Origin of the sequence: Embleya sp. NPDC020886 (assembly GCF_044333915.1) — a bacterium.
In the GTDB taxonomy this organism is placed as follows: Bacteria; Actinomycetota; Actinomycetes; order Streptomycetales; family Streptomycetaceae; genus Embleya.
This window is the reverse complement of the sequence record NZ_JBIRRX010000005.1, coordinates 1-55,058: the sequence shown is the minus strand read 5'-3', so window position 1 is coordinate 55,058 and position 55,058 is coordinate 1. Positions and strand designations below refer to the sequence as shown.

At 71.5% G+C, this 55,058-nt stretch carries 56 protein-coding genes and 1 pseudogene (1 of these 57 running past the window's edge); 21 read left to right on the top strand and 36 right to left on the bottom strand.

Annotated elements, in window-relative coordinates; translation table 11 throughout:
- On the top strand, positions 1–396 hold the 3' end of the coding sequence (locus tag ACH4U8_RS19495; RefSeq protein ID WP_395778972.1) for a LysR family transcriptional regulator. Its footprint begins 522 nt before the window's first position; the window shows 396 of its 918 coding nt (coding positions 523–918); its start codon lies beyond the left edge, outside the window; it ends in the stop codon at positions 394–396.
- A 44-nt stretch (positions 397–440) separates the two neighbouring features.
- Here ACH4U8_RS19495 and ACH4U8_RS19490 read toward each other — a convergent pair whose 3' ends face one another.
- Positions 441–890 carry a PaaI family thioesterase gene (locus tag ACH4U8_RS19490; RefSeq protein ID WP_360306019.1) on the bottom strand — a complete coding sequence of 150 codons (450 nt, stop codon included), beginning with the start codon at positions 888–890 and terminating at the stop codon, positions 441–443.
- 69 nt (positions 891–959) lie between these two features.
- Between ACH4U8_RS19490 and ACH4U8_RS19485 the strand changes: the two genes are divergently transcribed.
- The gene (locus ACH4U8_RS19485) at positions 960–1,718 is read left to right on the top strand and encodes a TetR/AcrR family transcriptional regulator (RefSeq protein WP_395778970.1); all 759 of its coding nucleotides are present in this window, start codon (positions 960–962) and stop codon (positions 1,716–1,718) included.
- 42 nt (positions 1,719–1,760) lie between these two features.
- On the opposite strand, the gene ACH4U8_RS19480 is transcribed toward ACH4U8_RS19485, so the two are convergent.
- The 4 genes and pseudogenes from ACH4U8_RS19480 to ACH4U8_RS19465 all read right to left on the bottom strand — a co-directional run.
- Positions 1,761–1,880, bottom strand: a complete 120-nt coding sequence (locus ACH4U8_RS19480; RefSeq protein ID WP_379989414.1) for an Rv0909 family putative TA system antitoxin — start codon at positions 1,878–1,880, stop codon at positions 1,761–1,763.
- 196 nt (positions 1,881–2,076) lie between these two features.
- Positions 2,077–2,652, bottom strand: coding sequence for a TerD family protein (locus ACH4U8_RS19475; protein WP_020548622.1), 576 nt, complete (start codon positions 2,650–2,652; stop codon positions 2,077–2,079).
- 238 nt (positions 2,653–2,890) lie between these two features.
- The gene (locus ACH4U8_RS19470) at positions 2,891–3,976 is read right to left on the bottom strand and encodes a sensor histidine kinase (RefSeq protein ID WP_395778968.1); all 1,086 of its coding nucleotides are present in this window, start codon (positions 3,974–3,976) and stop codon (positions 2,891–2,893) included.
- Positions 3,977–4,109: 133 nt separating this feature from the next.
- A pseudogene (locus tag ACH4U8_RS19465) lies at positions 4,110–4,526 on the bottom strand (hypothetical protein); the annotation flags it as partial.
- A gap of 603 nt (positions 4,527–5,129) precedes the next feature.
- On the opposite strand from ACH4U8_RS19465, the gene ACH4U8_RS19460 reads away from it, so the two are divergent.
- Together ACH4U8_RS19460 and ACH4U8_RS19455 are read left to right on the top strand one after the other, a co-directional pair.
- Positions 5,130–7,265 carry an MMPL family transporter gene (locus ACH4U8_RS19460; RefSeq protein ID WP_395778966.1) on the top strand — a complete coding sequence of 712 codons (2,136 nt, stop codon included), beginning with the start codon at positions 5,130–5,132 and terminating at the stop codon, positions 7,263–7,265.
- A 232-nt stretch (positions 7,266–7,497) separates the two neighbouring features.
- Positions 7,498–7,908 (top strand): VOC family protein, encoded by a 411-nt coding sequence (locus tag ACH4U8_RS19455; RefSeq protein WP_360306009.1) that lies wholly within the window; start codon positions 7,498–7,500, stop codon positions 7,906–7,908.
- A gap of 80 nt (positions 7,909–7,988) precedes the next feature.
- On the opposite strand, the gene ACH4U8_RS19450 is transcribed toward ACH4U8_RS19455, so the two are convergent.
- The 6 genes from ACH4U8_RS19450 to ACH4U8_RS19425 form a co-directional block, all read right to left on the bottom strand.
- Positions 7,989–9,446: an ATP-binding protein gene (locus ACH4U8_RS19450; RefSeq protein WP_360306007.1), complete on the bottom strand. Its 1,458-nt coding sequence runs from the start codon at positions 9,444–9,446 to the stop codon at positions 7,989–7,991.
- An 8-nt stretch (positions 9,447–9,454) separates the two neighbouring features.
- Positions 9,455–10,186, bottom strand: coding sequence for a response regulator transcription factor (locus ACH4U8_RS19445; protein WP_395778964.1), 732 nt, complete (start codon positions 10,184–10,186; stop codon positions 9,455–9,457).
- A 1-nt stretch (position 10,187) separates the two neighbouring features.
- On the bottom strand, positions 10,188–10,934 hold the full coding sequence (locus tag ACH4U8_RS19440; protein WP_395778962.1) for a hypothetical protein: 747 nt from the start codon (positions 10,932–10,934) through the stop codon (positions 10,188–10,190).
- An 89-nt stretch (positions 10,935–11,023) separates the two neighbouring features.
- Positions 11,024–12,244: an ABC transporter permease gene (locus ACH4U8_RS19435; protein WP_395778960.1), complete on the bottom strand. Its 1,221-nt coding sequence runs from the start codon at positions 12,242–12,244 to the stop codon at positions 11,024–11,026.
- Positions 12,241–13,023 carry an ABC transporter ATP-binding protein gene (locus ACH4U8_RS19430; protein WP_395778958.1) on the bottom strand — a complete coding sequence of 261 codons (783 nt, stop codon included), beginning with the start codon at positions 13,021–13,023 and terminating at the stop codon, positions 12,241–12,243. The genes ACH4U8_RS19435 and ACH4U8_RS19430 overlap by 4 nt, the downstream gene beginning before the upstream one ends.
- Positions 13,020–14,537, bottom strand: coding sequence for an efflux RND transporter periplasmic adaptor subunit (locus ACH4U8_RS19425; protein ID WP_395778956.1), 1,518 nt, complete (start codon positions 14,535–14,537; stop codon positions 13,020–13,022). Before ACH4U8_RS19425 ends, ACH4U8_RS19430 begins: the two co-directional genes overlap by 4 nt.
- A 289-nt stretch (positions 14,538–14,826) precedes the next feature.
- Between ACH4U8_RS19425 and ACH4U8_RS19420 the strand changes: the two genes are divergently transcribed.
- The 3 genes from ACH4U8_RS19420 (at position 14,827) to ACH4U8_RS19410 (ending at position 17,248) form a co-directional block, all read left to right on the top strand.
- Entirely contained in the window at positions 14,827–15,456 is a 630-nt protein-coding gene (locus tag ACH4U8_RS19420; protein WP_360305995.1) for a hypothetical protein, read from the top strand.
- Positions 15,457–15,686: 230 nt separating this feature from the next.
- Complete coding sequence (locus ACH4U8_RS19415) at positions 15,687–16,463, top strand: VOC family protein (RefSeq protein WP_395778954.1); 777 nt, start codon at positions 15,687–15,689, stop codon at positions 16,461–16,463.
- Positions 16,464–16,561: 98 nt separating this feature from the next.
- Positions 16,562–17,248, top strand: a complete 687-nt coding sequence (locus tag ACH4U8_RS19410) for a TIGR00266 family protein (RefSeq protein WP_360305991.1) — start codon at positions 16,562–16,564, stop codon at positions 17,246–17,248.
- A 31-nt stretch (positions 17,249–17,279) separates the two neighbouring features.
- On the opposite strand, the gene ACH4U8_RS19405 is transcribed toward ACH4U8_RS19410, so the two are convergent.
- Entirely contained in the window at positions 17,280–18,041 is a 762-nt protein-coding gene (locus ACH4U8_RS19405) for an AraC family transcriptional regulator (protein WP_395779520.1), read from the bottom strand.
- 156 nt (positions 18,042–18,197) lie between these two features.
- On the opposite strand from ACH4U8_RS19405, the gene ACH4U8_RS19400 reads away from it, so the two are divergent.
- The gene (locus tag ACH4U8_RS19400) at positions 18,198–19,349 is read left to right on the top strand and encodes an MFS transporter (protein ID WP_360306443.1); all 1,152 of its coding nucleotides are present in this window, start codon (positions 18,198–18,200) and stop codon (positions 19,347–19,349) included.
- Positions 19,350–19,379: 30 nt separating this feature from the next.
- Positions 19,380–20,135, top strand: coding sequence for an HAD family hydrolase (locus ACH4U8_RS19395; protein ID WP_395778952.1), 756 nt, complete (start codon positions 19,380–19,382; stop codon positions 20,133–20,135).
- Here ACH4U8_RS19395 and ACH4U8_RS19390 read toward each other — a convergent pair.
- Positions 20,101–20,553 (bottom strand): RpiB/LacA/LacB family sugar-phosphate isomerase, encoded by a 453-nt coding sequence (locus ACH4U8_RS19390; protein WP_360305985.1) that lies wholly within the window; start codon positions 20,551–20,553, stop codon positions 20,101–20,103. The two genes, ACH4U8_RS19395 and ACH4U8_RS19390, sit on opposite strands and share 35 nt — an antisense overlap.
- 52 nt (positions 20,554–20,605) lie before the next feature.
- On the opposite strand from ACH4U8_RS19390, the gene ACH4U8_RS19385 reads away from it, so the two are divergent.
- Together ACH4U8_RS19385 and ACH4U8_RS19380 are read left to right on the top strand one after the other, a co-directional pair.
- Entirely contained in the window at positions 20,606–21,466 is an 861-nt protein-coding gene (locus ACH4U8_RS19385) for a helix-turn-helix domain-containing protein (protein ID WP_395778950.1), read from the top strand.
- 152 nt (positions 21,467–21,618) lie between these two features.
- Positions 21,619–22,026: a VOC family protein gene (locus ACH4U8_RS19380; protein ID WP_395778948.1), complete on the top strand. Its 408-nt coding sequence runs from the start codon at positions 21,619–21,621 to the stop codon at positions 22,024–22,026.
- 76 nt (positions 22,027–22,102) lie between these two features.
- On the opposite strand, the gene ACH4U8_RS19375 is transcribed toward ACH4U8_RS19380, so the two are convergent.
- On the bottom strand, positions 22,103–22,945 hold the full coding sequence (locus tag ACH4U8_RS19375; protein ID WP_395778946.1) for a metallophosphoesterase: 843 nt from the start codon (positions 22,943–22,945) through the stop codon (positions 22,103–22,105).
- Between the two features lie 139 nt (positions 22,946–23,084).
- On the opposite strand from ACH4U8_RS19375, the gene ACH4U8_RS19370 reads away from it, so the two are divergent.
- Positions 23,085–23,561, top strand: coding sequence for a GNAT family N-acetyltransferase (locus ACH4U8_RS19370; protein ID WP_395778944.1), 477 nt, complete (start codon positions 23,085–23,087; stop codon positions 23,559–23,561).
- Between the two features lie 87 nt (positions 23,562–23,648).
- Here ACH4U8_RS19370 and ACH4U8_RS19365 read toward each other — a convergent pair whose 3' ends face one another.
- The 4 genes from ACH4U8_RS19365 to ACH4U8_RS19350 all read right to left on the bottom strand — a co-directional run bounded on the left by ACH4U8_RS19365 (position 23,649) and on the right by ACH4U8_RS19350 (position 27,212).
- On the bottom strand, positions 23,649–25,217 hold the full coding sequence (locus tag ACH4U8_RS19365) for an MFS transporter (RefSeq protein ID WP_395778942.1): 1,569 nt from the start codon (positions 25,215–25,217) through the stop codon (positions 23,649–23,651).
- A gap of 135 nt (positions 25,218–25,352) precedes the next feature.
- Positions 25,353–25,907 (bottom strand): TetR/AcrR family transcriptional regulator, encoded by a 555-nt coding sequence (locus ACH4U8_RS19360; RefSeq protein ID WP_395778940.1) that lies wholly within the window; start codon positions 25,905–25,907, stop codon positions 25,353–25,355.
- Between the two features lie 54 nt (positions 25,908–25,961).
- Complete coding sequence (locus ACH4U8_RS19355; protein ID WP_395778938.1) at positions 25,962–26,483, bottom strand: pyridoxamine 5'-phosphate oxidase family protein; 522 nt, start codon at positions 26,481–26,483, stop codon at positions 25,962–25,964.
- Between the two features lie 69 nt (positions 26,484–26,552).
- Positions 26,553–27,212 carry a hypothetical protein gene (locus ACH4U8_RS19350; RefSeq protein WP_395778936.1) on the bottom strand — a complete coding sequence of 220 codons (660 nt, stop codon included), beginning with the start codon at positions 27,210–27,212 and terminating at the stop codon, positions 26,553–26,555.
- Positions 27,213–27,449: 237 nt separating this feature from the next.
- Here ACH4U8_RS19350 and ACH4U8_RS19345 point away from each other — a divergent pair, with 237 nt between their 5' ends.
- Together ACH4U8_RS19345 and ACH4U8_RS19340 are read left to right on the top strand one after the other, a co-directional pair.
- On the top strand, positions 27,450–27,740 hold the full coding sequence (locus ACH4U8_RS19345; protein ID WP_360305968.1) for a hypothetical protein: 291 nt from the start codon (positions 27,450–27,452) through the stop codon (positions 27,738–27,740).
- Between the two features lie 33 nt (positions 27,741–27,773).
- Positions 27,774–28,925, top strand: coding sequence for an epoxide hydrolase family protein (locus ACH4U8_RS19340; RefSeq protein WP_360305966.1), 1,152 nt, complete (start codon positions 27,774–27,776; stop codon positions 28,923–28,925).
- Between the two features lie 137 nt (positions 28,926–29,062).
- Here ACH4U8_RS19340 and ACH4U8_RS19335 read toward each other — a convergent pair whose 3' ends face one another.
- Together ACH4U8_RS19335 and ACH4U8_RS19330 are read right to left on the bottom strand one after the other, a co-directional pair.
- Entirely contained in the window at positions 29,063–30,130 is a 1,068-nt protein-coding gene (locus ACH4U8_RS19335; RefSeq protein ID WP_360305964.1) for a CNNM domain-containing protein, read from the bottom strand.
- Complete coding sequence (locus ACH4U8_RS19330) at positions 30,127–31,554, bottom strand: hemolysin family protein (protein ID WP_395778934.1); 1,428 nt, start codon at positions 31,552–31,554, stop codon at positions 30,127–30,129. Before ACH4U8_RS19330 ends, ACH4U8_RS19335 begins: the two co-directional genes overlap by 4 nt.
- A gap of 546 nt (positions 31,555–32,100) precedes the next feature.
- Here ACH4U8_RS19330 and ACH4U8_RS19325 point away from each other — a divergent pair.
- Positions 32,101–32,304 carry a hypothetical protein gene (locus ACH4U8_RS19325; RefSeq protein WP_158695784.1) on the top strand — a complete coding sequence of 68 codons (204 nt, stop codon included), beginning with the start codon at positions 32,101–32,103 and terminating at the stop codon, positions 32,302–32,304.
- A gap of 99 nt (positions 32,305–32,403) precedes the next feature.
- On the opposite strand, the gene ACH4U8_RS19320 is transcribed toward ACH4U8_RS19325, so the two are convergent.
- From ACH4U8_RS19320 to ACH4U8_RS19285, 8 genes are all read right to left on the bottom strand, one after another.
- Entirely contained in the window at positions 32,404–33,054 is a 651-nt protein-coding gene (locus ACH4U8_RS19320; RefSeq protein ID WP_360305960.1) for a response regulator transcription factor, read from the bottom strand.
- Positions 33,018–34,331 (bottom strand): sensor histidine kinase, encoded by a 1,314-nt coding sequence (locus ACH4U8_RS19315; RefSeq protein ID WP_379992250.1) that lies wholly within the window; start codon positions 34,329–34,331, stop codon positions 33,018–33,020. Before ACH4U8_RS19315 ends, ACH4U8_RS19320 begins: the two co-directional genes overlap by 37 nt.
- A gap of 125 nt (positions 34,332–34,456) precedes the next feature.
- Complete coding sequence (locus tag ACH4U8_RS19310) at positions 34,457–35,197, bottom strand: alpha/beta fold hydrolase (protein WP_395778932.1); 741 nt, start codon at positions 35,195–35,197, stop codon at positions 34,457–34,459.
- 91 nt (positions 35,198–35,288) lie between these two features.
- Positions 35,289–36,428: a magnesium and cobalt transport protein CorA gene (locus ACH4U8_RS19305; RefSeq protein ID WP_395778930.1), complete on the bottom strand. Its 1,140-nt coding sequence runs from the start codon at positions 36,426–36,428 to the stop codon at positions 35,289–35,291.
- Positions 36,429–36,619: 191 nt separating this feature from the next.
- A complete protein-coding gene (locus ACH4U8_RS19300; protein WP_395778928.1) occupies positions 36,620–37,516 on the bottom strand; it encodes an SDR family oxidoreductase in 897 nt (298 codons plus the stop codon).
- 6 nt (positions 37,517–37,522) lie between these two features.
- Positions 37,523–38,302, bottom strand: coding sequence for an enoyl-CoA hydratase/isomerase family protein (locus tag ACH4U8_RS19295; RefSeq protein WP_379992490.1), 780 nt, complete (start codon positions 38,300–38,302; stop codon positions 37,523–37,525).
- Between the two features lie 111 nt (positions 38,303–38,413).
- Positions 38,414–38,788 carry a VOC family protein gene (locus ACH4U8_RS19290; RefSeq protein ID WP_360323506.1) on the bottom strand — a complete coding sequence of 125 codons (375 nt, stop codon included), beginning with the start codon at positions 38,786–38,788 and terminating at the stop codon, positions 38,414–38,416.
- 39 nt (positions 38,789–38,827) lie between these two features.
- Complete coding sequence (locus ACH4U8_RS19285; protein WP_360323508.1) at positions 38,828–39,703, bottom strand: acyl-CoA thioesterase domain-containing protein; 876 nt, start codon at positions 39,701–39,703, stop codon at positions 38,828–38,830.
- Positions 39,704–39,781: 78 nt separating this feature from the next.
- Between ACH4U8_RS19285 and ACH4U8_RS19280 the strand changes: the two genes are divergently transcribed.
- Positions 39,782–41,002, top strand: coding sequence for an MFS transporter (locus tag ACH4U8_RS19280; RefSeq protein ID WP_395778926.1), 1,221 nt, complete (start codon positions 39,782–39,784; stop codon positions 41,000–41,002).
- Between the two features lie 49 nt (positions 41,003–41,051).
- The gene (locus ACH4U8_RS19275; RefSeq protein ID WP_360323512.1) at positions 41,052–41,306 is read left to right on the top strand and encodes a hypothetical protein; all 255 of its coding nucleotides are present in this window, start codon (positions 41,052–41,054) and stop codon (positions 41,304–41,306) included.
- Positions 41,307–41,446: 140 nt separating this feature from the next.
- On the opposite strand, the gene ACH4U8_RS19270 is transcribed toward ACH4U8_RS19275, so the two are convergent.
- The 4 genes from ACH4U8_RS19270 to hpnH all read right to left on the bottom strand — a co-directional run bounded on the left by ACH4U8_RS19270 (position 41,447) and on the right by hpnH (position 45,082).
- On the bottom strand, positions 41,447–41,902 hold the full coding sequence (locus ACH4U8_RS19270) for a GNAT family N-acetyltransferase (RefSeq protein WP_395778924.1): 456 nt from the start codon (positions 41,900–41,902) through the stop codon (positions 41,447–41,449).
- Positions 41,899–42,867 (bottom strand): helix-turn-helix domain-containing protein, encoded by a 969-nt coding sequence (locus ACH4U8_RS19265; RefSeq protein WP_395778922.1) that lies wholly within the window; start codon positions 42,865–42,867, stop codon positions 41,899–41,901. The genes ACH4U8_RS19270 and ACH4U8_RS19265 overlap by 4 nt, the downstream gene beginning before the upstream one ends.
- A gap of 350 nt (positions 42,868–43,217) precedes the next feature.
- Positions 43,218–43,535: a hypothetical protein gene (locus ACH4U8_RS19260; protein ID WP_395778920.1), complete on the bottom strand. Its 318-nt coding sequence runs from the start codon at positions 43,533–43,535 to the stop codon at positions 43,218–43,220.
- Positions 43,536–44,077: 542 nt separating this feature from the next.
- Positions 44,078–45,082 carry an adenosyl-hopene transferase HpnH gene (gene hpnH, locus ACH4U8_RS19255; RefSeq protein ID WP_360316710.1) on the bottom strand — a complete coding sequence of 335 codons (1,005 nt, stop codon included), beginning with the start codon at positions 45,080–45,082 and terminating at the stop codon, positions 44,078–44,080.
- 138 nt (positions 45,083–45,220) lie between these two features.
- On the opposite strand from hpnH, the gene ACH4U8_RS19250 reads away from it, so the two are divergent.
- Positions 45,221–45,829: a TetR/AcrR family transcriptional regulator gene (locus ACH4U8_RS19250; RefSeq protein ID WP_360316707.1), complete on the top strand. Its 609-nt coding sequence runs from the start codon at positions 45,221–45,223 to the stop codon at positions 45,827–45,829.
- A gap of 38 nt (positions 45,830–45,867) precedes the next feature.
- On the opposite strand, the gene ACH4U8_RS19245 is transcribed toward ACH4U8_RS19250, so the two are convergent.
- From ACH4U8_RS19245 to ACH4U8_RS19230, 4 genes are read right to left on the bottom strand one after another with little or no spacing between them, the layout of a single operon-like run.
- Positions 45,868–47,340 (bottom strand): penicillin-binding transpeptidase domain-containing protein, encoded by a 1,473-nt coding sequence (locus tag ACH4U8_RS19245; protein ID WP_395778918.1) that lies wholly within the window; start codon positions 47,338–47,340, stop codon positions 45,868–45,870.
- Entirely contained in the window at positions 47,337–48,722 is a 1,386-nt protein-coding gene (locus tag ACH4U8_RS19240) for an FtsW/RodA/SpoVE family cell cycle protein (protein WP_395778916.1), read from the bottom strand. Before ACH4U8_RS19240 ends, ACH4U8_RS19245 begins: the two co-directional genes overlap by 4 nt.
- A 54-nt stretch (positions 48,723–48,776) precedes the next feature.
- Positions 48,777–49,559, bottom strand: coding sequence for an ABC transporter permease (locus ACH4U8_RS19235; protein WP_360316699.1), 783 nt, complete (start codon positions 49,557–49,559; stop codon positions 48,777–48,779).
- Positions 49,556–50,281: an ABC transporter ATP-binding protein gene (locus ACH4U8_RS19230; protein WP_395778914.1), complete on the bottom strand. Its 726-nt coding sequence runs from the start codon at positions 50,279–50,281 to the stop codon at positions 49,556–49,558. The genes ACH4U8_RS19235 and ACH4U8_RS19230 overlap by 4 nt, the downstream gene beginning before the upstream one ends.
- Positions 50,282–50,440: 159 nt before the next feature.
- Here ACH4U8_RS19230 and ACH4U8_RS19225 point away from each other — a divergent pair, with 159 nt between their 5' ends.
- The 3 genes from ACH4U8_RS19225 to ACH4U8_RS19215 all read left to right on the top strand — a co-directional run bounded on the left by ACH4U8_RS19225 (position 50,441) and on the right by ACH4U8_RS19215 (position 54,661).
- The gene (locus ACH4U8_RS19225) at positions 50,441–51,694 is read left to right on the top strand and encodes a sensor histidine kinase (protein ID WP_395778912.1); all 1,254 of its coding nucleotides are present in this window, start codon (positions 50,441–50,443) and stop codon (positions 51,692–51,694) included.
- Positions 51,691–52,341 (top strand): response regulator transcription factor, encoded by a 651-nt coding sequence (locus ACH4U8_RS19220; protein WP_360316691.1) that lies wholly within the window; start codon positions 51,691–51,693, stop codon positions 52,339–52,341. Before ACH4U8_RS19225 ends, ACH4U8_RS19220 begins: the two co-directional genes overlap by 4 nt.
- A 217-nt stretch (positions 52,342–52,558) precedes the next feature.
- The gene (locus tag ACH4U8_RS19215; protein ID WP_395778910.1) at positions 52,559–54,661 is read left to right on the top strand and encodes a hypothetical protein; all 2,103 of its coding nucleotides are present in this window, start codon (positions 52,559–52,561) and stop codon (positions 54,659–54,661) included.
- Positions 54,662–55,058 lie beyond the last annotated feature (397 nt).

Here is a 55,058-nt window from a genome sequence, read left to right as displayed (position 1 = left end):
GTGGCCGGTGCGACGGTGCCGATCGCGGCGCTGCGCGGGGTGCGGCTGGTGATGTTCCGGGACGGCTACGACCTGCGCGAGGCGACCTTGACGGCGTGTCACGAGGCGGGTTTCGAGCCGGAGTTCGCCATCGAGGGCGGCGAGATGGACGCGGTGCTGCGGTTCGTCGAGGTGGGCCTGGGGCCGGCCATCGTGCCGAGCATGGTGCTGGCCGGGCGGCCGGGCCTGACCGCGACGCCGCTCACCCCGCCGGGCCTGTCCCGCACCATCGCGCTCGCGCACCGCAGCGACGCCGCGCTCACCCACGCGGCGCGGGCGTTCCGGCACGAGTTGCGGGCGTTCCTGACCCCGGAGCGGCTGCCGGCGGGCGTCGAGCGCATCGGCGCCGAACGGTGACCCGACGGCGGCGGCGATACGCCGCCCGCGCCCGCGACGGCGCCTCAGCCCAGCGGCATGATCAGGCAGGTCGTGGTCGCCGTGGCGAGCAATCGGCCCTGGTGGTCCGTGAGTTCGGCCTCGGCGGTACGGATGGTGCGCCCCCGGTGGATGACCCGACCCTCGGCGCGCAGCTTGCTGCCGTCCAGCGGGCCCGGGCGCAGGTAGCGCACCGAGATGTCCAGCGACGTGTATCCGGTGGCGGGCGGCAGTGTGGTGTGCACCGCGCAGGCCATCGCCGAGTCGAGCAGGGTGGCCGCGATGCCACCGTGCATGGTGCCGATCGGGTTGGCGAACTCGGGCCGCGCGGCCGCGCCGAACACGATCCGGCCGTCCTCGACCTCTTCCGGCTCCATGCCGATGAACGGGCCGATTCCCGTGGGCATGCCGTGGTCCCGCAGTGCCTGGAGCTGCTCCAGACCGGTCGGTCCCGCCGTCGACGACGCAGTGCTCATCCCGAACCCCTCACCTGAGTTGACGTTGTCAAGTTGACAACGTCAACTCGGCGGCTGTCAACTGGGGTGGTGTCTGCCACCAGCCGATCCCGCGCCCGCGCCCGCGCCCGACCCGGGGACGGGGCGCTGCTGCGCGACGAGATCCTGCGCGCGGCGACCGCGCTGCTCGACGAGGCCGGCGACGAGTCCGCGCTGACGTTGCGCGCGGTGGCCGCACGGGCGGGGGTGACGACTCCGTCGGTATACCTGCACTTCGCGAACAAGCAGGATCTGGTCGAGGCGGTCTGCCTGGCGGTGTGGGAGGACCTCGGGCGGCGGATGCGCGAGGCGGGGACCGGTGTCGAGGACCCGTACCAGTCGATGCGCCGCCGCGGTGCCGCCTTCGTTCGCTTCGGGCTCGAACACCCGGTGCAGTACCGCCTGTTGATGATGCGGCCGAGGTCCGCCGGACAGACCGGGTGGACCGCGGCGGATGCCTGCCTGGCCTACGTCGGCGAGGCGATCCAGCCGTGTCTGGACGCGGGTGTCCTGGTCGGCGATCCGACCCGGCTGACCCTGCAGATGCTCGCGGCGCTGCACGGACTGGTCGCGCTGTATCTCGCGCAGCCGGACTATCCGTGGCCCGACGACGTGGAGACGATGGCGGACGAGGTGACCCGGATGGCCGGGTTGGGCTCGGCGCTCGCCGGGCGGTTGCGCGGTCCCGGTCCGGCGCCGAGCACGAGCGCCTTCGCGGCGGGCTTCGACGCGCTGGCGGAGCGGCTGCACCCGCCGCGGCACGGCGCAGCCGAGGGCGGTCGACCCTCGGGCGGCGGGCCGCTCCCGTAGCGGCAGGCGGGGGAGGCGGCCGCGCGCCCGGTGGCGTCGGGGTCAGTGACCCTTGCGCTTGTCCGCCTGCTTCTTCACCTTGTCCACGATGGACTTGACCTTGTCCGGGTTCTTCTTGGCGTAGTCGGTCGCCTTCTTGATCAGCTTGTCGAGACCGGCCATGACGCCCACTCCTTGTTCGGTACGGGGCGGTCGCGCCGCCACCGTGTCGCTGCGTGCTTCGTGCTCTGGTTCAGGATCAACCGCCGTCCGCGCCGAATCGTTCCCCGATGCGACGTCAGGGCCGCACCGAGGACGATGCGGCCCTGCTGCACGGCGGGTGCGGGTCGTGCGCCCGGGTGCGAACCCGGGAATCGGCTCAGACGTTGACGCCGAAGTCCTTCGCGATGCCGGCGAGACCCGAGGCGTAACCCTGGCCGACCGCGCGGAACTTCCACTCGTTGCCGTTGCGGTACAGCTCACCGAAGACCATCGCGGTCTCGGTGGACGCGTCCTCGGTGAGGTCGTAGCGCGCGAGCTCGTTGTTGTCCGCGCGGTTGACCACCCGGATGTACGCGTTGCGCACCTGGCCGAAGGACTGGTCCCGGGCCACCGCGTCGTGGATGGACACCGGGAAGACCACCCGCTGGACATCGGCCGGCACGGACGCGAGGTCGACGTTGACGGTCTCGTCGTCGCCCTCGCCCTCACCGGTGAGGTTGTCGCCGGTGTGCTGGACCGAGCCGTCGGGGCTGGTCAGGTTGTTGTAGAAGACGAAGTGCAGATCGGACAACACCCGACCGTCGTTGCCGAGCAGCAGCGCGCTCGCGTCGAGGTCGAAGTCCGCACCGGTCGTGCTGCGCGCATCCCATCCGAGACCCACCGCGACCGCGGTGAGGCCGGGCGCGGCCTTGGACAGGGATACGTTGCCGCCCTTGGCGAGGCTGACTCCCATGGCAGTGCTTCCTTCCCTCGTGCATATCGGGGTACAGGCGGATCGGGTGATCACGCGACGGCCGCCCGATGGGTAAATCTACAGGACTGTAGAAGCCCGGCGTGCGCCGGCGCGACGTGCGCATGTCGTGTGACGTGCGATCGCCAATGCAGTGATACCCCATCCCACCATCGACGGACGACAACGGGCAGCCGAACTCTCGGTACGGGTCCGTTGTTTCGGCCGTATCCGGGCGGATTCACGCGCCCACGGGCGCAGTCCGCCCCTGATCGGGCACCCGGGCAAAGAGTCGGAACGCCTCGCCGACGACGTCGGCGGTGAGCGTTCCGCCCAGCGTCGCCAGCCGCCCGTCGAGCGAACGCAACCCCAGACCCGCGCCGGTCGGCCCGGGATCGGCGTCGGCGCGCACACCGTCGTTGGTCAGGACCAGGACGACCGCACCGTCCGGCTCGACCGACGCGGTGATCGTGCACCGGCTCGCCGCGCTGTGCCGCAGCACGTTGGTGGCGCCCTCGCGCAGCACGGTCGCCAGCACGGTGTCGACGCCCGCGGGCAACTCGCCCACGTCGACGGCCACCTCCACCACCATCCCGGCCCCGGCCGGCACGTCCCGGGCGATCCGCGCCTCCACCGCCAACGACATCCCGCGATAACCGCCCGCGACCGTGCCCACGTCGGCCAGCGCCTGTCGGGCCAACGCCAGGCCCTCGGTGACCTGGGCCGCGGCCGCCGGCGGATCGCGGTCGACCAGGCGCAGCGCCAACTGGCTCTTGAGCACCAGCGCGGACAGGCTGAACCCGAGCAGATCGTGCAGGTCGTGCCCCAGCCGCAGCCGCTCGCGGGCCACCTGCGCGGCGGCCAACTCGATCCGGGCCACCCGCAACGCCCGCGCCAGGTCGGCCATCCGAACCAGCCCGTACACCAGCGCGGCGCGCTCCAGGATCCACACCACGTGATAGACGTGGTCGAGCGCGGTCGGACTCCAGGTACCGAAGTACGGGTCGTGACACGCGAACCCGGCCACCGCGAGCACCCGCCACGGCCCACGCAGCAGGACCAGCGCGGGCCCGGCCAGGAACAGTCCCACCGACCAGACCCGGGCGTCGAAGACCACCAGCGGCAGGTAGGCGAGCCCGATCTGCGCCGCGAACGTCCACTGCCACCGGCGCGGTCGCCCACCCGGCGCCGGTGTGCAGTTGCGGATGTAGAGCGCGACGAAGGCGATCAGCAGCAGCACGAACAGTGCCCGGCGGCCGGGGGAGTAGTCGCTCGCGGCCGACACCCGCAGCGGCAGCGGCACGATGATCAGCACCAGGATCACCACCCGCAACACCGCGACCGCGCGCGGCCGTCGGCTCGTCGGTGATCGCCGGCGGCGCGGTGCTCTCGACGCTCTTGTGCGCGTGCGCGAAGGCCCGGGCCGAGGTCATCGCGCTCCTGGCCTCGGCCAGCGCGTCGGCCAGTTCCGGGCGGGTGCGTTCGGGGTGCTCGCGCAGTCCGGCCGGCAGCGCCTCGCCGCGGGCCAGGATGCGGGTCAGGCTCGCCCCGACGCCGTCGCTGAGTTGCCGGGCGAAGCCCAGCCGTTCGCGGGCGACCTCGGCGTCGGCGAGCGCGGTACGGGTCGCGGCCGGCGCGGCGACCAGGTCGGCCAGCCCGGCCGGCGCGTACACCGCCAGACCGACCAGCGCGGCCTGCCCCACCACCAGATACAGCGCCTCCACCACGGTCGGCCGCACCGCGAGCGCGACCGGCACCTGGGCGGCCACCACCGCCAGGAACCCGACCCAGCCCGTCCGGGCCGGCCGCAGCAGGAGCAGGGCGGCGCCGGCCAGGAAGCCCGGGTTGCCGTACCAGGTCTCGTGGAACCAGGTCATCGGCAGATAGGTGAGCACGGCCTGGACACCGAGCGTCCACCTCCACCCGGCCGGTCGCGAGCCGTCCGCCGGGCGTACGCAATTGCGCAGATGCAGGGTGACCAGCGCGAACAGGAGCCCCAGCGCGATCGCCTTGGCGCCGGTCGACAACCGCGTCGATTGCACCAGACCGACGAAGCCGCCGAAGAAGAACCCACCGGTGACCGCCATGATCACCACCCGCGCGAGCAGCGCCGCCGGCCCGCCGTCCGAGTGCGGACCGAAGGCGACCCGCGGCGCGCCGCGGCGAACCCTCGACACCACCATGACCATCCCCCGTGCTGTCGCGCGACGCTCTCGCCGCCCCCGCCGGCGGCGCCGCCGAGCATGCTCGCGGCCCGGATCCGGGACCCGGCCGACACCCATGCCCGGACGGCAGGCAAGCCGTACCGACCGGACATCCCACCGTCACTCCCGGGTCGACCCGTCCGTCACCCGCGCCGGGCGTGTCGGGTCGCGTCATGGGTGTCACTCGCACGGATCACCCCGCTGGCGCGCCCGCCTGCGGCGACCGACGGTGACACGAGGTAGGTGTATCCGTCACGAGCGCGAAGCGAGGCGCCCATGTTCGCGGCCCTGGGCCGGTTTGTCGTACGCAGACCCTGGTGGGTCATTCTGGCCTGGGTGATCGCCGCGGGTGTGGTGATCGGCCTCGCGCCGAAGCTGACCTCCTCCACGGACGAGAAGAGCTTCCTGCCCAAGTCCTACGAATCGGTGCGCGCCTCCGACCTGCGCGAGCGGGACTTCCCGCAGCAGGAGAACATCGGCGCGGTGATCGTCTTCCAACGCGCCGACGGCCGGCCGATGACCGCGGCGGACAGCGCCGAGGTGGCCAGGATCTCGGCGTCGGTGCAGGCGCGCGGGATCAAGGACGTGCTCGCGGTGACGCCGGGCCAGGTCTCGCCGAACGGGCTCGTGCAGACCGCGATGGTCGCGATGCCGGAGATCAACGATCCCAACGACGAGGCGCCGCAGGACGCGGTCGAGCAGATGCGCAGGGACGTCAAGGCGCAGGTGGCCGGGACCGCGCTGACCGCCGGCATCACCGGGCAGGCCGCGCAGGCGCTCGACGAACGGGACTCGTCCGAGACCGCCGGCACCCTGGTCGCGGTCGGCACGATCGTGATCATCGTGTTGTTGCTGCTGATCATCTTCCGCAGCCCGATCATCGCGTTGTTGCCGGTGGTGATCATCGGGTTGATCGCGCCGATGGCCACGGGACTGATCGCCTCCGCCAACAAGGTCTTCGACATGAAGGCGGACAGCTCGATCGAACAACTGCTCACCGTGGTGCTGTTCGGTGTCGGTACGGACTACGTGTTGTTCCTGTTGTTCCGCTACCGCGAGGTGTTGCGCGAGGGCTCCGACGCCAAGAACGGCATGGTGCACGCGGTCTCCAGGGTCGGCGAGGCGATCGCGTCCGCGGCGGCGGCGGTGATCGTGGCCTTCGCCGCGCTGACGCTCTCCACGCTCGGCATGCTGCGCTCGATGGGCCCGGCGCTGGCGATCGCGGTGTTCGTGACGTTGCTGGCCGGCCTGACGCTGGTGCCGGCGGTGGTCTCGCTGCTGGGTACCCGGGTGTTCTGGCCGTCGAAGTCCTGGCGGGTGGCGCCGCACGGCACCGGCTTCGCCCGGCTCGGCCGCGGCATCGGCCGCCGGCCCGTGTTGTTCGCGGTGTCGTCCGCGCTGGTGATGGGTGTGCTCGCGATCGGCGCACTGGGTTACCAGGCCAACTTCGACCTGGCCGGTTCGTCGTTGCCCTCGGACAAGGAATCCGTGGTCGCGATGAAGAACCTGGAGAAGGGCTTCCCGCCGGGCACCACCGACCCGACCGAGGTCTACCTGACGTCCACCGCCGGCCGACCGCTCACGCCGGCGGAACGGGCGCCGTTCGAGGCGGTGCTGAAGGGGGTTCGCGGGGTGGGGTCGGTGGCCGATCCGGTGCTCAGCGCCGACGGGCAGACCGCGTTGTACTCGGTGATCCTCTCCGACTCGCCCGCCACCGACGAGGCCCTGTCGACGATCAAGAACCGCCTGCGCCCGACCATGCACGAGGCCGCGCCGGCCGGGACCCGGGCACTGGTGGGCGGGATCAGCGCGGTGTACGTGGACATCAACCGCGCGGTGGACCGGGACTACTCGGTGGTCTTCCCGGTCGCGGCGGTGTGCATCATGATCATCCTGGGTCTGTTGCTGCGCAGCCTGGTCGCGCCGTGGTACCTGATGGCCTCGGTGGCACTCGGGTTCGGCGCGACGCTCGGCGCCACGTCGGTGCTGTTCCAGCAGATCGGCGACCAGCCCGGACTGATGTTCATGCTTCCGGTGATCATGTACCTCTTCGTGGTCGCCCTCGGCACCGACTACAACATCCTGATGGTGTCGCGCCTGCGTGAGGAGGCCCGCGAGGGCCACAACCCGCACGACGCGGCGGCCGTCGCGGTCAAGCACTCGGGCCCCACCATCGCCGCCGCGGGCGTGATCCTGGCGGGCACCTTCGCGACCCTGATGCTGGCCGGCAACTCGACCCTCGCCCAGATGGGCTTCGCCCTCTCCAGCGGTATCGCGATCGCGGCCTTCATCATGGCCCTGATCTTCACCCCGAGCCTGACCGCCCTGATCGGCCACGCGGCCTGGTGGCCCGGCCACGGCGACACCAAGCCGGCCGGCAAACCGGCACGCGAATCCGAACCGGTGCCATGAACCCCCGCCCGCCGCGCTGGGGCGAATGCGGCTGATGGGGCGGTTCGGGGGCTTTTCGGGGTGGGTATGGGGACGCGGGCGGACGGCGTGGCCCGCGCCGAGCCCGGTCGTGGCCGCGGTTGCCGGTCACGAGGTCGGCCGGCCGAATCCGATGGCGCGCGAGCGATGAGTTTCGGCGGGTGGGGCCGTCTACCCCCGCAACGGAGCGAGACGTACGAGATGGGACCGCATCATGGCCACGATGATCTTTGTGAACCTGCCGGTGAAGGACCTCGCGAAGGCGACGGCGTTCTACACCGCGCTCGGGTTCGAGCAGAACGCGCAGTTCAGTGACGACAACGCGAGTTCGTTCGCGATCAGCGACACGATCCACCTGATGGTGCTCGCCGAGCCCTTCTTCAAGACCTTCACCAAGAAGGAGATCGCCGACGCGACCCGGACCACCGAGGCGATCGTGTGTCTGAGCGCGGAGAGCCGCGAGGGTGTCGACGCGTTGGTCGAGAAGGCGTTCGCGGCCGGCGGCGGCAAGTCGAACGACCCGATGGACGAGGAGTTCATGTACGGCCGCAGCTTCCAGGACCTGGACGGGCACCTGTGGGAGGTCGTCTACATGGACATGTCGGCGATGCCCGCGCAGGGCTGAACGCGACGTGCCCTCGGCGGGCCGGCCTCGGGTCGGCCCGCCGTCGCGTTCGGGTCCGGGGCCGGGCCTGCCTCGCGGGTTCAGCCCGGCAGCAGCACCCGAAAGACCGCGCCCGCGCCCGGGGCCGTGCGCACCTCGACGCGGCCGCCGTGCGCGTTGACCAGGGCGGCGACGATGGCCAGGCCCAGGCCCGAGCCGCCGCCCGCGGCGCGGCTGCGCGAGGAGTCGACGCGGTAGAAGCGTTCGAAGACGCGCTGTGCGTCGGCCGGGGCCAGTCCGGGGCCGGCGTCGGCGACTTCCAGGACCGCGCACGGGTCCGGCGCGGGGGTCCTGCCCACCGCGATCCGGATCGCGGTCCCGGCCGGGGTGTGCGTGAGTGCGTTGGAGACCAGGTTGGCCACCACCTGGCGCAGTCGCGACTCGTCGCCGGAGACGGTTACCGGATGGGCCGCGCCGCCGTCCAGGCCGATCAGGGTGACCGCGCGGTCCGGGGCCAGCGTCTTGATGTCGTGCACCGCGTCGGCGGCCAGGATGCGCAGGTCCACCGGCTCGTTGCAGAGCGGGCGCTGTTCGTCCAGCCGGGCCAGTTGCAGCAGGTCCTCGACCAGGCCGCCCATCCGGATCGCCTCGTCCTCGATCCGGCGCATCGTGCGGGCCACCTCGGCCGGATCGGTGAGCGCGCCCATCCGGTACAACTCGGCGAAGCCGCGCACGCTGGCCAACGGGGTGCGCAGTTCGTGACCGGCGTCGGCGACGAACCGGCGCATCCGGGTCTCGGATTCGGCCCGGGCCGCGAACGCGGTCTCGATCTGCGCGAGCATGCCGTTGATCGACGTGGACAGCCGGCCGATCTCCGTTCCCGGCGCCGGTACCGGGACCCGATGCGACAGGTCGCCGGCCGCGATCGCCGCCGCGGTCTCCTCGATCCGGCGCAGCGGGCGCAGGCCGCCGCGCAGCGCGAACCAGCCGGCCGCGCCGAGCACGGCCAGGCAGGTCAGGCCGATCAGCAGACACACCGTGCGCATCCGGTTCACGGTGGCGCGTACGTCGTCCATCGGCTGGGCCAGCACCACGCTGCCCTCACCGCTCGCCATCGGCACCGCGAGCACCCGCCAGCGCGCGTCGCCGGTCACCGAGTCGGTCTCGAACGGATGCCGGTTCAGGGCCAGGACCGCCGCGATGTCCAGCCTCGGCAGGCGCGGCCCCAGCTCCTCCTCGGTGCCCGGCGAGCGGATCCGCTGCCGGGTGCCGCCGTCCGGATACAGGTACTCGGCTACGATGCGGCTCGGCAGGATCCCGGGCGCGCGACCACGATTGCCCGACGGCCCGCCGCGCGGCTCGCCGGGTGTCTCCGGCAGCCGGAACGCCATCCCGCGCGCGGCCTGGCCCAGTTGCCGGTCCACCTGATCGGTGAGGTAGCCGCGCAGCGACCCCACCACGACCGTCTGGCTGACCAACAGCGCGACGGCGACCAGCGCCATCGCGATGATCAGGACCCGGACGCGCAGCGAGGAACGGCTCGGGTGCGGGACGCGCATCGGCGCCGTCAGGCCGTCGGTTGCGGGCGGCGCAGCACGTAGCCGACGCCGCGCACGGTGTGGATCAACTTGACCCCGCCGACGTCGAGTTCGACCTTGCGCCGCAGGTAGCTGATGTAGGACTCGACGATGCTCAGGTCGCCGCCGAAGTCGTACTGCCAGACGTGGTCCAGGATCTGGGTCTTGGACACCACCCGGCCGGTGTTGAGCATCAGGTAGCGCAGCAGCTTGAACTCGGTGGGCGAGAGCAGTACCGGTCGGCCGCCGCGCAGCACCTCGTGGCCGTCCGGGTCGAGTTCGAGGTCGGCGATCACGATCCGGTTCGAGGGCGTCGGCACGCCGGCGCCGCCGTCCACCCGGCGCAGCACCGCCTGGATCCGGGCGATCAACTCCTCCAGGCTGAACGGCTTGGTGACGTAGTCGTCCCCACCCAGGGTCAATCCGGTGATCTTGTCCTTGGTGGTGTCCTTCGCGGTCAGGAACAGCACCGGCAGGTGGGTTCCGTCGGCGCGCAGCCGGCGCACCACCTCGAAGCCGTCCAGGTCCGGCAGCATCACGTCGAGCACGACCAGATTCGGCCGGCAACGCGCCACCGCCGCCAACGCGTCCGTGCCGTCCGCCGCCGAGTCGACCTCGAATCCGGCGAAGCGCAGGCTGGCGGACAGGAGTTCGCGGATGTTGGGCTCGTCGTCGACGACCAGCAGGCGGGCCCGGGCGCCGACCTCGACGGGTGTGGCCACCTCAGCCCGCTCCGCCGGTGCCGGCGGCCCCGGGACGCGCGACCGCGCCGGTGCCCTCGGTGACCGAGGTGGCGGTCACCGAGCCGTCGGCGCCGGTGGCACCGCGCACCACGACGGCGTCGCCGGGCTTGAGGTCGACGGTCCTGCCGTCGCGGACGACCTGAATCTTGGTACCGGCGTCGGTTTTCACCTTGACGATGTTGCCGGCTGAATCTGAGACGTAGATGAAAGAGTCGTCCACAACCTTCACGGTGCCGGTGGTGAGGTCCGCGGCGGCGCCGGTGCGGGCGGTGCCGGGTTGGCCGCCGGCCGTGGTCGCGCCGGCTCCCGCCGCGCGGGCGCCGTATGGGTTCGCACCCGATGCGGCGCCGGCGGCGGGGCCGGCGGCCCGGGTCGTGCCGCCGGCATGGTTCTTCTGCACCTCGACGCCGGCCAGGAAGCCGATCGAGGCGAACACGCCCGCGCCCAGGGCCAGGGTGAGCATGGGCAGCCTGCGCCGGGGTGGGGCGGCGAGTTCGGCGGCGACGTCGCGCGCGGCCGGCGGTCGGCCCAGGATCTCCTCCGGCGACTCGTCGCGATGGGCGTCGTCGCCGACTTCCGCCTCGGTTCGGAAGCCGGCGACGAACCCGGTCTCGGCCGCGGGATCGGCGGAACCGGCCTCGGCAGGCCCGGAATCGGGCCGCGGCGCGTCGGGGGTGGTGTGTGGCGGCCGGGTGTCGGGCCGGCCGGCGTGCTGCTGGGGCGTCATGGTCGCGGGTCTCCTCCAAAGGACACGGGAACGGCGGGGGATCGTTCGGCCCGCGAATACGGCGGGGAGCGTTCGGGCCGCAGGTACGGCTATTCGTGCCGGAGCGCCTCGATCGGTCGCAGTGCGGCGGCGCGCGCGGCCGGGTAGCCGCCGAAGAACAGGCCGATCGCCACCGATACGGCGAACGAACCGAGCACCGAACTCGGCACCACGACCGGTTTGATCCCGACCACCTCGAAGCGCGCCGCGAACAGCCCGGCGGCCACGCCCAGTCCGCCGCCGAGCACGGACAGCAGGGTCGACTCGGCGAGGAACTGGCCCAGGATCGCGCCGCGTGGGGCACCGATCGCCTTGCGGATACCGATCTCGCGGGTGCGTTCGGCGACGGTCACCAGCATGATGTTGGTGATCCCGATCCCACCGACCAGCAGCGAGATCGCCGCGACCGCGGCGAGCAGCACGGTGAAGGTCTTGTCGGCCTCGTCGTTCGCGCTCAGCAGCGACTGCTGATTGGTGATCCGGAAGTCGCTCTGCGCGGAACCGGTGATCCGGTGCCGGTTGTTCAGGATCGAGGTGACCTCGTCCTGGGCGAGCACGGTGTCGGCGGCGGAGGTGGCTCGGATCGCGATCGAGGACAACGAGCCGTAGCCGGTCAGGCTGTCGCGCATCGTGGTCACCGGCATCACGATGGTGTCGTCGGAGTCCGCCGCGCCGTTGCCGCCCTTGGTCCGCAGGATGCCGGCGACCCGAAACGGGATGCCGCCGATCAGGATCTCCTTGTCGATCGCGTCCTCGGTGCCGAACACGTTCTCCACCGTGGTGCTGCCCAACACGGCGACCTTGCGGCGGGCGGTCACGTCCTCGGCGCCGAACAGGCTGCCCCGGGCGAGGTCGTGGTTGGTCGTGTCGAACCAGTCGGGTGTGGTGCCGACGATCTGGGACACGGTCACCGACTGGCCGGCGTAGGTGATGCTCTGCGACGTGGTCTGCACCGGCGCGGCCGACCGCACGTGCGGGGCCGAGGTCTTGTCGACGAGCGCCTGGGCGTCGTCCGGGGTGAGGTCCTTGAGCGCGCCGCCCTGCCCGGCCGCGCCGAACCGCCCGCCGCCCGCGGTGTGCGAGACGGTCAGCAGGTTGGTGCCCAGGCGTTGGATCGATTCCTGGACGGACTTGGACGAGCCGTTGCCGACGGCGACCAGCAGGATCACCGCGCCGACGCCGATCAGTACGCCGAGCATGGTCAGCGCGGTGCGGACCTTGTTGGCGGCCAGGCCCAGGACGGCGAAGCGCAGTACCTCGACGGGGTTCACCGGCGGGCCCCCTCGTCGAGCGGAACGGGTCGCGGCGGCGCGCCGGATGCCGACGTCGACGCCGGTGTCCGGGCGCGGCGGTGGTCGCCGACCACCAGGCCGTCGACCAGGCGCAGCACCCGCTCGGCGCGCGCGGCCACCTCGTCCTCGTGGGTGATGATCACGATCGTGCGTCCGGCGTCGTGCAGCCGGTCCAGGATGCCGAGCACGTCCGCGGTGCTGTGGCTGTCCAGGTTGCCGGTCGGCTCGTCGGCCAGCAGCAGCGCCGGTGCGGTGACCAACGCCCGGGCCAGCGCGACGCGTTGTTGTTGGCCGCCGGAGAGTTCGTTGGGCGCGTGGTCGGTGCGGTCGGCCAGGCCGACCAGTTCCAGCGCGGCCAGTGCGCGGCGCCGACGCTCGCGGGCGCGCACGCCGGCGTAGGAGAGCGGCAGTTCGACCTGGGCGAGCGCGCTGGTGCGCGGGATCAGGTTGAAGGACTGGAAGACGAAGCCGATCCGGCGGTTGCGGACCAGCGCGAGTTGCCGCTCGTCCAGTCGGCCGACGTCGAGACCGTCCAGCAGGTAGCGGCCCGAGGTGGGCACGTCCAGGCAGCCGAGCAGGTTCATCAGGGTGGATTTGCCGGAGCCCGAACTGCCCATGATGGCGGCGTATTCGCCGCTCTCGATGGTCAGGTCGACGCCGCGCAGCGCGTGCACCGAGGCGGCGCCGCGGCCGTACGACTTGGTCGCCGCGCGTACGTCGATCACCGGCGCGGGGCGGGGCGGCTGTGGCCCGGTCATCGCGAGCCGCCGCGCGGGTTGCCGCCGCCGGCCGCGCCGCCACCGGTGCCGCCGCCGGGGAAGTTGCCGATACCGGGCGCGGGCAGGCCGCCGCCGGCCGTGCCGCCTCGGCCGGACTGGCCGGAACGCCCCGACGTGGAGCCGGTGGTGCCGGTCGCGGCGACGGTGCCGATCACGATCCGGTCGCCCTCGGCCAGGCCGGAGACGATCTGGGTGCTCTGGTCGCCGACCACGCCTGCGGTCACCGTGCGGCGCTGCTCGACCCCGTCGACCAGGACCCGTACCGAGGCGGTGGCACCGGTGCCGGTGACCGCCGCGGAGGGCACCTGCAACGTGTTGTCGGCCGCCGCGACGACCACCGAGATGTTCGCGGTCTGTCCGGTGCGCAGCGCGGACACGTCACCCTCCAGCGCGATCGTCGCGCCGTACTTGACCGAACCCGACGTCGCGCCGCTGTCCGGCAGCGGATTCACGCTGACCACCTTGGCGTTCAGCCGGATCGCGGAATTCACGTTGAGCGTCACGGTGGCCGGTTGACCGGCCTTGACCTTGGCGGCGTCGGCCTCCGGGAAGGACACCCGGGTCTCCATGCCGGTCGGGTTGGCGATCACCACGAAGCCGGTCACGGCGGTGCTCGAGGACGAGGTGGACGAGCCGCCCTGGCCGCCGGACCCACCGGATGCGCCCGACCCGCTCGATCCGCTCGCGGAACCCGTCGCGGAGACGGTGTCGCCGACCTTGCCGGAGACCGCTGCCACGATGCCGGCCGACGGCGCCTTGAGCACGCAGCCGTCCAGGGCGCGTTGGGCGTCGGCGACCTTGTTGTTCGCCGCGATCAGGGCCGACTCGGCCTGGCTCACCGCCGCCGCGTCGACCGTCGTGCTCGGCGACGGGGTGGCCGGCGGGGTCTTGGTGACGGTGACGGTGATGGTCGGGTGCGGCTGGGTGACGGGGGGCGATGTGGTCCGGGGCGGCGCCGGCGTGGACGTGGCGGTGGGCACAGCGTCGGTGCCTCGGCTCGGGGCGGCGCCGCCGGTCGAGCCGCGCAGGACCGTGTTCTGGGCGTCCGTGCCCTGATTGCCACCGCCACTGCCGTTGCCGCCGCCGCCGTTCTGCTGGACCGGGGTGCCCGCTCGGGCCTTGGTCAGATTCGCCTGGGCCACCGTGACGGCCGCCTTCGCCGCCTCCAGCGCCTCCCGCGCCTGGGTCGGGTCGACCTGCGCGAGGACCTGGCCGGCGGTGACGGTGTCGCCGACCTTGACCGCGACGGTGGTGACCCGGCCGGCGGCGGTGAAGCCGACGCCCACATCCGAGGGCGAGGTCAACGACCCCGCCGCGGAAACCGTGGCCAGCACGGTGCCCCTGGTCACCGTGCCGGTGCGCGTCCTGGTCGTACCGGAGGATCCACCACCGTCGTCCACGGCCGCGTAGGCGAAGCCGGCGCCGGTCACCATCGCGGTGGCCAGGGCCAGGTTGATCAGGACCGACTTCCGTCGGAGTCGTACACGCCTCATGGCCGCACAGCCTGGTCCGGGCACGTCCCCGAAGACTGTCCGGCGCCTGGGAGTCGACTGGGAGCATGAGCTCGGCACAGAGGTCGCGACAGGCGTGCAGAACCATCGAAATCGCGCCCGATCACGCCAAATCGCGCGCCGGCCCGGCCGGTCCGGCCCCGATCCGGGGTGGGGCTCCCAGGGAACTCCCAGGCGACGCGCGGGCGGCGATCACCCCGCCGTGCTTGAGTCCGGGGGGATGGGCGGTGCGCCGTCCGGCGCCGACCCCGAGGCTCGTGGGAAGGACGTCATGACGAGGTACCCGGGTCGACCGGCGTGGACCACGACGCTGCTGCCGGTGACCGCCTCGGCACTCGTGCTGTTGCTGGCCGGATGTGGGGGGAGCGGCAACGAGAGCACGAGTGCCTCGGCCCCGTCGAGCGCGGCAAGCGGTGGTGGGGACGCCGGCAAGGCGTACACCGACTGCCTGCGTGCGAACGGGGTCGAGGTACCGACGGGTCGACCGGACGGCGGCAACCGTCCCCCGGGCGCGGGTCGCCCGACCAGCCGCCCGTCCGGTCGCCCGTCGGCCCGCCCGAGCCGACCGGCCGGTGAACGGCCCACCGGGTTCCCGAGCGCTCGGCCCGACCCGCGCTCGACGGATCCGGCGTATCGCAAGGCCGAGGAGGCGTGCGCGAAGCTGCGCCCCTCGCGGGGGCCGGGCGGCGGTACGGCCGGCCCCCGGCGCGCCGGCAACTCGGCCGCCGAGGCGTTCGCGGGTTGCCTCAAGGACCATCGGGTCGAGCTGCCGGCCGGTGGGGCCGCCGCACTGGACCGGTCCGACCCCAAGGTCGCCGAGGCGCTGAAGACCTGCGAGGCCCTGCTGCCCTCGGCCCCGGCGGCACCCGCGGGCACACCCACGGCGGCGCCGACGACGTGAGCGCGGGCCGCCGTGAGCGGGTCGCGAGCCACACGGTGGCACGCGGTCGCGGGTCTGGCATGTCGCCGACGGTAGCGATCCCGACGGACGGGGCATTCGGTAGAGCCGCGTGTGATCGGTGCCGGACGCCCCGGTCCGAAGCGATGAGTTCTTCGGGCCGCCCCGGTCCACCTCTACACAGGCGATATCGCGATCCGTACGGCGATCGACCCACTGGAGAGTGACCAGTCATGCTCACGACCGATTTTGCCCCCGGCGCCCCGATCTGGATCGACCTCGGGGTGCCCGACATTCCGGCGGCCGGCGCGTTCTACGGCGACCTGTTCGGATGGGACCTGGAGATCACCGGCCCGGAGACCGGCGGCTACGCGATCCTGCGCAAGGGCGGCAAGAGCGTCGCCGCGCTCGCCCCGCTGATGGACGTGAGCGCGGCCCCCGCGTGGTCCGTCTACTTCCGCACCCCGAACGCCGACGCCACCACCAAGGCGGTCGAGCAGGCCGGCGGCCGGGTGCTGCTCCCGCCGATGGACGTCATGGACATGGGAAGGATGGCCGGGTACGCCGATTCCACCGGCGTGGGCTTCATGGTGTGGCAGCAGGGCACGAACAAGGGCCTGGAGTTGGTCCAGGACGTCGGCGCGCTGTGTTGGACCGAGCTGTACACCCCGGACCGGGTCGCGGCCACCGGCTTCTACCACTCGGTGTTCGGCTGGAACTACCAGGACTTCCCCTCGCCCGCCGGCGTCTACAGCCTCGCCTACCCGGGCGAGAACGTGGACGCCATGCAGGGCGGCGTGATGGAGGTCGACCCCGGACAGACCGCCCCGCAGTGGCAGATCTACCTCGGCGTCGACGACTGCGACGCGTCGTTCGCCCGGGCGATCGAGCTCGGCGGGACCGAGCTGATGGCGCCCTACGACATCCCGGACGTCGGCCGGATCGCGATGCTGGCCGACCCCTTCGGCGCCCGCTTCGCGATGATCAAGGGCATCCCGCCGGCCCGGTGAGCCGGCGGTCGCGGGCGCCGACCCGATCGGGTGACGCGAGTCGCCCGGTCGGGCCGTTTCGGTCGGTGCGCGGTCCCGGCCCGTGTCACGTTCACGGGATGAGAGTCGAAGTCAGACACGGTCCCGCGTTCGCCGCCGCCCGCTGCCGGCTCGATCCGGGCGAGGCGATGCGGGCCGAATCCGGTGCGATGATGGCGCACAGCGCGGGCGTGGACATCTCCGCCAAGGTCGAGGGCGGCATCATCCGCGGGCTCAAGCGCAGTGTGCTCGGCGGCGAGTCGTTCTTTCAGACCACGTTCACCGCACCCGCCCAGGGCGGCTGGGTCGACGTGGCCACCGCGCTGCCCGGCGACATCGCCAATGTCACGCTGACCCCCGAGGTGCCCGAGTTCCTGCTGACTCGGACCAGTTGGCTGGCCAACTCCGCCGGCGTGCGGATCGACACCCGCTGGGGCGGCCTGCGCAACCTGGTCGGCGGCGAGGGTGGTTTCCTGGTGCACGCGTCCGGCCAGGGCGAGGTGATCATGGGCTGCTACGGCGCGCTGGACGTGCTCGACCTGGAGGCGGGAGAGCAGGTCGTGGTGGACACCGGCCATGTGGTCGCGTACTCGCCCACGATCACCTTCACCACCCGCCGGGCCGCGCGCGGGCGGACCATCGCGTCGGTCACCTCCGGCGAGGGCCTGGTCTTCGACTTCACCGGCCCGGGCCGAGTGCTCATGCAGACCCGCAACCTCTCCGCCTTCGCCGACTTCGTCACCGGCCTGCCGGGCGTACGCGGCTGATCCGCCGCGCCCGGGAGCCCCGGGAGTGTCTTCAATCCTCCGCGCGGTGCGCGCCCGGGGTGTGTCCGAACGCGCGGCGGAACACGTCGATGAAGGCGCTCGCCGAGGACCAGCCGCAGCGGTGCGCGACGGCGGTCACCGGTACGTCCTCGGCGAGCAGGCACAGCGCGTGGTGCAGGCGCAACTGGGTGCGCCACTGCGGAAACGTCATGCCCAGCTCGGCGGCGAACAGCCGGGTCAGCGTGCGCTCGCCGGCTCCCGCCGCCACGCCCAGCGCGGCGAGTGTGCGCCGATCGGCGGGATCGGCCCGCAGCAGCTCGCACACCGCGACCAGCCGCGGATCCCGCCCGACGGGCAGGTGCAGCGCCTGCTGCGGGGTGTGTCGAAGCTGGTCCAGGAGCACCGCCAGGATCCGCGAGCCCTCGTCGGTGCCCTCGAGTTCGGGCCGGCTGTAGGCGATGATCAGCTCGCGCAGCAGCGGACCGACCGCGAGCACGGCGGGCCGCTCCGGGGCCGGCGGGTCGGCGTCGGCCGGGATGCCCACCGCGTGCAGGACCGTCCGCCCGTGCGCGCGATGCCGGTGCACGGTGCCCGCCGGGATCCACAACGCGCGCGTGGGCGGCGCGACCCAGCTCCCGGCGTCGGTGGCCACCGACAACACGCCGCGACCGGCGTAGACGATCTGGTGCACGTCGTGTCGATGCGCGGTCACCTCACCGCCCGCGGCCAGGTGCCGGGTGGTCGTGATCGCCCCGGCTCGCGGCTGGGCGGGGGATTGGCTGGAGATCGGCATCATCCGGCAGATTATCGGAAGCCCGCCGCAGCCGCCGGCTTCGATCATCGACAGGTGAGCAATCCCGTACCCACCGAACACTCCGCCGCCCGCGAAGGCTCCGGCGTCGCCGAGCCGTCGACCCCGGTGACCGCCGCCGATCGCCGCGCCATCCCGATGATGGCGATCGGCCACGCCACCGTGGACTTCTACCAGGGCGTGGTGCCCTGCCTGGTCCCGTTCCTGGTGGCCGAACGGCATTACGGCTACGTCGCCGCCTCCGGCATCGTGTTGGCCGCCACCCTGCTGTCCTCGATCGTGCAGCCGCTGTTCGGCGCGCTCACCGACCGCTGGACCATGCCGTGGCTGATCCCGGTCAGCACGACCGGCGCGGGCCTGGGCATCGCGCTGGCCGGGCCCGCCGACTCGTACCCGCTCACCTGGCTCGCCATCGCGCTGTCCGGAATGGGCGTCGCCGCCTACCACCCGGAGTCGGCCCGGCTGGCCCGGGTGGCCTGCCGGGGCAGCCACGTCGCGATGGGCTGGTACTCGCTCGGCGGCAACATCGGCTTCGCGCTCGCGCCGATCGTCGCCTCGCCGATCCTGTCCGCGGGCGGCCTGAGCGCCACCCCGTGGCTGTTGTTGCCCGCGGTCGCCGGGGTCCTGGTGACCGCGTCGGTGATCCGCCGGTTGGCCCGACACGCGGCCGCGACCCGTGCCTTCGCCGGTCCGCGCCGGTCGGACGACTGGTCCGGCTTCGCCCGGCTGTCCGCCGTCATCGTCTGCCGCTCGATCGTCTTCATCGGCCTGAGCACCTTCATCGCGCTGTACGCCGAACACCACACCGCCGGCGGCTCGACGGCCGGCTCCATCGCCTTGTTCACCCTCTTCGCGGGCGGCGCGATCGGCACCGTGCTGGGTGGCCGACTGGCCGCGCGCCTGGGCCGGGTCCGCACCCTGCGCGGCGCGTACGCGGCCTCCGTCCCGGCCACCGCCGGCATCGTGGCGGCCCCCGGGCCGGGCCTGTACGTCTTCGCAGCGGCCGCCGCGATCGCCCTCTACATCCCGTTCTCGCTGCACGTCACCCTCGGCCAGGACTACCTGCCCAACCGGGTCGGCACCGCGAGCGGCGTCACCCTGGGGCTGGCCGTCAGCATCGGCGGCGTGGCCACCCCCGCGATCGGCGCGCTCGCCGAACTCACCACCCTGCGCGTGGCGCTGACCCCACTGATCGCGCTGTGCGCGCTCGCCTGGTTCCTGTCCCGGAGCCTGACCGACCCCGAGCCGCAGGCCCCGCGCAGCACCCCGACGCCGGTCGCGAAGGAGTAGGTCCGGCGGCTTGTGGGGACCCGGACGATCATGATCCTTCGTGCCCTGGCCCTCGACTTCGGCGACACCCTGGCCGTTCCCGGGCCCGATCCGGACGGCCGCACGGTGGTCGAAGTGTTGCGCGGGATGCCCGCTACCGACATCCCCGACACGTTCGCCGCCGTCTTCGACCACGTGCATTGCATCACCCGCGCGGGCGACCGGGTCCGGGACGAACACACCTCGTTCGCGGACGAGATCCGGCACGCCGCCGCCCGGTGCGGGGCGCGCGTGCCGGACCCCGAGGCGGTCGCCGGGCCGGTCTTCGAACGTGTCCCCGACTCGCGGGTCATCGGCCGGGCGGCCGAGGCGTTGCGGCACATCCGTGCCCGCCGCGACCTGGTGTGCGTGCTCGCGTGCGACACCCAGCGCCCCGAGGCGGTGCGCCGGCGCACGTTGGCCCGGGCGGGCATCGAGGCATGCTTTGACGCCGTCGTCCTGTCCTGCACGATCGGCCTGCGCAAACCGCATCCGGACTTCTACGCCGAGGTCGAGCGCGCGTGCGGCGTCGCGCGCGAGCAGATCATGTTCGTCGGGAACACCCCGAGCAAGGACGCCACCGCCCCGCACCTGTACGGCATGCAGGCGGTGTTGATCGCGCCGACCGGACGCCCCGCCGGCCTGGCCGAAGAGATCGGGGTGATCGGCCACTTCGCCGACCTCCCCGACTACCTCGATCGGGCCGTCCCGGACGCAGCGGCCCCGGGGGGAATCAGCCCCGGATCTCGGCCACCCGCTCGACGTTGAGCACGTCGGCGATGTCCTGGCTCTCGGCCGTGTCGAACCACGCGTCCAGGATCTCGACCAGCATCGGCCCCGAGGTCAGCCGCAGGCTCAGCGCGAGCACGTTGGCGTGGTTCCAGCGCCGCGCGCCGGCCGCCGTGGCCGCGTCCGTGCACAGCGCCGCCCGGATCCCGTCCACCTTGTTCGCCGAGATCGAGGCGCCCGTACCGGTCCAGCAGCACACGATCGCCTGATCGGCCCGACCCGCCGTCACCTCCCGCGCGGCGGCCGCGCTCACCGGCGCCCAGTCGTCGGCGAACTCCGGCCGGTGTGCGGGGTCGAAGGCGCCGAAGGGCAGCACCTCGTGCCCGCGCTTGCGCAGTTCGTCGGCGAGGTAGACGCCACAGCCCTTGATCCGGTCGGCCGAGATCGCGATGCGCATCGGACACTCCTTGGTCGGTGCATTGTCGGTGTGGGGTGTGAGACTGGAAAGCATGGTCCCCACGGACACTCTGCACGTGACCCGACACACCTCCGCGTTCGGGTCGATGGAGACGGTGTTCGGGCCCGCGCATCCCGCGCTCGCGCCGCTGATCGGGGGTTACCTCGGCTACGACGAGCACACCCTCGCACCGCTGCGCCGCCGTGAGCCGGCGACCGGCTCGATCACCGTGATCATCGGCTTCGCCCCGGTGCGGGTGTGGTCGCCCCGCGACGCGCGCTACGGACCGGGCAGCACCGGCTCGTTCGTGGCCGGCCTGCACGACGGGCCCGCGATGGTGGAGCACGACGGTCACCAGGCCGGCATCCAACTCGACCTCACCCCGCTCGGCGCCTACACGTTGCTGGGTCTGCCGCTCGCGGAGATCGCCGACCGGGCCGTGCACCTCGACGACCTGCCCGGGTGGGACGTGGGCGCGCTGGTCGACCGGTTGCGGTCCGCTCCCGACTGGTCCGCGCGGTTCGCGCAGTTGGACGAGATCCTGTTGCGTCGGCGCGAGCGGGGTCCGGTGGCGCTGCCCGAGGTGGTCCGCTGTTGGGAGCTGATGACGGCCAGTGCGGGCCGGATCGAGATCACCGCGCTGGCCCGGGAGACCGGTTGGAGCCGGCGCCACCTCGGCGCGCGTTTTCGCGAGACGGTCGGCCTGCCCCCCAAGACGGTGGCCCGGCTGTTGCGGTTCGAGCACGCGATCGCACAACTCGACGGTCCGCCGCGCGGCCTGGCGCAGATCGCCACCGAGGCGGGCTACTACGACCAGGCGCATTTCAACCGCGACTTCAAGGTGCTCGCCGGCTGCACTCCAGGTGCCTACCTGGCCGCCCGGATGCCCGCCGGGGGCGGCCTCCTGGCCTGACGGCGCCGGTGCCGTCGTTCCCGTTTATCCAATACCGCGCGAGGTCACTCGCCGGAGACTGGCATCGACCACCCGGCAGGAAGCGGAAGCGACACACCGCAGCCGAGGGCGTCCGGTGGCATTCGGCGACATCCGGCCTCAAGGAGCGCACCATGAGCGACAAGACCCTGGTTTCCGACCTGATCCCGACACTGCGCTACAACGACGCGACGGCGGCGATCACCTTCCTGGAGAACGCGTTCGGGATGAGCACGGTCATGGTGGTTCCCGGTGACGGCGACACGGTGATGCACGCGGAGCTGACGATGGGCAACAGCATGATCATGCTCGGCACCAACCTGCCCGAGGGCTGCGGCGAGCAACTGCGCTGGCCGGTCGGCGGCTCGGCCGTCTACGCGATCGTGGACGGCGATGTGGACGCGCACTGTGCCCGGGCGGTGGCGGCGGGCGCGACCGTGGTGCGCGAGCCGAAGGACGAGGACTACGGCGGTCGCGGCTACACCGTGCGCGACCCGGAGGGCAACCTGTGGAGCTTCGGCACGTACCGCCCGCAGGTCTGACCCGTCGGCACGGTTCGGCCGGTGGGTTTCGGCGGCGACACGGGGCGCCGCTCGGACCGCACCGGCCGAACCGTGCTCAGCCCTCGTGCGCGGCGAGGTAGCGGTCCACCTTCGCTCGTTCGTAGGCGTACACCGGCTCGATCGGGCCGACCGGCACGAAGGTCGCCGTCGCGCAGTCCTCGTACAGGTCCACCCGGGTGTAGCCGACGCCCGCGACCCCCTGGTAGGTGCCGGCCGGCGGGAACACGTCGGCGCGGTAGGCGACGGCCGGCGCCGCCCACACCGGCACCCCGGCCAGCACACCGCAGGTCGCGTGGTGGTTGTGGCCGGTCAGCACGATCCGCACGTCGGTCCCGGCGATCACCGCGCCCAACCGGGCCGGGTCGCGCAGCGAGAGTCGTTCCAGGAACGCGAGCGGCGTGGGAATCGGCGGGTGATGCAGGCCCAGTACCGTGCCGCCGGCCGCCGGTGTGGCCAACTCGGCGCGCAGCCACTGCAACTGATCTTCCGTCAGATCGCCGGAATGGCTGCCGGGCGTGGTGCTGTCCAGCATGATCACCCGTACCTCGCCGGCCGTGTGCACGAAGTCGTGCGGTTCGGTGGACGCGGGTGTGCCGAGCAGTCCCTCGCGAAACGCCGCGCGATCGTCGTGGTTGCCCATCGCGTACAGCGCCGGCGCGCCGATCCGCGGTCCGGCCTCGGCCAACAGCGCCCGCAGTCGTCGATAGGCGCGCACGTCGCCCGTGTCCGCGAGGTCGCCGGTGAACAGGAGGGCGGTGGGTGCCAGCTCGGCCTCCTCGACCGCCGCGAGCGCCTGCCGCAACTGTTCGGTGGTGTCCAGCCGGTCGAGCAGCAGCTCGCCCTCCGGGACCAGGTGCACGTCGCTGAACTGGACCAGCGTGTGGCGCGGGATACGCACGGCAATCCTCCTGCGGGCAGGGTGACGAGACACGTGTCACCCGGGGAGGCACAGTCCACCGTCGATAGACGACAAGGTCAAGCACTTCTCCGGCCGACCTGCCGCCGATCCGATCGAACGCACGGGCTAGCGTCTTTCCGTGGAGATCAAGACTCTGGGGTACGACCACCCCGACGTGCGCAAGTTGGTCGCGGATGTGCAGCAGGAATACGTGGTGCGGTACGGCGACCCCGACGAGTCGGCCGTCGATCCGGCCGACTTCCTGCCGCCGGAGGGCCTGTTCTGCGTGGCCTACCAGGACGGCGCCCCGGTCGCCAGCGGCGGCTGGCGGGCCCGAGGCGCCGCGGACGACGATCCGAGCCTGCGGGCGGGCGACGCCGAACTCAAGCGCATGTACGTGGTGCCGCACGCGCGCGGGCGCGGCCTGTCCCGGGTGATGCTCGCGCACCTGGAGGACTCCGCCCGGGCGGCCGGGCGACTGCGACTGGTCCTGGAGACCGGCGACAAGCAGCCCGAGGCCATCGCGCTGTACCGCTCGTGCGGCTACACGCCGATGGCCGGGTTCGGGTACTACAAGGACTACGAGAGCAGTCTGTGCTTCGCGAAGGTGCTCTGACCGGCACCGCCACGACGTGGCCCGGGGCGCCGCGACGCGTCGACGGGGCCGGTGCCGGGATCGATCCCGGCACCGCCCCCTCGGCCGTCAGTGCTCGACGTCCGACCCGGCCGTGCGCGCGCCGCGCAACATGAACCAGGACGCGATCGCCGCCGTGAGCAGGACCGCGGCGCCCGCGCCGGCCGCGATCCGCAGGCCCTCCAGGAACGCGTCGTTCGCCGACCGGGTCAGGTCCGCCGCCACCGGACCGTGCACCGTCCCGGCCGCCTCCGCGGCACCCGCGAGCGACTCGCGCGCACCGGAGGCCGCGTCCGAGGAGACGCCCTCGGGGATGGTCACGTGCCCCCGGTAGATCCCGGTGACCACCGAACCAAGCAGCGCGATGCCCAGCGCCGCACCCAACTCGTACGCGGTCTCCGAGACCGCGGAGGCCGCGCCGGCGTTCTCCTTCGGCGCACTGCCCAGGATCAGGTCGGCGGTGACGGTGAACGAGAAGCCCGCGCCGACCCCGACCAGGAGCAACACCCCGCCCAGGTACGGATACGGCGTGTCCCGGGACAGCGCGGTCAGCGCACCCAGGGCGAGGCCGATCGCGGTCAGGCCGCTCGTCACCACCACGCGCGGGGTGAGCCGGCGTGCGGCCATGCCCGCGAGCAGACCCGAGACGATCGCCCCGACCGTGGCCGGCAGTTCGGCCAGGCCGGCCTGCAACGGGCTGCGGCCCTGGACCAGTTGCAGATACTGGGACAGGAAGAAGATCAGCCCGGACATGCCGAACACGGTGAGCAGGTCGGCGAGTACCGAGCCGCTGAAGGCCCGGTTGCGGAACAGCCGCATGTCCAGGAGCGGCACCGGCAGCGACAACTGCCTACGGCCGAACCAGACCAGCGCGCCCACACCGATCACCAGCGCCACCCACACGTCCCAGCGCAGCAGGCCGTGCGAGGCGGCCTCCTTGATCGCGTAGACGGTGGCGATCATGCCCACCAGCGACAGCGCCGCGCTGAGCATGTCCCACGGACCCGGATTCGGGTTGCGCGACTCCGGCAACATCTTGATGCCGACCACGATCAGCACCACCATCACCGGCAGATTGATCAGGAAGACCGAGCCCCACCAGAAGTGTTCGAGCAAGAAGCCGCCCACCACCGGGCCGAACGCGGCACCGGCCATCGACATCGCACCCCACACGCCGATCGCGAAACTGCGCTCGCGGGCGTCCGGGAAGATGTTGCGCACCAGTGCGAGCGTGGACGGCATCAACGACGCACCGGCCACACCCATCGCGACGCGGGCCGCGATCAGTGCCTCGGCGCTGGGCGCGTAGGCGGCCAGCACGGACAGTGCGCCGAACGCGGCCGAACCCCACAGCAGCAGCTTCTTGCGGCCGATCCGGTCGCCCAGGGTGCCGGCGGTGACCAGCAGACCGGCGATGACGAACGAGTAGACGTCGCCGATCCACAACAACTGGGTGCCGGTCGGTTCCAGGTCCTCGCTGAGGAAGGGGATCGCCAGGCCGAGCACGGTGGCGTCGATCGCCACGAGCAGTACCGACAGGGTCAAAACACCCAGGGCGATCCAGCGGCCCGGCGCGCCCTTGGCGGAGCCGCCGGTGCCGGTATGAACGGGGGTCGAGGAGGTGGTGGGACTGGCCATGATCAGGATTCCAAGCCAAGAGACGGGTCGGCCGAGTGGATCGGCGGGAGAGTTGCGGTGGAGCGGGTGCGGTGCCGAGCGGGCGGCGTGGGCGGGCGGCGGAGGCCGATGCGCACCCGAGCCGGATCGCTCGGATCAGCCGGGCGGGCGGCGGGCGGCGCCGCCGAGCAGGAGTTCGGCCACCGAGCGGGTCGCGTCCCGGCCGGCGAGCCGGCCCTCGTGGACCGCCCAGCCGGCCGCGGCGACGAACGAGAACAGCGCCTCGGAAACCCACTGCGCGGTCAGGTCCACCCGCATCGAGCCGTTCTCCTGGCCGCGTCGGACCGCGGCGGCGACCTGCTCGTCCATCACGCTCCAGGCCTGTTCCAGGCCCGGGTCGCCGACCAGCGAACTCTCCCCGTACAGGAACGCCAGGTATTCGGCGCACGGCATCAGCCGGTCCACCAGACCGCGCAGCACGGCGGGGACGTCCTCGCCGGTGGTCAGGTCGGCGGCGTCGATCGCCCGACCGATCTGCGCCGAGGCTTCCGTGCCGAGCGCGGCGATCAGCGCCGGCCGGCCCGGGAACATCCGGTGCAGCGTGGCCCGGCTGATCCCGGCGGCTCGGGCGATGTCGTCCATGGACGACGCCGGTCGCCGAAGCAACAGGGTGACGGCGGCGCGCAGTACGTGCTCGTTGTCGGTGGGCATGGATCAACTCTAGCCCAGATGAGACAACTATGTCTCATGATTAATGGGAGGGATTCAGCCGGCACCCTGTGGTGTCAGCTCCGGTCGCGGCTCCTGCCAGGTCAGCACCGGCTCGACGACGCCGCCCCGCAGCGCCGCGCCGGGGAAGATCCGCAGCCGCCACGGCGACAGGCGCATCACCGCGAAGCCGGGCGACAACGGGTGCTCCCAGCCGGGCACCCCGGCTCCGGCGGGGTCGTAGCCCAGCGGCTCGGGAGTGTCCCGGAACAGGTTCCACACCCGCTCGCGGATCTCCGGCTCGAAGAGCAGATCCGCGCGACACTCGGCTGCGCACGTGTCGTGCGAGGGCGACCAGTAGTTGCACGACACGAACGGATTGCGGGCGATGTGGGTGCGCTTGGTCGCGGTGGGGGCGGTCGCCACCCAACCGGTCAACCGCCCGTGCTCCCATACCCAGTACGGGTGCAGGATCCGGGTCCGCGGCCGACCCGCGCCGTCCACGGTGGCGATCGAGGCCCACACGATCGAGTGGGCCATGGCGATGAAGGCCGGGGCCGCGGTTTCCAGATCGGTCATGGCGGCAACCCCTGTTCGTCCCGACGGTCCGGTACCTCACCACCCATACTGTCGTGAACGCGCGCGACCCTAAAGGCCCGGCGGGAAGTCGTACGAGGCCGGCGGCCTGATCCGGACCTTGTCGTCCTGGTACATCACCGAGATCTGATCGTGCGGACGCAGCTCGATCCGGGCCGGATCGCCGCTGATCGACACGCCGTTCAGGTAGGTGCGGTAGGTGTGCGTGGCGTCCGGGGTGAGCGCGCCCAGGTGGGTCTCGTCCAAGCGCACGTTCCACATGGCGAACAACTGGCCCAGTACGAAGCGGGCGTTCGCGTCGTGGCTCTCCACGTGCAACACGCCGCTGTTGTCGTGCGTGTGCAGATCGGCCAGCAGTCCGGTCCTTCGATCGATGCCGATATCGGGCGCGACCTCGACCCGATTCAGGCCGACGAAGATGTCCAGGTGCACGTGGAAGTGCTGTACGGCGCCCTCCATCGTGTCCAGATTCAGACCCGCGTCGGCGCCGCGCCGCGCGCTGTCCGCGGGCACCGGCCAGGGCGGCAACTCGGCGTTGTCGGCGGCCTTGGGCCGCGGCAGCGGACCCTGCGGGGTGCCACGCTCGGGCAACGTGATCGGCCCGGGGCCGGGCGCCGGCTCGTGGGCGGACACGGGCGTGCCGGCGGCGAGCGAACTCAGGGTCAGGAGCACGGCGGCGACGCCGACCCCGTTGCGCGGGTGCGGGTTCATCGGGACCTTCCGGGGGCGGAGGAGATGAACAACCTGCCGGTCCGTCGGCCGGGACGAAAGCCGACCGGGCATTTCGGCCCCGGACTTCACCCATACGGAGCACCCGCGCCGGGGAGGCGATCCGAGCCGGGCCCGGCCCGCGCCGCGCACGGCCGGGACTGAGCCGGGCTTTGCCGGGCAGACATGGGGCGACCCACCCGCGGGTGGTCCGCGGGTGTCCCTAGGGGGCCGGAACCAGTGATACGCACCAGCCGCCGGCAGCGGCGCATCGAGAACGCGAGCCCCTGGTTCGTCCGACAGCGGTGGATCCTGCTCCTGCTCCTGGTCCTGCCACCGATCGGCGCGGTGCTGATGTGGCTGGTCACCCGCTGGACGCCGATGACCAAAATCGTGCTGTCCGTGGTCGCGGCGCTCTGGTGCGGGGCCCTGGTGATCGGGTTGAGTACCGACCTGGAGACGCACGACAAGAGCCCCGACCCGGTCGCGCCGATCGTCGACGACGGTCGTGGCCCGCAATCGTCTCCGTGACCCGATGCCCGCCACGGATGGAGTTCCCGGTCGATGCCCCTGCTCCCGTCGCACATCACGCCGTTCCGGATCGACATACCCGACGCCGACCTGATCGACCTGCGGGAGCGCCTGGCGCGCACCCGCTGGCCCGACGCCGAACCGGTGGACGACTGGTCGCAGGGCATCCCGCTGGCCTACACGCGCGAGTTGGCCGAGTACTGGCGGACCACCTACGACTGGCGCAAGACCGAGGCGCGGCTGAACGCGTACGCCCACTTCAAGGCGCACATCGACGGCCTGGGCGTGCACTTCCTGCACGCGCCCTCGCCGCATCCGGACGCGCTGCCGCTGATCCTGACCCACGGCTGGCCCGGGTCGATCATCGAATTCCTGGACGTGATCGGGCCGTTGACCGATCCCGTCGCACACGGCGGCGACGCGGCGGACGCGTTCCACGTGGTGGTGCCCTCGTTGCCCGGCTACGGCTTCGGCGATCGACCGGCCGAGACCGGCTGGGGAATCGACCGGATCGCCCGGGCCTGGGCCGTGCTGATGGCCGACCTGGGCTACGCGCGCTACGGCGCGCAGGGCGGCGACTGGGGCTCGATGGTCACCGCGTCGATCGGTAGGCAGGACCCCGAGCACGTGCTCGGCATCCACCTGAACATGCCGGTGGCGATGCCGGACGCGGCGGCGATGAAGGATCCGACGCCGGCCGAACGACAGGCGCTGGCCGACCTGGGCACCCACTCCGAGTGGGGCACCGGCTACAGCAAGATCCAGTCCACCCGGCCGCAGACGCTCGGCTACGGGCTGGCCGACTCACCGGTGGGCCAACTGGCCTGGATCGTGGAGAAGTTCCAGCAGTGGACCGACTGCGACGGCCACCCGGAGAACGCGCTGTCCCGCGATCACCTGCTGGACAACGTGATGGTCTACTGGCTCACCGACACCGCCGCGTCCTCGGCCCGGCTGTACTGGGAGAGCTACCGCAACCCCGATCTGGCCGAGGTCGGGGTCCCCACCGGTTGCTCGATCTTCCCGCACGAGATCATCCGCTCCTCGCGCCGCTGGGCCGGGAACCGCTTCACCGATCTCCGCTACTGGAACGAACTCGACCGCGGCGGTCACTTCGCCGCCTTCGAACAACCGGAGACCTTCGTCGAGGAGGTCCGCCGCTTCTTCCGCCTGATCCGCGCGTAGCCCCGGCGCGCCCCGACCCGACCCGTCGCGACGGGCCGGGGCGCGGGTTCGACAGGCGACCGGCGGCGCCCCCAGGCCGGGTGTGGCGCCGGGAAGGTCCCGTCCGACCGGGGTCGGACGGGACCTTCCCGGGCGGGTCATGCCGTGCCGGCTCCGAGGACGCTGCCGAGGAGGTCGTCGAGACCGACCAGGCCCAGCAGCGTGCCGTCGGCGGCGTGCACCAGGGCCAGCGACGCGCGGCGTTCCTGGAGGGCGGCCACGGCGCGCTGGATCGGGGTGTCCACGCTCAGCGTGAGTACCGACGTGGCCAGCTCGCCGGCCGTGTTGCCGGAGCTCTGCGTGCGCGAGGTGAGTACCTTGCGGATGTGCACGACGCCGGACAGCGTGCCGTCCGCGCTCCGCACCAGCAACCGGTTGCGGCCGTTGCGGCGGGACATCGCGACGATCTCGTCCGGCCCCGCGGCGGCCGGCACCGAGTCGATCTCGGCGGCCGGCACGACCAGTCGGGCCAGCGGTTCGGTGTGCGTGCGCAGCGTGCCGGAGAGCACGTCGTGCGACGAACCGTCGATCAGGCCGAGCCGACGGGACTCGCCGACCAACCGGCGCAGCCCCTCCGCGTCCTTGGGGTGGGACAACTCGTCCTTGGGGTCGATCCCGGCCAGCCGCAGGATCGCGTTGCTGACCCCGTTCATCGCCAGCAGCAGCGGCCGCACCACCCGGGTGTAGCCGCGGAAGGACGGCGCGAGCACGAGCGCGACCTTCTCGGGGCCGGCGATCGCCCACGACTTGGGCGCCATCTCGCCCAGCACCATGTGCAGGATCACCACGACCACCAGCGCGATCGCGAACGCCACCGCGTGCCCCGCCGCGGCCGGCATGCCGACCGCGTCGAAGAGCGGATCGAGCATGGTGGCGATGGCCGGCTCGGAGACGATGCCCAGGCCCAGCGAACACATGGTGATGCCGAGTTGCGCACCGGCCAGCATCAGCGACAACTCGCGCACGCCGGCCAGGGCCGACTTCGCGCCGCGCTTGCGCTCGGCGACCAGCGCCTCCAGGCGATGCCGGCGCGCGGCCACCATCGCGAATTCCGCCGCCACGAAGAACGCGTTGCCCACGAGCAGCGCGATGGTGATGGCGATCGCCGGCCACAGCCCAAGCTCCAGCGAGCCCAGGCCGCCACCGGAGGCCAGGGTCGGGGTCACGCGGTCACCTCCGTGTTACGCCCGGAGCGCCGCTCGGCGCTCCATTCGGAGGCGTTGCGTGGGAACGAGGGAGCCGAGGTCAGCACCCGGATCCGGACCAGCGCCGGCACATGCCGCTCGACTTCGAGCACCTCGATCTCGGTGTAGCGGATCGGTTCGTCGTCCTCGTCGGCCGCGCGCCCGGCGCGTACCTCGTCGGGGTCGGGCACCCGGATCCGGTCGCCCACCTCGGGCAGTCGGCCCAGGTGCGCGATGACCAGGCCACCGAGCGTGTCGTACGGCCCGTCGGGCAGCTCCGCGCCGACGATCCGCTCCGTCTCGTCCACCCGCAGCCCCGCGTCCAGCCGCCACCAGCCGTCCTCGGGCTCGGTGTCGACGGGGTCCTCGTCGTCGCTCTCGTCGGCGATCTCGCCGACCAATTCCTCGGCCACGTCCTCGTAGGTGACGATCCCGGCCAGGCCGCCGTGCTCGTCCAGCACGACCGCGAACTCCTCGTGCGCGGTCCGCAACTGTTCGAGCAGCGAGGCCAGCCCGGCGGTGTCCGGGACGAGCAGCGCGGGCCGCGCGATCGACCCGGCGCTCACGTGCGCGGCGTCCTCGGGGGCCACCTCCAGGAGGCAGGCCACCCCGACCACGCCCAGCACGTCGTCCACCCGCTCGCCGACCACGGGATAGTGCGAATGGCCACACTCGGCGACCAACTCGATCAATTCGGCGGCGGTGGTCTCGGCCCGCACCCGGACCACGTCCGGACGCGGCACCATCACCTGGTCCACGGTCAGGTCGCCGAAGGCGATCGCGCGGCGCAGGATCCCGGACAGGGCCGGATCCAGGTCACCGTCCCGGCCGGCCTCGTCGACGATGTGCGCGAGTTCCTCGGTGGTGGCGCCGCCGTGCAGTTCCTCGACCGGTTCGATGCCGATCGCCCGCACGATGCGGTTGGCCAGCGTGTCGAACAGGCGGATCAGGGGACCGGCGACCTTGAGATAGACCAGCGTGGGCCGGCCGAGCAGGATCGCCACCCGCTCGGGCTCGGCGATGCCCCAGTTCTTGGGGACCAGCTCGCCGAGCACCATCTGGATCGCGGTGGCCACCGCGAAGCCGAGGATCAGCGAGATCACCGGAACCGCGCCGTCGGGAACGGCGACCAGATCCAGGAGGGGGGAGATCACCGCCGCGAGCGCGGGTTCGGCGATGAAACCGACCAACAGGGCCGTCACGGTGATGCCCAACTGGGCACCGGACAGCATGAACGAAAGTCGCCCCATCACGGTCGTCGCCCGGGCTGCGGCCTTGTCACCGGATTCGGCACGGCGACGCAGCAGGCTCCGATCGGCCGCCACGTAGGCGAACTCCTGGGCGACGAAGAAACCGGTACCGAGGGTCAGTACGACGATCGCCGCTATGCCAAGAGCCGCGGTCATGAGACCGCCTCCCGGACGTCGCGGCTTCGATCACAGTCTCGGGAGGGACCGGTACTAGGGGGGTCCGTCTCTTGGGCGGACACGCACGCTCCTTGCTCAACGGGCAATTCGGGGTCAAACACTTACCACGCCGAACGTATCATCGTGCGCGCTTGTTCCCCGGAGCCGGTCGCGGAAGCGTGCGAAGGGCGTCGGATTCGAACCGGTAGCAAAAGATGCTTGGCTTTATGCTCCGCGTCATGACAATCTGTGCTTCCTCGAACACCGTGTGGTGATCGAGGCCCGTCGAGCACGTGCGACCCGCGTGCTGCGGCGAGGGAAGTACAGAAGTGCGGCGCCTTCTGCCACAGGCGTCGCGAAGTTCATCCGTACGGGGGAGCGACCCGCGCCTTCCCGTCCGGAAGATTGGTACCGGGAACCCGCACCGCCGCAATGACGTTGACAACATCAGACGGGGGCAGCGTGTACGACAGCAGCCCTGATCCGGCCGACGCCGGCTCGCCCGAGGTGCCCGTACCGGACCTCCCAGCGCGCGAGAAGGAGACCATGCCTCGCACACTCGACGACTACGCCGTGTCGCTCGCCGCGTTGAAGGCCTACGACATCACCGGTGTTCGTCCACGCGACCTCCGCCGCTTTCGTGACTTCGGAGAACTGCCGGACGGCGTGCCCGAGGCCGTCGTCCTGCGCGCCCAGCGCATCGTGGAGGAGGAACGGGACCGGTTGTTGCGGTTGACCACCGGTTCGTGAACACCCGCAGTGCCCGCACCACCCGCGCGCAGGCCCGCGCGGTCGTCCGGGACGAGAGCGATGCCGATCCGCCGCTCCCGTGTCCCGTTCCGTCGCGGTTCAGCCGTTGCCGTTGAGATAGGCCAGGACCGCGAGCACACGCCGGTTCGTCTCGTCCGACGTGTCGATCGAGAGCTTCGCGAAGATGTTGGTGGTGTGCTTGCTCACCGCGCCCTCGGAGACGAACAGCCGGCCCGCGATGGCCGCGTTCGAACAACCCTCGGCCATCAACTCCAGCACCTCGCGCTCGCGCGGCGTCAGCCGGCCCAACGGTTTGTCCCGCACGTTGCGGGCGAGCAGCTTCGAGATCACCTCGGGGTCCATCGCGGTGCCCCCCGACGCGACCCGGCGGACCGCGTCCACGAACTCGTCCGTGTTGAACACCCGGTCCTTGAGCAGATAGCCGACCGCGCCGGTGCCGTCCGCGAGCAACTCCCGGGCGTACAACTGCTCCACGTACTGCGACAACACCAGGATCGGCAGCCCCGGGACCTGCCGACGGGCCTCCAGGGCGGCCTGGAGGCCCTCGTCGGTGAAGGTCGGCGGCAGTCGGACGTCGACGACCGCGACGTCCGGCTTGTGTTCCACCAGAGCCCGGAGCAGTTCCGGACCGTTGTCCACGGCGGCGACGATCTCGAAGCCGTGGGCCTGGAGCAGGCGGACCAGCCCGTCCCTCAGGAGGGCGAGGTCTTCCGCGAGGACAAGTCGCACGGCAGCTCCATGATCACAGTCGTCGGGCCGCCCACCGGGGAGTCCAGGGCGAGCGTTCCGTCGAATGTATCGAGTCGCCGCTCGATGCCGCGCAGTCCCGTGCCCTTCATCAGATCGGCGCCGCCGACGCCGTCGTCGGTGACGGTGATCCGCAACTTGCCGTCCTGGTAGGTCAGATCGATCTCGACGTGCTGCCCACCGGAGTGCTTTGCCGCATTGGTGAGCACCTCGGTGACCGCGAAGTAGGCGGCGGACTCCAGCGGGAGCTCGGGGCGCGCGGGCAGCGCGACCTTGACGTTGACATCGAGCGGGCTCTCCAACGCCACCGCGCGCACCGCGTCGCCCAGACCTCGGTCGGAGAGCACCGGCGGGTGGATGCCCCGGACCAGGTCGCGCAGTTCGTGCAGGGCCTTGGCGGACGCGGCGCGGGTCTCGGCGAGCAGGATGCGGGCCGCGTCCGGGTCCGTACCGAGCAGCGCCTCCGCGGCGCCCAGGTTCATGCCCATCGCCACCAGGCGGGCCTGCGCGCCGTCGTGCAGGTCACGCTCGATCCGGCGCAGCTCGGCTGCCGACGCGTCCACGGCGTCGGTCCGGCTCTCGGTCAAGTGCTGGACCCGCAGCGCCAGTTCGGCCTCCTTGGTGGGGGCGAGCAGGGAGCGGTTCCACAGCGCGTTGACCCGGGCGAACCAGGGCGCGACGGCCAGGCCGACGACCACCTGGATCGCGCCCCAGGGCAGCGCGAAGCCGGCCCGCTGCGAGCTGTCCACCTTGATGAACGTGTACCACTGCGGATCGACGTGCCGGTAGGCCACCTCCCACAGGAACGGCATCAGCACCCCGTGCAGGCCGTTCACGATCAGCAACATCGGGAAGCAGGCCAGCAGCAGGCTGGACGGCAGGTAGAGCAGCCCCCACAGCAGGTCCCGCCAGGTGGCCCCCTCGGTGATCAGTTGCCGGGTGCGCCGCCACAATCCGGTCACCCCCTTGCCCGGGGGGCGCCGTCGGTAGGGGACGGCGATCGGGACGCCGGACCACGAGGTCATCGCGGTGCGGGTCAGGTTGGCGGTGGCACGCAGCAGCAGGATCGCCGGCACGAACAGCACCATGCCGACACCCAGCGGCACCAGGGCCATGAACACGATGCCGCAGATGAACAGGGCGAGGGCCGGCACGGAGAGGAAGACCAGCACGAAGCCCTGGAAGGTGGACGACAACGCCCGACCGAACCGCCAACGCGTCGCCGGTGGATCGGCGCTGTGTGGCGTGAGCGTGCTCATAAGGGGGTCCTCCCGTGGATGTGCCGTGTACCGCTGGTGGCACCAGTGTGTCGGGCGGCGACCGTGCAGGTCACTGGGGAGGCACCCCGCGCGGGGGTGGGGCTGGGCCCACCCCCGCGGGCCGGTCAACCGGCGATGTCCGCCAACAACCGAGCCAGTTCCTCGGGCCGGGAGAACATTGGCCAGTGGCCGGTCGGCAGGCCGTGTACGTGCCGCTCCTCGGCCAGCGCGAACTCGGCCATGAACGGGTGCCCCTGCGCGACCATGACCTCGACCTGCTCGGCCGGGAACAGGCAGCTGATCAGGTGCGCGGGCACCTTGAGCCGGGCCGGGTCGCCGACCCGCTCGGCGCCGGTCGCGACCGCGTACGGCTGCGCCACCGAGCGGGTGCGCAGCAGCTCCAGGTCGGCCGGGGTGAGTCCGTCGAGCATCTCGGCGTCGGTGGTCGGATCCCACGGGTAGGTGTAGCGGCCGTCGCCGCGCTCGGCCACCTCGGCCTCGATCCGCTCCCGCTCGGCGGGCTCGCTCAGGTCCAGCAGCGAGACGCCCTCGGCCACCGGGCCGGCGTCCACGTAGACGATCCGGGCGATCCGGTCCGGGATCCGGTCCAGTGCCTCGTAGGCGGGGAACGCGCCGCCGGAGTGGGCGGCCAGGACCACGTCGGTGAGGTCGCGCGAGGTGATCTCCTCGACCAGGGCGTCGGTCTGCGTCGCGAGGTCGATTCCGGTGGCGTCGGCCGCCTCGTCCGCCAGGCCCGGCAGCGTCACCGCGAGTACGTCGTGCCCGGCGGCCCGCAGCGGTTCGGCGACCCGGTCCCACGCCCACGCGCCGAGCCAGTAGCCGGGAACGAGAACGATGTGCGCCATGGTGGTGCTCCTCTGGTGGTTCGGGTGCTTCCCTGCAAGAACGATCCTGGACCGGATACCTGACAGAACACGACAGGTTTCCGCGCCGGGCTCAGAGCCAGTTCCGGCGCTTGAAGATGAGGTAGAGGACCACGCAGACCAGCACCATCAGGCCGACCGCGAAGGGGTAGCCCAGGCTCCAGTGCAGCTCGGGCATGTCGTCGAAGTTCATCCCGTACACGGTGCCGATCAGGGTCGGCGCGAACAGGATCGCGGCGTACGCGGAGATCTTCTTGACCTCCTCGTTCTGGGCGTTGCTGGCCGCGGTGAGCTGCCGCATCTCCTCGTTCTGCGTCTGGGTCACCACGATCGCGTTGACCCGCATGATGCCTTCGAGGAGCTGGCGGAAGCCGGCCGCCCGTTCCACCGCGATCGTCGCGTGGTCCCGGACGTCGCGCAGGTAGCGCCGCAGCTCCTGGTCCACGTGGTACTTGTCGAAGCCGGTGGACAGATCGGTGAGCATGAGCAGCAGCGGTCGGGTCGCGCGCTGGAACTCGATCACCTCGCGGGAGAGTTCGTAGATCCGTCGGGACACGTTCGGGGCGCCGAGGAAGGCTTCCGCCTCGATCTCGTCGATGTCGTTCTGCAGGCCGCCGACCACCGGGGCGTAGGCGTCCACGACGCTGTCCAGGATCGCGTACAGCACCGCCTCCGGGCCCTGGCGCAGGAGTTCGGGCCGGTCCTCGACCCAGCGGCGGACGGCGGACAGGTCGGGGGACTCGGAGTGGCGGACGGTGACCACGAAGTTGGTGCCGAGGAAGACGTGCAGCTCGCCGAAGTCGACCTCCTCGACGTCGTCGAGGTAGCGGGCCGCGCGCAACACCACGAACAACGTTTCGCCGTAGCGTTCGAGCTTGGGCCGCTGGTGGGCCACGATCGCGTCCTCGATGGCGAGCGCGTGCAGGTCGAACTCGTCTGCGGCGGAGAGGAGTTGGCTCTCGGAGGGGCGGTAGAGCCCGATCCAGGCCATCGCGCCGGGCCGGGCGTGCAGTTCGCGGTAGGTGTCGGCGAGCGTGCTCGGGGAGGCGGCCCGTACCCCGTCCACGTAGATCGCCGCGTCGATCAGGCTGTGTTCGACGGGTGGCGGCTCCGGGGCGTCCGCCGCCCGCGGGTCCATCGAGCGTTCCGGTGCCTCCGGGGGTTCGCTCGCCCCGTGCCTGCGGGCGCGGAAGGACAGACGCCGATCGGGCATGCGGGGCTCCGGGACACTGGGCGGCGAAGAGCACGGACGTGACGTCGGGCCGGTCGCGCCAGGAAATCGCGACCGACCCGACCATCGTATTGTCCATTTTTCCGCGCAGATATCACGGATTTATGCCATTTGGCGATTCGGTGGACGGGACACCGGAGCACGCTGTGTTCGCCGGGCCGCCCGGATCGGGCCTACGGCAGCTCGAACGCACCCTTGCCCATCTGCTGCCGCACGGTGACCACCGGCGGGTTGACCAGACCGCGCCGCTGCCAGTTGGCGCCGTCCACGACCAGGGTGTGGCCGGAGACGAAGCGCGCGTAGGGCGAGGCCAGGAAGGTCGCGGCCCAGCCCAGCTCGCGCGGTCGGCCGACTCGCATCGCGGGTTGGCAGGGGTCCTTGTCGTGGGTGCGGGCGAGGTTGCCCTTGATGTCGGCGGTCATGTCCTCGTGGGGGAACAGGCCGGGGACCAGGCCGTTGACCTGGATGCCGTAGGGGCCCCATTCGACGGCCAGGGTCTCGACCATGTTCTTGACGCCGGCCTTGGCGGCGGCGCTGTGGGCGAAGCCGGGGCCGCCGGTCCACGCGTAGGACGCGCCGATGTTGACGATCGAGCCGGGGGTGCCGGCGGCCAGGTGGCGGCGGGCGAACTCGCGGGCGCAGAAGTAGGTGCCGTTGAGGGTGATGTCCACGACGGTGCGCCACGCGTTGGGGGACATCTCCTCGGCGGGCACCGGGAAGTTGGCCGCGGCGTTGTTGATCAGCACGTCCGGGAGTCCGAACGTGTCGACGGCCGCGTCGAAGGCCGCCTCGATCTCGGCCGGCTCGCGGATGTCGCAGGCCACCGTGCGCACCTTGGCGCCGGCCTCGGTCAGCGCCTCGCGGGCCGCCTCCAGGTGGTCCTCCTTGCGGCTGGCCACCACCAGGTTCGCGCCCAGTCGGGCGAACTCGATCGCGATCGCCTTGCCCAGACCGGTGCCGCCGCCGGTGACGAACACCGTACGGTCCGCGTAGGTGCCGGGCGGCAGCGCGGCGGCGCCCAGGGCGGGCGGTTCGGGCAGGCCGATGATGCCGTCGGATGCCTCGGTCATGAGGGCTCAGCTCCCGGTGTAGTGGGCGGGCCGCTGTTCGGCGCGGGCGGCGCGGAACTCGGCGTAGTCGTCCGACTTGTTGACGAAGGTCTGCGCGATCAGTTCCTCGGCCATCGAGGTGCGCACGGCGGGTTCGGCGAGGTGGCCGAGCACCCGCCGGGCCATCTTCACGGTCACCGCCGGGGCGGCGGCGATCCGCTCGGCCATCTCGCGCACGGTGGCGTCCAGTTCGGCGGCGGGCACCACGCGCGAGACGATGCCGTGCGCGTACGCCTCGGCCGCATGCATCGGCCGGCCGGTCAGCACCAGGTCGGCGGCCACCCCGGGCCCGCAGATCTGGTACAGCCGCGCCACGCCACCGGTGTCCGGAATGACCCCGTGCGTGGTCTCGGGCAGCATGAACCGAGCGCCCTCGGCGGCCACCCGGATGTCGCACAACAGCGCGCGCTGGAAGGACGCGCCGATCGACCAGCCCTGGCAGGCCACCAGCACCGGCGCGTCCAACTCGAAGAGCTGCTGCACCCCGCGATGCCCGCGGGTCATCAACTGATGGTGGGTCAGCTCGACCCGGTGGCCCCCGATCGAGGACACGTCGCGGCCCGAGGAGAAGGACTTGCCCACCGCACGCCAGATCACCGCCCGCACCTCGGGCCGCTGCCGCAGTTCGCCGAGGATCTGCCACAGCAGCTGATCCATCTCGTCATCGAACGCGTTGTGCTTGTCCGGGTTGTTGTTGGTGATCGTCGCGATCGGTCCGTCGTAGTCGAGAAGCACCTTGTCCGCCATGACACCCTGGGATATCCCAACCCCGTACAGGAATCGAGAGCCAGGGGCGCCGCGGGGACCGCAAGCGGGCAAGATCACAGCCGGTCGCCCGGCCGGTCCGGCGGATCCCGGTCACGGGTTGCGCTGGGTCAATCCGTAGAAGTTGCCCTCGTTGTCGCGGAAGGTGGCCCACCAGCCCCATTCCTGCTGAGCGGGCTTGTCCGGGAAGTCGATGCCCTTGGCGACCAGTTCCCGGTAGGTGGCTTGCAGGTCGTCGCAGGTGAACAACACGTTGTTGAGCGAGCCGACCTTCTCCATGTCGAAGCGCTGACTGAACAGGATCAGCGTGATGCCGTCGCCCGGCGCGCGAACCTCGATCCAGCGCGGGCTGCCGGCCTCGCCCATCGGCGTGTCCATCACCTCCTCGAAGCCCATCCTGTCGACCCAGAAGCGCTTCGCCGCGTCCTGGTCGCTGACGTTCAATGAGACCTTTCCGACCTGCACCATGCGCACTCCTTCGGCAGGCGCCACCGGCCCTCGGTGGCGCTACGACCGGTGTTCGACCGGCTCGCCGAACAGTGCCTCTTGGCTCACCGTCGCAAACAGCGCGCCCGCGGCGTCGAAGATCCGACCGTGCACCGTGCCGTGCGCGGCGTGCAGCGAGGTGCCTTCCTGGTCGTAGAGCCACCACCGGTCCGCGCGGAACGGGCGATGGAAACGAATCGAGTGGTCCAGGCTGGCCCGGGGGATCCAGCGTCGGCCCAGCGCCCGGGCATGCGGCAGTACCAGCGTGTCCAAAATGCTCAGGTCGGTCGCGTACGCGACGGCGCACGCGTGCAGCAACGGGCGATCGGGAAGTTCGCCGTCGGCGCGGCACCACAGCGCGTTGTGCGGCGCCCGCGCGGTGGAGGTCTCGTCGGCCCAGCTCGGTGGTGCCACGAAGCGCAGGTCCACCGGGTTGTGCCGGACCAACTGCGGTCGGCGCAGCGGGCCGTTCAGCGCGGCCAGACGCTGCGCGAGCGTGGGCAGCGTCGCCGGGTCGGGCACCACGGGTGCGCTCGGCGCGTGGTCGAACGGCGTCTCGGGGCGGGTCACCCGAAAGGACGCGACCAGGTGTACCAGGACCCGGTCCGCCTGGAGCACGTCGACCTGACGATGGCTCAGCGTCCGGCCCTGCAGGGTCCGCACGACCCGGTAGGTCAGCGGCAGGGTGGAATCCGCCGGCCGCAGGAACGACGCGTGCAGCGAGTGCGGCACCCGGTCCTCGTCGACGGTGGCTCCGGCGGCGGCGAGTGCCTGTGCGACCAGCCAACCGCCGAAGACCCGAAAGGCGTCCGGATCAGGGCTTTTCCCCTCGAATAGATCGGACTTGAGTCGGGTCGGCTCAACTTCTTCGACGAATCGGGTGACGTCGCTGCTCATGACTGCTAGTACAGCAACCAGAGCCGCGACATCGACAACGAGGGGCCTGGTGGGCAAGTGGCATGGGGTGCGGTAAAGGTGTTCAGGGACCGCAACGCCGGGCTGTATCTGAGCGGCGTGGTGGTCTCCAGCTTCGGCAGCAGCGCGATGTCCCTCGTCGCCGGCGTCTGGGCCAAGACACTGACCGGTTCGGACAGCGTGGCGGCGCTGATGGCGCTGGGGGTGTTCGCGCCGACCCTGTTCGGTCCGCTGCTCGGTGCGGTCGCGGACCGCCTGCCCGCGAAACGCCTGCTCCTGGCGGTCAACCTGGTGCTGGCCGCGCTGTTGACCCTCACCCTGACCGTGCGCTCGGCCGATCAGGTGTGGATCCTGTTCGCGGTGATGTTCGGCTACGGCATCGGCTTCGTGCTCCTGGACGCCGCCGAGTCGACCGCGCTCACGGCCGGCGTCGCGCCGGGCATCCTGGGCGACCTGAACGGGATGCGGCTCAGCGCGGCCGAAGGGATGAAGCTGGTCGCGCCGCTGGTGGGCGCGGGCCTGTTCGCGTGGGCCGGCGGGCACACCGTCGCGTTGTTGGACGCGGGCACGTTCGTGCTGGCCGCCGGGGTCTTCGCGCTGATGCGCTTCGACCAGCCGGTCCGGGCGAAGAGCGAGGGCGGGTGGTGGGGGGAGACCACCGCGGGCATGGGCTACCTGTGGGCGCATCGTCCGTTGCGCCGACTGGTGTTCTCCGGCGGTCTGGCGATGCTGGTGTCCGGGGTCAGCGGTGGTGCGATCTACACCGTGGTGGACCAGGGGCTCGATCGTTCACCGGCGTTCGTCGGCGTGCTGTACACCGCGCAGGGCGCCGGGTCCGTGGTGGTCGGGCTGTGCGCGGGCACGTTGATCCGCCGGCTCGGCCCGCGCGGGTTCGCGGTGCTCGGCCTGGCGCTGTTCGCGGTCGGGGTGGGTCTGCGGGTGGTGCAGTGGTTGCCCGCGGTCCTGGGCGGCAGCGTGGCGATCGGCTTCGGGTTGCCGGCGGTGCACGTCGCGGCGATGACCGTGTTGCAGCGGGAGACGCCGGGGCACCTGGTGGGGCGGGTCGCGGCGACCGCGGGGACGATCATGTTCGCGCCGACGGCGTTCGCGATCCTCGGCGTGGCGGGTCTGTTGGCGGTGCTGGACTACCGCGTCATCCTGCTCGGCACGGCGGCCCTGGGCGGCGCGGTCGCGCTGTACTGCGCGGCGGGTCGCGGAGAGCGGGGGCCGGACCGGGAGCCGACGTCGGGGGAGGACGCGCGGGATTCGCGGCACGTGTGACGCACGCATGTCCTAGGTCGAGGGCGGCTCGCCACCTACGATGATCCGCATGTATGAAGCGGCGGAAATCCCGGCCGAGCTGATTGCTCTTCAGCGGGATCGCGACCACGCGGCCGACGTCGTCACGACGTTCGCACGCGAGAACCCCGGACGGCTGGACGCCGAACTGACCCGTCAGTGGTCGGCGGTGGTTCGAGCGGAACGCAACGCCATACACGCCCTGCACGCGCATCCGATGATGGTGCTCGGACCGAATCGGTTCAAGATCATGCGCGCGTTGCGCGCCGCCGCCAAGCTCACCTGACGACGGCCCGGCCCGAACAGGGGCAAGAGAGCGTCGGACCGGACCGTCGAAGGACGTAGGTTACGCCGCCGCACCGACGATCGGCACCGGCGCGGCGGGTCACCGGGTTCTGTTGAGCCGCCGCCGTCGGCTCTTCGCGCTCATGCCGACAGGCTCCGTTCGAACCGCATCCGGTCCGCGCCGGGGCCGTCCAGGTCTGCGATCGGGCCGTGCACGGTGAAGCCCATCGCCGTGTGAAAGCGGATCGAACCGGTGTTGACCGGACCGGTGATCGCACGCACCAGGGTGCGGCCGTCGGCCCGCGCGAGCGTGAAGAACCGCTCGTACAACTCCCGTGCCAGTCCGGATCGGCGCAGGTCGGGTCGGACGCCGGCGAAGTGGATGTACGCCTGCTCCCGGTGCGCGGGCGAGAGCAGCCCGATCAGGAAACCGCCGAGCCCGGCGTCGTCCTCGGCGACCAGGCTGGTCGGATGGAAGTGGTCCAGGAACAGCCGCGGCAGTTTGTCCATGATCGGGCGGCCCCACCAGGCGTCCAGCACCGCGACGATGGCGTCGTAGTCGTCCGCGCGGGCGGTACGGATCGGCGGCGCGGTCATGCGGTGGCGCTCCCGGGGCAGAAGGTCCGGCGGTAGTTCTGCGGTGTGGTGCCGCGCCGGCGCAGGAAGTGATGGCGCAGTGTCGCGGCACTGCCGAAGCCCGAGCGCTCGGCGACGGTGTCGATCGGCAGGTCGGTCTCCTCCAGGAGTTCCTGGGCCAGCAACACGCGTTGCGCGGTGAGCCATTCGTAGGGGGTGGTGCCGGTCTCCTGCTGGAACCGGCGGGCGAAGGTACGCGGGGACATCAGCGCGTGCTCGGCCATCTGATCCACCGTCACCTCGCGGGACAGGCGCTGCTCCATCCACAGCAGGGTGGCTTGGAGCGGGCTGCCGGAGCGCTCGGGCAGCGGCCGGGCGATGTACTGAGCCTGGCCGCCCTCGCGGTGCGGCGGCACCACCATCCGGCGGGCGATCGCGTTGGCCACCCGGGTGCCGTCCTCCAGCCGGACCAGGTGCAGGCACGCGTCGATGCCTGCGGCGGTGCCCGCGCTGGTGATCACCCGCCGGTCCTCGACGTAGAGCACGTCCGGTTCGACGATGGCCAGCGGGTACCGGCGGGCGAGGCGGTCCGTGTACTTCCAGTGCGATGTGCAGCGCCGGCCGTCGAGCAGGCCGGCCCGGGCCAGCGTGAAGGCGCCGGTGCAGACGCTCATGATCCACGCACCCCGGGCCTCGGCGGCCCGCAGCGCGTCCAGGAGCCGCGGATCGGGCGCCGCGTTCTCGTCGTGCTCGGCGGAGGCCGGAATCGCGATCAGGTCCGCGTTCGCGACCCGGTCCAGGCCGTGTTCGGCGAACAGGTCGTAGCCGGCCTTGGCGCGAACCCGGCCGGGGGTGACCGCGCACACCGCGAAGTCGTAGACCGGGCAGCCCTCCTCGCTCCGGTCGATGCCGAATACCTCGCACAGCACCCCGAGTTCGAAGGGCGCGACCCCGTCCTGAACGATCACGACCACATTGCGCAGCATGCGTCCAGCATGCCGGCAGTTCGGCTGGGATGGCAGGATCTTGTGCCTATCCGGCAGTCCTGCCACTCGATGCATGTGCAAGCATCGGGCACTCTGGAGACATGACAGTTCTGGCGGTTTTCCTGGTGATCACGATGATTCTCGGTGGTCTGTCGACTCTGGGTCGATCGGCCGACACGCGCGATCGGGGCAAGCCCCGGTCGTGGCACCACTGAACGGCACGCGGGTCCGACGGCGCGTCGGGCCCGCGGCGCATCGGCGAACGACCGCGCGCCCGGCCCAAGGGACATGGGCCGGGCGCGCGGTGCGTTTCGGATCGAGGCGGGTGCCCGATCGGGCGCGACGCTCGATCAGTTGCGGCGCTTGAGGGCCCGCCAGACGAAGAAGATGATGATCGCGACGACGATGATGCCGATGATCGCGAAGATGAACTTGCCGGCCTTCTTGAAGAAGCTCTTCTTCTTCTTTTTCTTGGCCTTCTTGGTCGGGTGGCTCTGCTGGGCGGCGGCCTGGTGCGACGTGGTGCGAGCCGAGGTGTCCGCGACCGTCTGCACGCCGGCCGAGGTGAATGCGCCCGACACCGTCGCGGAGGAGACCTGGCGTACCTGCGCCTGAGCCGGCGCCGACGCGGCCTGCGCGGGCACGGCGGTCAATACCGCCGCGAACACCGCGAGCAGGATCGGACCGGCGAGACGCCGGAGAACACGATGAACCATCTGACAAGCCCCCAATTCAACCCGCGGAACACACGCCTCGCGGTATCGCCATGGCCCCGTGGTGGGCCGATAGGCGCGCGAATCTACCCGACACGCCAGGGCCCACGCGGCAAGAAGGGTCAAGATTTGGTTCGGAGGCGACCCATGCGACACGTGTCAACGCACATTCCGGTACGCTGACGACTCATCAGGTTGTGGCAGCCCGGTTGCCGGTGAGGGGTGACCGGGCTTCCCAATCGATTGTTGCGGAAGCACGAACCGCATTCCCGACGGTGCATGCCGGACGAGTTGCTCGTTGTCGCGCAGGCTCGTCTCGAACTCCGTCACGGTGAACGATCCGGCCGCTCGCCATCCGAGCACCGCGTTTTCGATGCGATCCCACAGACGATCGGGCCGGACCGGGCGGCGACCCGGCCGTCGGGGTGTGGGACTCCGGTGTGTCCGCGTCGGCGCGGCGGGGTCGACGGGGGTGGGCCGTCGACCCCGGGGTGGGATCAGCCGGCGACGACCGCGCGGAGGCTCTCCTTGAGGGAGCCCATGGTGGCCAGGACGGCGGTGGGTTCGTAGCCGCAGTGCGCCATGCAGTTGTCGCAGCGCGGGTCCTTGCCGCGACCGTAGTTCTCCCACTCGGTGTCGGTGAGCAACTCCTTGTAGCTCTGCACGTAGCCGTCGCCCATCAGGTAGCAGGGCTGCTGCCAGCCGAGCAACGAGTAGGACGGGATGGCCCACGGCGTGCACTCGAAGTCGCGCTTGCCCTCCAGGAAGTCCAGGAAGAGCGCGGAGTGGTTGAGCCGCCACTTCTTGCGGTTGCCGCCGGCGAACGCCGACGCGAACAACTTCCGGGTCTGCTCGACGCCCAGGAAGCGGTTCTGCACCGGGGCCTTCTCGTAGGCGTAGGCCGGGGAGATCTGGATCCGGTCGACCTTGAGGTCGTCGTTGAGGAAGTTCAGCACGTCCACGATGCTCTCGGGGGAGTCCGTGTTGAAGAACGTGCTGTTCGTGTAGACCTGGAACCCGGCGGCCTTGGCCATCTTGACCGCGGCCACCGCCTCGTCGAAGACGCCTTCCTTGTCCACCGCCTGGTCGTGCTTCTCGCGCAGGCCGTCGATGTGCACCATCCACGCGAAGTTCTTGTTCGGCTTGAACTTGTGCAGGTGCTTGGGCAGCAGCACGGCGTTGGTGCAGATGATCACGAACTTCTTGCGCTTGAGCAGTTCCTCGACGATCAGGTCGATCTGCTTGTGCATCAACGGCTCGCCGCCGGCCAGCGACACCATCGGCGCGCCGCACTCCTCGACGGCCGCGACGGCCTGCTCGACCGACATGCGCTTGCGTAGGACGTCGTGCGGCTGCTGGATCTTGCCGCACCCGCCGCACTTGAGGTTGCAGGCGAACAGCGGCTCGACCTCCACGATCATCGCGAACTTGTCGACCCGCTTGATCTTCTGCTTGACCAGGTGAGTGCCGATTTTCACAGCCAGGTTCAGCGGCAGGCCCATGCCCTCGCGTCCTCTCTATCCCCGAACCCGGGGGCGTCGGCGTCCGCTGAACCTCGACTCGGCGTGGCGTCGTTGCCCGGGTGTGCCCGATGATGACAACATCTTCAACATACAGGCTGTACGTCACGTGGGGGTTGTATGGCGGTCACGCGTCGGGCACAACATGTCGCGGACACCCGTGCGGCCCTGTTGGCCGCCGCGCGTGAGCTGTTCGCGACGCAGGGTTACGCGCAGACCGGCACCGAGGAGATCGTGGCCGGCGCCCGGGTGACCCGGGGTGCGCTGTACCACCACTTCAAGGACAAAGCCGATCTGTTTCGCGCGGTCATGGAGACCGTCGCGGCGGAGGCGGCCGAGACGCTGGTCGCCCACGAGATGCGTCATGCCCAGGAGCACCCCAGCGAACCATGGGATCAACTGCGGCACGGATTCCAGTCGTTCCTGGACGTGTGCACGACCGGGGACTTCCAGCGGATCGTGCTGGTCGACGGGCCTGCGGTGCTCGGGCCCGGGTCGTGGGACGCGCTCGTGGACGAGCACGGCCACGGGTTGTTGGCCGCGTGGTTGCGGCAGGCGATGGACAACGGCGAGATCGACGAGTTGCCGGTGCCGCCGCTGGCCCGGCTGTTGGCGTCGCTGATCTCGGAGGCGAGCATGTACACCGCGCGGGCCGCGGACCCGGCGAACGCCCGGCGCGAGGTGGGCCAGGTGATCGACCGGGTGCTGGCCGGGCTGCGCAAGAGCTGACGCGGCGCGGGAGCCGGCGCGGCGCGTCAGGCGGCGTGTCATCGGGCGGCCAGCACGGCGGACATCACGGCCTTGGCGATCGGGGCGGCGAGGCCGCCGCCGGTGATGTCGGCGCGGTCGGCCGAGCCGTCCTCGACCACCACGGCGACCGCCACGGCGGGTTTGGCGGCGGCGTCGGCCTTCGCGTAGGCGATGAACCAGGCGTAGGGCACGGCCCGGTTGTTCTCGCCGTGCTGCGCGGTGCCGGTCTTGCCGCCGACGACGGCGCCGTCGATGCGCCCGTTGCCGCCGGTGCCGGTGGTGACCACGTCCTCCATCATCTTCTGCAGTCGGCGCGCCACCGGCGGAGCGACCGCCCGGGCCAGGGCTTCCCGGTCGGTGGTGTGCACGATGCTGCCGTTGCCGCGGGTGAGCCGCTCGACCAGGTACGGCCGCATCACCTCGCCGTCGTTGGCGACACCCGCCGCGACCATCGCCATCTGCAGCGGGGTGGCCCGGGTGTCGAACTGGCCGATCGAGGACAGCGCGGTCTGCGGGCGATCCGGATTCCGCGGGAACACGCTCTCGGTGACCGCGACCGGGATCCGCAACTTCGGGTCGTCGAAGCCGAACGCCCTGGCCTGCCGACGCATCACCTCGGCACCCATGTCGACCCCGAGCTTGGCGAACACGGTGTTGCAGGACATCGCCAGCGCGTAACGCAGCGACGCGTCGCGGCAACCGGAGACCTCGTTGCCCAGTCGGGTGCGCGACTCGGGCAGCGGATAGGGATCGGGCGAGGTGGTCGGCTCGTCCGGATCGGCGACCGTGCCGGAGGCGAGCGCCGCGGCGGCGGTGACCACCTTGAAGGTCGAGCCCGGGGGATACGTCTCGCGCAGCGCACGATTGAGCATCGGCCGGTCGGAGTCGGTGTCCAGCGCCGTCCATGCGGTCCGGGTCGCCTTGTTGGCACCGGCCAGCCGGCCCGGGTCGTAGGACGGCGTGCTCACCAGGGCCAGGATCGCGCCGGTGGTGGGGTCGAGCGCGGCCACCGCGCCCTTGTTGCCGGTGCTCGCGAGACCGGCGAACGCGGCCTGTTGGGCGGCGGGCAGGATCGTGGTGGCGACGTTGCCGGCGGGGCTGCGCCGGCGGGTGATCGCGGTGATCACCGGCCAGGCGCCCAGGCGCGGATCGGTGCCCGCGAGGAGGTCGTCCTCGACGCCTTCGAGCAGGGTGGCGCCGTAGAGCTGGGACGCGTAGCCGGTGACCGGGGCGTAGAGAGGGCCGTCGGTGTAGCTGCGGCCGTAGGCCAGGTCGGAGGTGCCGGCGGTGTGTGGCGAACCGGTGATCGGCCGCCCGGCGACCAGGATGTCGCCGCGCTCCTGCTGGTAACGCACGATCTGTGGGCGGCGATTGCCCGCCATGTGGTCGTAGGCGTCGGCCTCGTGCGCCATCAGCCAGGTGGCATTGCCGAGCAGTGCCAGGAGCAGCAGCAGACAGAAACCGGCGGCTCGCCGAGCGGTGACGATCACGCGGGCACCTCCTCGTCCTCGGGCAACAGGCTCGGCTCCTCGATCGGCGCGGGCGGCCGGCGGCCGCGGTCGCTGACCTTCATCAGCAGGGCGATCAGGGCCCAGTTGGTGACCACGGACGAGCCGCCCTGGGCAAGGAAGGGCATGGTCATGCCGGTGAGCGGAATCAACGCGGTCACCCCACCGGCGACCACGAACACCTGGATGGCCAGCACGGCGGAAAGCCCGTAGGCGAGCAGCGAGCCGAACGGGTCCGGCGCGGTCAGGCCGGCCCGGAAGCCGCGGGCGACCAGGAGGGCGTAGAGCACGAACAGCGCGGCGATGCCGGTCAGTCCGAGCTCCTCGCCGACGGTGGCCAGGACGAAGTCGCTCTTGGCGGCGAAGCCGACCAGGATCGAGTGCCCCAGGCCGAGGCCGGCACCGAGCAGGCCGCCGGCGGCGAAGCAGAAAAGCGACTGGGCCAGTTGGCCCGCGCCGAGCCCGGCGTGGATGCTCGCGAACGGATCCAGCCAGTTCTGCACCCGGCTGTGCACGTGGGGTTCGGCGGAGCCGACCACGAACGCACCGAGGGCGATCAGGATCAGGCCGACCAGGATCCAGCCGATCCGGGCGGTCGCGACATAGAGCATCACCACGAACGCGCCGAAGTAGAGCAGGGACGTGCCCAGATCGCGCTCCAGGACCAGGATGCCGACCGAAGCCAGCCACACCGCGACGACCGGGCCGAGGTCGCGGCCGCGCGGCAGGTTCACACCGCAGAACCGGCGGCCGATCATCATCAGCGTCTCGCGTGTGGTGGCGAGGTAGGACGCGAAGAACACGACCAGGATGATCTTGGCGAACTCGCCGGGTTGCAGCGAGAAGGGGCCGAGCCGGATCCACACCTTGGCGCCGTTGATCGCCGGGAAGAAGACCGGAACGATCATCAGGAACAGGGCCACGGCCGCCGCGAGATATGCGTACTTGCCCAGGGCGCGGTGATCGCGCACGGCGATCATCACCACCGCGAACAGGATCACCCCGATGGCCGACCACATCAGTTGCGACGGCGCGGCCTGCACCTTCGGTGTCTCCAGGTCGAGTCGGTAGATCAGGACCAACCCCAAGCCGTTGAGCAGCGCGGCGATGGGCAGCAGCACCGGGTCGGCGTACGGTGCGAAGCGACGCACCAGGATGTGTGCGACCAGCACGAGAAAACCGAGCCCGAGGCCGTATTTCGCGGTATCCGGCGGGATCGAGCCGTCCATGGCCAGACCGACGTTCGCATAGGCGAAGACGGGGACCAGGACCGCGAAGACGAGCAGCAGGAGTTCGGTGTTGCGCCGGGTGGGCGGCAGGGGTTCCCCTGCCGCCGTTTCGCGCCGCCGCCGCCATCTGGACATGCGCTCTGGAATGCCCACAAGTGACCCTGGGTAACCGGAGGGGCGCACCCGGTGTCAGGCGTCGCGCCGGCGCACCACGATCATCGCGAGGGCCGCGGCGACGATCGCCCAGCCGGCCATCACCGCCAGGCCCGTCCACGGATCGAGTTCGTTGGCGTTGAAGTCCCGCAGCCGCATGATGCGTTGCCCGGCCCGGTCCGGCAGGAACCTGGCCACCTTGCGCACCCCCGGTATCGCGGTGAGCGCGGTGGTGCCCAGCAGGACCAGCGGCATCAACACCCCCAGCGACGCCATCGGCGTGCGCAGCACGAAGGTGACGCCGGCACAGATCACCGCCAACAGCAGCAGGTAGGCCACCTGACCGAAGGCCGTGCGCCAGGTCTCCGCGGCGGTCAGCGAGATGTCGCCCTCGGGCAGGAACACCCGGGCCGACAGCGTGCAGGCCAGACTCGAGACGACGCCGGTGGCCAGAGCCACCGCGGTGATCACGGTCAACTTCGCGGCGGCGAACACGCGGCGATCGGGCACCGCCGCGAGCGAGGCGTGGATGGTGCCGCTGCCGTACTCGCCGGCGACGACCAGCACCGCGAAGGCCACCATGGCCAGGTGGCCGATGTTGATGCCGTAGTGCACGAGAGTGAAGGGGTCGTATTCCGCGCCGTCCTCGCGACGTTGGCCCTCGGCGACGAACGCGTCGACCAGTATGCCGATGCCCGCCGTCAGCGCCACCACGACCACCGGCAGCCATCGGGTCGAGGGCACCGAGCGGAGCTTGGTCCATTCGGCATGAAGCGCGGCCGGGAACGCACCGCCGACCTGTGTCGTTGCCGTGCTCACGCGCGGCCACCTCCCACGAACTGCTCGTGTCCGGCGGTCAGCCGGAGATAGACGTCTTCCAACGACTCGCCCTCGCCGACGAACTCGGCCAGCGAGGTGTCGGCCAACAACCGACCGGCGGCGATCACCACGAGATGATCGGCCGTCAGCGCCATCTCGCTCACGAGGTGGCTGGACAGGAACACCGTGCGCCCCTCGCCGGCCAACGACCGGATCAGGTCGCGGATCCACCGGATGCCCTCCGGGTCGAGGCCGTTGACCGGCTCGTCGAAGATCAGCACCCCCGGATCGCCCAACAACGCGGCGGCGATGCCCAGCCGTTGGCGCATCCCGAGCGAGTAGGTGCCGGCCCGACGCCGGGCCGCGTCGGTCAGACCGACCCGGTCGAGCACCTCGTCCACCCGGGAGTCCGCTATGCGGTTGGACCGCGCGAGGTAGAGCAGATGGTCGCGGCCCCGGCGGCGCCGATGCACGGCTCCCGCGTCGAGCAGCGCTCCCACATGGCGCAGCGGCTCGCGCAACTCGCCGTAGACCCGGCCGCCGATCGTCGCGGCACCGGCCGTGGGGCGGTCCAGGCCGAGCACCATCCGCATGGTGGTCGACTTGCCCGAGCCGTTGGGACCCAGGAAGCCCGTCACCGTGCCGGCGGCGACCTCGAAGTCGAGGTCGTCCACCGCGAGAACGTCGCCATAACGCTTCGTCAGGTTGCGGATGCGGATCATCTGCTGTGCTCCCAAGGCTGCTTCGGAGTGGGCGCCGCCCGGTTGCTGCGGTGCCTCAAGACTGCGATTCCGGGGCCCCGCGCCGGATCCCCCAACCGTGGGGACGCTCTCCCCCGGCCGGGGGAGGTCGTGCTCGCGGCGACCCGCCAGGATGGCCGCATGTCCCGGATCGCGCCGCTTCGCCCATCGCTCGCCCACCTCGTCCGGCCGCTCGTCGCGCCGACGACGTACACGCGGGCCTTCCACCTGTTCACGGCGCTGGCCCTGGGCGTCGCGGTCGCACTGGTGTACCCCGGCCTGGAGGGGGACAGCGGCGCCGCCGACGGCCTGGCGCTGCTGGTCGCCCCGATTCCGATCCTGGTCGCGTTCGGGCTGCTCGCCGAGGCGCGCCGGTTCGAGGGGTTCCTGGCCAGGTTGCTGCTGCGTCCCGGCGACGAGAGCGACATCGTGGTCACCCGGTCCCAGGGCTGGGCGGATCGGTGGCGCACCGCACTGTGGCTGGTGCTGCGGGTCGACCTGGCCTGGCTCGGTCTGGCGCCCACCGGCCACGCGGTGTTCACGGGGGTCGCGATGATCGTGGCGCCGGGCACGGACGGCGGCATGGAGTTCGGCGGGCTCACCTTCGCGGGCGGTGCCGGGCACTGGTGGCTGATCCCGCTCGGCCTGCTGCTCATCGTCGGGGCGCTCTACTACCTGGCCGGCGTGGGTTGGCTGCTCACCCGGCTCGGCACCCGACTGCTCGGGCCGTCCGCGAACGAACGCCTCGCGACAGCCGAGCGGCGGACCGAGCAACTGCTCGAACACAATCGACTCGCCCGTGAATTGCACGACTCGATCGGTCACGCCCTGTCGGTGACGGTGCTTCAGGCCGGCGCCGCCCGGCAATTGCTCGACAGCGACCCCGGCTTCGCGAACCGGGCGCTCGAAGCGATCGAGGAGACCGGCCGGCAGGCCCTGGAAGACCTGGAACGCATGTTGTTGTTGTTGCGTGACGCACCGGAGCCCGCCGCGCCTCGACCCGGCCTGCCCGAGCTCAAGCTCCTGATCGACGGCACGCGCGGCGCGGGAGCCTCGGTCGAACTGCGGGTATCGGGCGCCCTCGACGCGGTGCCGGCAGTGATCTCCAGGGAGGGCTACCGGATCGTGCAGGAGTCGCTCACCAACGTGCTGCGGCACGCGGGCCCCGTGCCGGTCGACGTCACCGTCACGGTGGACGACCACGACGTCGAGCTGCTCGTGCTGAGCAGCGCGCCCGCGGCGGTAGGGGAGCGGCGGGTGGTCGGCGCCGGCAGCGGCAGCGGTCTGCGCGGCATACGCGAGCGGGCCGCGCTGCTCGGCGGCGAGGCCACCGCCGGTGTGCACGAGGACTATTGGCGGGTGCATGTGCGCCTACCTCTACGGTGGGCGTCGTGACGATCAGGATCCTGCTGGTGGACGACGACGAACTGGTCCGGGCGGGTCTGCGGGCCATCCTGGGCGCGCAGCCCGACTTGGAGGTCGTGGGCGAGGCCGACGACGGCGCGGGCGTGCTCTCGCTGGTGCGCTCGCTGCGCCCGGATGTGGTCGCGATGGACGTGCGGATGCCGCGGGTGGACGGGATCCAGGCCACCCGGGACCTGCTCGCCCACCTCGACCAGCCGCCCAAGATCCTGATCATCACCACCTTCGAGAACGACGAATACGTCTACGAGGCGCTCCGGGTGGGAGCGCACGGCTTCCTGCTCAAACGGGCCCGCCCCGCCGAGATCACCGGAGCGGTACGGGCCCTGGCCACCGGAGACTCCCTGGTGTTCCCGGCCAAGCTGCGGGCGTTGGTCGAGCGCCACGGGAAGGCGGCCGGCGGCGACGCGGTGGCCCGAGCCAATCTCACCGACCGGGAGGCCGATGTGCTGCGGGCGATGGCCCGGGGGCTGAACAACGCCGAGATCGCCGCCGAACTGTTCCTGGGCACCGAGACGGTGAAGAGCCATGTGAGCGCGCTGCTGGGCAAGTTGGGGGCCCGCGACCGCACCCAGGCGGTGATCGCCGCCTACCAGTCGGGTTTCGTCGGACCGGGCTGACCGTCGGATCGGCCGAGTTCGAAGGTCGAGTCCGCAGGCCGGATCGACACGATCGCCGGCACCGCCGGACGGTGCGACCGGCGTGAGCACATGGCAACACAAAAATAGATGTTCGTATTAGGTGTGACCCCTCCCGACGGTGCTCGTTGGCCATCATGCGCACGGCCCCGTACCGATTCGCGGGCGCCGACCCGGGCGCGGCGAGAGGGGATCCCACATGCGACACGGTGGCGACGAGAGCACACCCGACCCGGCGGCCCGAGCCGGTTCGAACGGCCCCGACGCGGGGGCCGATCGAAGCGATCGGAGCGAGCGGAGTGTCCGGCGGCGGGCGCGGCGGGCCCGGGCCGATCTCGTCGACCTGTGCCGACGCCGGCTGGAGCAGGGGGCGGTGCGCCGTACCGAGGCCCTGGTGGTCGGGCGCTACCCCGAACTCGTGCGGTTGGCCTACCTGATCCTGCCGCCCGCGATGGAGCGACACCGGCGGGTACTGGCCGCGCACGCCCTGGTCCAGGACGCACTGCCCGGCCGGCTGCGCGATCGCGGACGCCGCCCCGGCGTCGTGGAGATGAGCGAAGCCGATCTCGTCCGGCTGCATGTCGTGCGTGGTGCGCTGCGCCCGAACCGATCCGGCCGGCATCGGGTGTTGCTGCCGCAGGTCTGGGGTCTGCGGCTGTTCCCGCCGACCGGCGACGCGGACGAGCCGGCGATCGAGCAGGCGCTCGGCCGGTTGTCCGGCCCGGCCCGCGCGTTTCTCGTCCTGCGTGTGCTGGACGGCCTGGACCCCGTCGAGGCGGGCGAATTCCTGCTCGCCGCCGGCGTCGAGGACGTCCTGGCCGCCGAGACCGAGGCGGATGCGGGCGGACCCGCGCTCCGCCCGGCCGGGCATCCGGACGGGCCCGGCTTAACCCCCGACGTGCTGCGCGCCGACCCGTTCGACCCGTGCACCCTTCGGGCCACCCCGTCGGACCTGCTGCGCCGTCGGCGCCGTCGGCACCTCGCGCTGGGCGTCCTGGCCTCGGCCACCGCGATTGCCACGATCGCCTGGTACACGACGGGCGGGAGCGAACCCTTGACCGGCGACGGCGGCCGGGCCGACCGGGCCGCGTCCGCCGCACGGGTGGTCGGTGGTCCGCCGCGATCGATTCCGGCCGGTGCCTGGGTCGGCACGACCCGACTGGACTTCGACGTGTGGTCCACCCGAGGAGCCCGGGCCGGCGACGAGGCGTTGACCCGACGGGCGATGCGGGCCTGGGCCGACCCCGACGACGGCACTGCGGTCACGCTCGGCCGGGGCACCGCCGTCGGTCCGCCGACGGGCGTCCCCCGTGTGCTGTACGCGGGCGACGTCGCGGGGGCGACCGTCGTGCTCCTCGCCGACGGCACGCGCCTGGCCCGCTATACCGACGACCACGGCAGGCGCACCCTCGACGTCGCCGCGGCCGACGACTCGGACGAGCGCTCCGCCTCGGCCGTGGTGCTTCGCCGCGATCCGGCCGGGGTTCGCATGTTGCTCGCGCCCTGGGTGGACGAGGCCGCGGTGCGGGACCTGCGGCGGCCCGAGGACAAGAGCAGGCCGCTCGCGATCACCGGCGGCGTCACGGCTCCGATGCCCGACCCGGGTACGGCCGGGAAGGGCTGCGTCACCGTGCCGGTGCTCGAACTGCTGGCCAGGCGCGCCGCCGACAACCATCCCTACCTGCTCGCGGATCTGGGCGAACTGTCCGCGACTCACCTGACGTACATGCCGCCGCCGGAGTACGCCCACACCGGGCGGCCGTCCGAGGCGGCGTCGAGCGAACGTGCACTCGGCGTGTGGTCGCGGACCGCGTGCGCACTGGAGACGTTGCGTGGCCGGGGGCTGCGGCTGGTCAACAACTGGGAGTTCGCGCACTTCGACCTGCCCGAGGCGGCGGGGGAGGCGATGTGGTCGTGCCTGCACGCGTTCGACCGCAGGGGTGGTGGCGACGTGGTGGTCCAGTTCCTGCCGCCGGGGGCGAGTGCGACGGGCGCGCAGACGGTGAACCGGCTTGTTGATTCGCCTGCGTGCAGTCGTTCCGGCAACGACATCGTCACTTCGACGTGGTGGCGCTCGCGGACGGGCGCCTGGTATTTGGTCGCGGCGGGGACGCGGGATGTGGTGAGGGTGGTGGTGTCGGGGGTGGTTTCCGGGGTTGGGGAGGGGCGGCAGGTGGTGGTCAAGGGGGTGGGTGGGGGGCTTTCGGTGGGGTCGGTGGGTTCTGCAGGTCCGGCAGGTCCGGCGGTTCCGACGGTGGTGGGGACCTTGCGGAACGGGGGGACGGTTCGGGGGCTTGGGTAGGGGGTGGGTTGTGGGTGGGGTGGGTGGGGTGGAGTTGCGAGCCGAATTCGGTGGTCGGGCGTGGTTGTGAGTGCGGCGAGCCGGTGGACTGCGGTCGCAGGTCGGGCCCGACATCCGGGCTTGGTTGCGAGCGGAGTGAGTCGAGAGACCTGAGGCGCGAGCCGAATCGGACATATGGGGCTTGCTTGCGAGCGGAGCGAGTCGAGAAGCCCGAGGCGTGAGCCGGACTCCACAGCTGGGCCGGGACGCGAGCGCAGCGAGCACGGTGGCCCCGGTCGTGAGCGGAACCGGCGGGACGGCCCGGGTCGTGAGCGGAGTGAGCGGGTGGGCGGCTTTCGGCGATGCAGCGCTGCTTTTTGTTGGGCGCCTTCGGCGCCGGCTCGCGAGGCACCACTTT

Bases quoted from the DNA above. Each gene is read 5' to 3' on its own strand.
- ACH4U8_RS19490 (WP_360306019.1), bottom strand. From the start codon at position 890: ATGAGCACTGCGTCGTCGACGGCGGGACCGACCGGTCTGGAGCAGCTC.
- ACH4U8_RS19480 (WP_379989414.1), bottom strand. From the start codon at position 1,880: ATGGCCGGTCTCGACAAGCTGATCAAGAAGGCGACCGACTACGCCAAG.
- ACH4U8_RS19475 (WP_020548622.1), bottom strand. From the start codon at position 2,652: ATGGGAGTCAGCCTCGCCAAGGGCGGCAACGTATCCCTGTCCAAGGCC.
- ACH4U8_RS19460 (WP_395778966.1), top strand. From the start codon at position 5,130: ATGTTCGCGGCCCTGGGCCGGTTTGTCGTACGCAGACCCTGGTGGGTC.
- ACH4U8_RS19455 (WP_360306009.1), top strand. From the start codon at position 7,498: ATGGCCACGATGATCTTTGTGAACCTGCCGGTGAAGGACCTCGCGAAG.
- ACH4U8_RS19450 (WP_360306007.1), bottom strand. From the start codon at position 9,446: ATGCGCGTCCCGCACCCGAGCCGTTCCTCGCTGCGCGTCCGGGTCCTG.
- ACH4U8_RS19440 (WP_395778962.1), bottom strand. From the start codon at position 10,934: ATGACGCCCCAGCAGCACGCCGGCCGGCCCGACACCCGGCCGCCACAC.
- ACH4U8_RS19430 (WP_395778958.1), bottom strand. From the start codon at position 13,023: ATGACCGGGCCACAGCCGCCCCGCCCCGCGCCGGTGATCGACGTACGC.
- ACH4U8_RS19425 (WP_395778956.1), bottom strand. From the start codon at position 14,537: ATGAGGCGTGTACGACTCCGACGGAAGTCGGTCCTGATCAACCTGGCC.
- ACH4U8_RS19420 (WP_360305995.1), top strand. From the start codon at position 14,827: ATGACGAGGTACCCGGGTCGACCGGCGTGGACCACGACGCTGCTGCCG.
- ACH4U8_RS19415 (WP_395778954.1), top strand. From the start codon at position 15,687: ATGCTCACGACCGATTTTGCCCCCGGCGCCCCGATCTGGATCGACCTC.
- ACH4U8_RS19410 (WP_360305991.1), top strand. From the start codon at position 16,562: ATGAGAGTCGAAGTCAGACACGGTCCCGCGTTCGCCGCCGCCCGCTGC.
- ACH4U8_RS19405 (WP_395779520.1), bottom strand. From the start codon at position 18,041: ATGCCGATCTCCAGCCAATCCCCCGCCCAGCCGCGAGCCGGGGCGATC.
- ACH4U8_RS19400 (WP_360306443.1), top strand. From the start codon at position 18,198: ATGATGGCGATCGGCCACGCCACCGTGGACTTCTACCAGGGCGTGGTG.
- ACH4U8_RS19395 (WP_395778952.1), top strand. From the start codon at position 19,380: ATGATCCTTCGTGCCCTGGCCCTCGACTTCGGCGACACCCTGGCCGTT.
- ACH4U8_RS19390 (WP_360305985.1), bottom strand. From the start codon at position 20,553: ATGCGCATCGCGATCTCGGCCGACCGGATCAAGGGCTGTGGCGTCTAC.
- ACH4U8_RS19385 (WP_395778950.1), top strand. From the start codon at position 20,606: ATGGTCCCCACGGACACTCTGCACGTGACCCGACACACCTCCGCGTTC.
- ACH4U8_RS19380 (WP_395778948.1), top strand. From the start codon at position 21,619: ATGAGCGACAAGACCCTGGTTTCCGACCTGATCCCGACACTGCGCTAC.
- ACH4U8_RS19365 (WP_395778942.1), bottom strand. From the start codon at position 25,217: ATGGCCAGTCCCACCACCTCCTCGACCCCCGTTCATACCGGCACCGGC.
- ACH4U8_RS19360 (WP_395778940.1), bottom strand. From the start codon at position 25,907: ATGCCCACCGACAACGAGCACGTACTGCGCGCCGCCGTCACCCTGTTG.
- ACH4U8_RS19355 (WP_395778938.1), bottom strand. From the start codon at position 26,483: ATGACCGATCTGGAAACCGCGGCCCCGGCCTTCATCGCCATGGCCCAC.
- ACH4U8_RS19350 (WP_395778936.1), bottom strand. From the start codon at position 27,212: ATGAACCCGCACCCGCGCAACGGGGTCGGCGTCGCCGCCGTGCTCCTG.
- ACH4U8_RS19340 (WP_360305966.1), top strand. From the start codon at position 27,774: ATGCCCCTGCTCCCGTCGCACATCACGCCGTTCCGGATCGACATACCC.
- ACH4U8_RS19330 (WP_395778934.1), bottom strand. From the start codon at position 31,554: ATGACCGCGGCTCTTGGCATAGCGGCGATCGTCGTACTGACCCTCGGT.
- ACH4U8_RS19325 (WP_158695784.1), top strand. From the start codon at position 32,101: ATGCCTCGCACACTCGACGACTACGCCGTGTCGCTCGCCGCGTTGAAG.
- ACH4U8_RS19315 (WP_379992250.1), bottom strand. From the start codon at position 34,331: ATGAGCACGCTCACGCCACACAGCGCCGATCCACCGGCGACGCGTTGG.
- ACH4U8_RS19310 (WP_395778932.1), bottom strand. From the start codon at position 35,197: ATGGCGCACATCGTTCTCGTTCCCGGCTACTGGCTCGGCGCGTGGGCG.
- ACH4U8_RS19305 (WP_395778930.1), bottom strand. From the start codon at position 36,428: ATGCCCGATCGGCGTCTGTCCTTCCGCGCCCGCAGGCACGGGGCGAGC.
- ACH4U8_RS19300 (WP_395778928.1), bottom strand. From the start codon at position 37,516: ATGACCGAGGCATCCGACGGCATCATCGGCCTGCCCGAACCGCCCGCC.
- ACH4U8_RS19295 (WP_379992490.1), bottom strand. From the start codon at position 38,302: ATGGCGGACAAGGTGCTTCTCGACTACGACGGACCGATCGCGACGATC.
- ACH4U8_RS19290 (WP_360323506.1), bottom strand. From the start codon at position 38,788: ATGGTGCAGGTCGGAAAGGTCTCATTGAACGTCAGCGACCAGGACGCG.
- ACH4U8_RS19285 (WP_360323508.1), bottom strand. From the start codon at position 39,703: ATGAGCAGCGACGTCACCCGATTCGTCGAAGAAGTTGAGCCGACCCGA.
- ACH4U8_RS19275 (WP_360323512.1), top strand. From the start codon at position 41,052: ATGTATGAAGCGGCGGAAATCCCGGCCGAGCTGATTGCTCTTCAGCGG.
- ACH4U8_RS19270 (WP_395778924.1), bottom strand. From the start codon at position 41,902: ATGACCGCGCCGCCGATCCGTACCGCCCGCGCGGACGACTACGACGCC.
- ACH4U8_RS19265 (WP_395778922.1), bottom strand. From the start codon at position 42,867: ATGCTGCGCAATGTGGTCGTGATCGTTCAGGACGGGGTCGCGCCCTTC.
- hpnH (WP_360316710.1), bottom strand. From the start codon at position 45,082: ATGGGCCTGCCGCTGAACCTGGCTGTGAAAATCGGCACTCACCTGGTC.
- ACH4U8_RS19250 (WP_360316707.1), top strand. From the start codon at position 45,221: ATGGCGGTCACGCGTCGGGCACAACATGTCGCGGACACCCGTGCGGCC.
- ACH4U8_RS19240 (WP_395778916.1), bottom strand. From the start codon at position 48,722: ATGTCCAGATGGCGGCGGCGGCGCGAAACGGCGGCAGGGGAACCCCTG.
- ACH4U8_RS19230 (WP_395778914.1), bottom strand. From the start codon at position 50,281: ATGATCCGCATCCGCAACCTGACGAAGCGTTATGGCGACGTTCTCGCG.
- ACH4U8_RS19225 (WP_395778912.1), top strand. From the start codon at position 50,441: ATGTCCCGGATCGCGCCGCTTCGCCCATCGCTCGCCCACCTCGTCCGG.
- ACH4U8_RS19215 (WP_395778910.1), top strand. From the start codon at position 52,559: ATGCGACACGGTGGCGACGAGAGCACACCCGACCCGGCGGCCCGAGCC.